The sequence below is a fragment of the Rhodococcus gordoniae genome, assembly GCF_001646655.1.
In the GTDB taxonomy this organism is placed as follows: Bacteria; Actinomycetota; Actinomycetes; order Mycobacteriales; family Mycobacteriaceae; genus Rhodococcus; species Rhodococcus gordoniae.
The window spans coordinates 56,713-102,473 of sequence record NZ_LPZN01000028.1 but is presented as its reverse complement, the minus strand read 5'-3'; the positions used below and the strand labels follow the sequence as shown (position 1 = coordinate 102,473).

Annotated in this window: 43 protein-coding genes and 1 riboswitch (1 of these 44 running past the window's edge); of the genes, 22 read left to right on the top strand and 21 right to left on the bottom strand. The window is 68.7% G+C overall.

The annotated features are described in order from the left end of the window. The coding region (locus A8G18_RS12795; protein ID WP_157100853.1) for a Stk1 family PASTA domain-containing Ser/Thr kinase at positions 1-917 on the top strand (917 nt) is incomplete at its 5' end. Positions 918-936: 19 nt separating this feature from the next. Here the strand turns inward: A8G18_RS12795 and A8G18_RS12790 are convergent. The 12 genes from A8G18_RS12790 to A8G18_RS12735 all read right to left on the bottom strand — a co-directional run bounded on the left by A8G18_RS12790 (position 937) and on the right by A8G18_RS12735 (position 11,976). Continuing rightward, the gene (locus tag A8G18_RS12790; RefSeq protein ID WP_016933765.1) at positions 937-2,322 is read right to left on the bottom strand and encodes a class II 3-deoxy-7-phosphoheptulonate synthase; all 1,386 of its coding nucleotides are present in this window, start codon (positions 2,320-2,322) and stop codon (positions 937-939) included. A 54-nt stretch (positions 2,323-2,376) separates the two neighbouring features. Further along, positions 2,377-2,868: a polyadenylate-specific 3'-exoribonuclease AS gene (locus A8G18_RS12785; RefSeq protein ID WP_064064165.1), complete on the bottom strand. Its 492-nt coding sequence runs from the start codon at positions 2,866-2,868 to the stop codon at positions 2,377-2,379. 4 nt (positions 2,869-2,872) lie between these two features. Further along, entirely contained in the window at positions 2,873-3,661 is a 789-nt protein-coding gene (locus A8G18_RS12780) for a lysophospholipid acyltransferase family protein (RefSeq protein WP_064064164.1), read from the bottom strand. Between the two features lie 159 nt (positions 3,662-3,820). After that, positions 3,821-4,798: an ROK family protein gene (locus tag A8G18_RS12775; RefSeq protein ID WP_242496664.1), complete on the bottom strand. Its 978-nt coding sequence runs from the start codon at positions 4,796-4,798 to the stop codon at positions 3,821-3,823. Then, positions 4,795-5,199 carry a hypothetical protein gene (locus A8G18_RS12770; protein WP_064064163.1) on the bottom strand — a complete coding sequence of 135 codons (405 nt, stop codon included), beginning with the start codon at positions 5,197-5,199 and terminating at the stop codon, positions 4,795-4,797. The genes A8G18_RS12775 and A8G18_RS12770 overlap by 4 nt, the downstream gene beginning before the upstream one ends. Next, complete coding sequence (locus A8G18_RS12765) at positions 5,187-6,395, bottom strand: ArsA family ATPase (RefSeq protein WP_064064162.1); 1,209 nt, start codon at positions 6,393-6,395, stop codon at positions 5,187-5,189. Before A8G18_RS12765 ends, A8G18_RS12770 begins: the two co-directional genes overlap by 13 nt. Before the next feature lie 23 nt (positions 6,396-6,418). After that, a complete protein-coding gene (locus A8G18_RS12760) occupies positions 6,419-6,856 on the bottom strand; it encodes an SRPBCC family protein (RefSeq protein WP_064064161.1) in 438 nt (145 codons plus the stop codon). A 104-nt stretch (positions 6,857-6,960) separates the two neighbouring features. Then, positions 6,961-7,350, bottom strand: a complete 390-nt coding sequence (locus A8G18_RS12755; RefSeq protein WP_064064179.1) for a hypothetical protein — start codon at positions 7,348-7,350, stop codon at positions 6,961-6,963. 39 nt (positions 7,351-7,389) lie between these two features. Beyond that, positions 7,390-8,559 (bottom strand): glycosyltransferase family 4 protein, encoded by a 1,170-nt coding sequence (locus A8G18_RS12750; protein WP_064064160.1) that lies wholly within the window; start codon positions 8,557-8,559, stop codon positions 7,390-7,392. A 63-nt stretch (positions 8,560-8,622) separates the two neighbouring features. Beyond that, a complete protein-coding gene (locus A8G18_RS12745; protein WP_064064159.1) occupies positions 8,623-9,948 on the bottom strand; it encodes a hypothetical protein in 1,326 nt (441 codons plus the stop codon). A gap of 72 nt (positions 9,949-10,020) precedes the next feature. Next, complete coding sequence (locus tag A8G18_RS12740; protein WP_064064178.1) at positions 10,021-11,013, bottom strand: C40 family peptidase; 993 nt, start codon at positions 11,011-11,013, stop codon at positions 10,021-10,023. Between the two features lie 381 nt (positions 11,014-11,394). Next, complete coding sequence (locus A8G18_RS12735) at positions 11,395-11,976, bottom strand: C40 family peptidase (protein ID WP_016935484.1); 582 nt, start codon at positions 11,974-11,976, stop codon at positions 11,395-11,397. A 15-nt stretch (positions 11,977-11,991) separates the two neighbouring features. After that, a riboswitch (cyclic di-AMP (ydaO/yuaA leader) is annotated at positions 11,992-12,155 on the bottom strand. A gap of 435 nt (positions 12,156-12,590) precedes the next feature. On the opposite strand from A8G18_RS12735, the gene A8G18_RS12730 reads away from it, so the two are divergent. Further along, positions 12,591-14,339 carry a DEDD exonuclease domain-containing protein gene (locus tag A8G18_RS12730; RefSeq protein ID WP_084421762.1) on the top strand — a complete coding sequence of 583 codons (1,749 nt, stop codon included), beginning with the start codon at positions 12,591-12,593 and terminating at the stop codon, positions 14,337-14,339. 33 nt (positions 14,340-14,372) lie between these two features. Continuing rightward, positions 14,373-14,648: an Lrp/AsnC family transcriptional regulator gene (locus A8G18_RS12725; protein WP_016693842.1), complete on the top strand. Its 276-nt coding sequence runs from the start codon at positions 14,373-14,375 to the stop codon at positions 14,646-14,648. Positions 14,649-14,731: 83 nt separating this feature from the next. Here the strand turns inward: A8G18_RS12725 and trpD are convergent, their stop codons facing one another. Together trpD and A8G18_RS12715 are read right to left on the bottom strand one after the other, a co-directional pair. Further along, on the bottom strand, positions 14,732-15,805 hold the full coding sequence (trpD, locus tag A8G18_RS12720) for an anthranilate phosphoribosyltransferase (protein WP_064064158.1): 1,074 nt from the start codon (positions 15,803-15,805) through the stop codon (positions 14,732-14,734). A 66-nt stretch (positions 15,806-15,871) separates the two neighbouring features. Then, complete coding sequence (locus tag A8G18_RS12715; protein WP_064064157.1) at positions 15,872-16,327, bottom strand: hypothetical protein; 456 nt, start codon at positions 16,325-16,327, stop codon at positions 15,872-15,874. A 174-nt stretch (positions 16,328-16,501) separates the two neighbouring features. Here A8G18_RS12715 and ctaE point away from each other — a divergent pair, with 174 nt between their 5' ends. From ctaE to A8G18_RS12680, 7 genes are all read left to right on the top strand, one after another. Then, positions 16,502-17,116: an aa3-type cytochrome oxidase subunit III gene (ctaE, locus tag A8G18_RS12710; protein ID WP_026003317.1), complete on the top strand. Its 615-nt coding sequence runs from the start codon at positions 16,502-16,504 to the stop codon at positions 17,114-17,116. A gap of 100 nt (positions 17,117-17,216) precedes the next feature. Continuing rightward, positions 17,217-18,053, top strand: a complete 837-nt coding sequence (gene qcrC, locus A8G18_RS12705) for a cytochrome bc1 complex diheme cytochrome c subunit (RefSeq protein WP_177519037.1) — start codon at positions 17,217-17,219, stop codon at positions 18,051-18,053. Further along, positions 18,050-19,177, top strand: a complete 1,128-nt coding sequence (qcrA, locus tag A8G18_RS12700; protein WP_064064176.1) for a cytochrome bc1 complex Rieske iron-sulfur subunit — start codon at positions 18,050-18,052, stop codon at positions 19,175-19,177. Before qcrC ends, qcrA begins: the two co-directional genes overlap by 4 nt. Further along, the gene (qcrB, locus tag A8G18_RS12695) at positions 19,174-20,832 is read left to right on the top strand and encodes a cytochrome bc1 complex cytochrome b subunit (RefSeq protein ID WP_064064155.1); all 1,659 of its coding nucleotides are present in this window, start codon (positions 19,174-19,176) and stop codon (positions 20,830-20,832) included. The genes qcrA and qcrB overlap by 4 nt, the downstream gene beginning before the upstream one ends. 448 nt (positions 20,833-21,280) lie before the next feature. Then, positions 21,281-22,471, top strand: coding sequence for an IS30 family transposase (locus A8G18_RS12690; protein ID WP_167352093.1), 1,191 nt, complete (start codon positions 21,281-21,283; stop codon positions 22,469-22,471). Between the two features lie 179 nt (positions 22,472-22,650). After that, a complete protein-coding gene (locus A8G18_RS12685) occupies positions 22,651-23,313 on the top strand; it encodes a HEAT repeat domain-containing protein (protein WP_064064153.1) in 663 nt (220 codons plus the stop codon). A 4-nt stretch (positions 23,314-23,317) separates the two neighbouring features. After that, positions 23,318-24,319 (top strand): MerR family transcriptional regulator, encoded by a 1,002-nt coding sequence (locus A8G18_RS12680; RefSeq protein ID WP_064064152.1) that lies wholly within the window; start codon positions 23,318-23,320, stop codon positions 24,317-24,319. 109 nt (positions 24,320-24,428) lie between these two features. Here A8G18_RS12680 and A8G18_RS12675 read toward each other — a convergent pair whose 3' ends face one another. Beyond that, a complete protein-coding gene (locus A8G18_RS12675; RefSeq protein ID WP_064064151.1) occupies positions 24,429-24,845 on the bottom strand; it encodes a cytochrome c oxidase subunit 4 in 417 nt (138 codons plus the stop codon). A 33-nt stretch (positions 24,846-24,878) separates the two neighbouring features. After that, positions 24,879-25,955 (bottom strand): aa3-type cytochrome oxidase subunit II, encoded by a 1,077-nt coding sequence (gene ctaC / locus A8G18_RS12670; RefSeq protein ID WP_084421760.1) that lies wholly within the window; start codon positions 25,953-25,955, stop codon positions 24,879-24,881. 352 nt (positions 25,956-26,307) lie between these two features. Here ctaC and asnB point away from each other — a divergent pair, with 352 nt between their 5' ends. Beyond that, on the top strand, positions 26,308-28,233 hold the full coding sequence (asnB, locus tag A8G18_RS12665) for an asparagine synthase (glutamine-hydrolyzing) (RefSeq protein ID WP_064064149.1): 1,926 nt from the start codon (positions 26,308-26,310) through the stop codon (positions 28,231-28,233). Positions 28,234-28,303: 70 nt separating this feature from the next. On the opposite strand, the gene A8G18_RS12660 is transcribed toward asnB, so the two are convergent. Then, entirely contained in the window at positions 28,304-29,278 is a 975-nt protein-coding gene (locus A8G18_RS12660) for a carbohydrate kinase family protein (RefSeq protein ID WP_064064148.1), read from the bottom strand. Positions 29,279-29,408: 130 nt separating this feature from the next. Beyond that, complete coding sequence (locus A8G18_RS12655; RefSeq protein ID WP_006554400.1) at positions 29,409-29,759, bottom strand: HesB/IscA family protein; 351 nt, start codon at positions 29,757-29,759, stop codon at positions 29,409-29,411. Between the two features lie 140 nt (positions 29,760-29,899). Here A8G18_RS12655 and A8G18_RS12650 point away from each other — a divergent pair, with 140 nt between their 5' ends. The 3 genes from A8G18_RS12650 to A8G18_RS12640 all read left to right on the top strand — a co-directional run bounded on the left by A8G18_RS12650 (position 29,900) and on the right by A8G18_RS12640 (position 32,652). Further along, a complete protein-coding gene (locus A8G18_RS12650; protein ID WP_064064147.1) occupies positions 29,900-30,574 on the top strand; it encodes a DUF3043 domain-containing protein in 675 nt (224 codons plus the stop codon). A gap of 222 nt (positions 30,575-30,796) precedes the next feature. Then, positions 30,797-31,888: a nicotinate-nucleotide--dimethylbenzimidazole phosphoribosyltransferase gene (cobT, locus tag A8G18_RS12645; protein ID WP_064064146.1), complete on the top strand. Its 1,092-nt coding sequence runs from the start codon at positions 30,797-30,799 to the stop codon at positions 31,886-31,888. Next, positions 31,888-32,652: an adenosylcobinamide-GDP ribazoletransferase gene (locus A8G18_RS12640; RefSeq protein ID WP_064064145.1), complete on the top strand. Its 765-nt coding sequence runs from the start codon at positions 31,888-31,890 to the stop codon at positions 32,650-32,652. The genes cobT and A8G18_RS12640 overlap by 1 nt, the downstream gene beginning before the upstream one ends. A gap of 71 nt (positions 32,653-32,723) precedes the next feature. On the opposite strand, the gene A8G18_RS12635 is transcribed toward A8G18_RS12640, so the two are convergent. Beyond that, a complete protein-coding gene (locus tag A8G18_RS12635) occupies positions 32,724-33,830 on the bottom strand; it encodes a branched-chain amino acid aminotransferase (protein WP_016934737.1) in 1,107 nt (368 codons plus the stop codon). A 32-nt stretch (positions 33,831-33,862) separates the two neighbouring features. Further along, positions 33,863-34,963 carry a glycine cleavage system aminomethyltransferase GcvT gene (gene gcvT, locus A8G18_RS12630; RefSeq protein WP_064064144.1) on the bottom strand — a complete coding sequence of 367 codons (1,101 nt, stop codon included), beginning with the start codon at positions 34,961-34,963 and terminating at the stop codon, positions 33,863-33,865. Between the two features lie 153 nt (positions 34,964-35,116). On the opposite strand from gcvT, the gene A8G18_RS12625 reads away from it, so the two are divergent. The 5 genes from A8G18_RS12625 to A8G18_RS12605 all read left to right on the top strand — a co-directional run bounded on the left by A8G18_RS12625 (position 35,117) and on the right by A8G18_RS12605 (position 41,829). Continuing rightward, positions 35,117-36,628 (top strand): leucyl aminopeptidase, encoded by a 1,512-nt coding sequence (locus tag A8G18_RS12625; protein WP_064064143.1) that lies wholly within the window; start codon positions 35,117-35,119, stop codon positions 36,626-36,628. A gap of 297 nt (positions 36,629-36,925) precedes the next feature. Beyond that, positions 36,926-39,052 (top strand): 2-oxoglutarate dehydrogenase, E2 component, dihydrolipoamide succinyltransferase, encoded by a 2,127-nt coding sequence (sucB, locus tag A8G18_RS12620; RefSeq protein ID WP_084421758.1) that lies wholly within the window; start codon positions 36,926-36,928, stop codon positions 39,050-39,052. A 123-nt stretch (positions 39,053-39,175) separates the two neighbouring features. Beyond that, on the top strand, positions 39,176-39,955 hold the full coding sequence (lipB, locus tag A8G18_RS12615) for a lipoyl(octanoyl) transferase LipB (RefSeq protein ID WP_064064142.1): 780 nt from the start codon (positions 39,176-39,178) through the stop codon (positions 39,953-39,955). 53 nt (positions 39,956-40,008) lie between these two features. Continuing rightward, the gene (gene lipA, locus A8G18_RS12610) at positions 40,009-41,019 is read left to right on the top strand and encodes a lipoyl synthase (RefSeq protein WP_026003343.1); all 1,011 of its coding nucleotides are present in this window, start codon (positions 40,009-40,011) and stop codon (positions 41,017-41,019) included. Between the two features lie 69 nt (positions 41,020-41,088). Continuing rightward, positions 41,089-41,829, top strand: coding sequence for a DUF4191 domain-containing protein (locus tag A8G18_RS12605; RefSeq protein ID WP_064064141.1), 741 nt, complete (start codon positions 41,089-41,091; stop codon positions 41,827-41,829). Between the two features lie 108 nt (positions 41,830-41,937). Here A8G18_RS12605 and A8G18_RS12600 read toward each other — a convergent pair whose 3' ends face one another. Then, positions 41,938-42,414, bottom strand: a complete 477-nt coding sequence (locus A8G18_RS12600; protein ID WP_064064140.1) for an RDD family protein — start codon at positions 42,412-42,414, stop codon at positions 41,938-41,940. A gap of 210 nt (positions 42,415-42,624) precedes the next feature. Here A8G18_RS12600 and glnA point away from each other — a divergent pair, with 210 nt between their 5' ends. The 3 genes from glnA to katG form a co-directional block, all read left to right on the top strand. Further along, a complete protein-coding gene (gene glnA, locus A8G18_RS12595; protein WP_064064139.1) occupies positions 42,625-44,061 on the top strand; it encodes a type I glutamate--ammonia ligase in 1,437 nt (478 codons plus the stop codon). Positions 44,062-44,277: 216 nt separating this feature from the next. Then, a complete protein-coding gene (locus A8G18_RS12590; RefSeq protein WP_172506052.1) occupies positions 44,278-44,736 on the top strand; it encodes a Fur family transcriptional regulator in 459 nt (152 codons plus the stop codon). 17 nt (positions 44,737-44,753) lie between these two features. Continuing rightward, positions 44,754-45,761, top strand: partial view of a catalase/peroxidase HPI gene (gene katG, locus A8G18_RS12585; protein ID WP_115311472.1) — the 5' end (the start) only. It continues 1,176 nt past the right edge of the window; the window shows 1,008 of its 2,184 coding nt (coding positions 1-1,008); the start codon lies at positions 44,754-44,756; the stop codon falls past the right edge of the window.

Sequence of the window (45,761 nt, the reverse complement as noted above, 5' to 3'; positions counted from 1 at the left end):
CGGTGGCGCCCCGGCCCGACTACGCCGCCGACCGTCGCCGTCAGCGCCGCTCGGCGGCCGCCTGGATCGCCGCGATCATCGTGCTCGCACTGTTCATGGGAATCGCGGGATGGTGGCTCGGCGCCGGCCGGCTCACCGACGTACCGACCGTGCAGGGGCTCGACCGGGCCGCCGCCGTCTCCGCGATCGAGACAGCCGGACTGGCCGGCGAGATCAGAGGCGAGTACTCCGACGACGTCCCGGTCGACACCGTCCTCGGTACCGATCCCACCGCAGGATCACGTGTGCCCGACGGCGACACGATCGCGCTGCTCGTGTCGCTCGGCAGGCCCACCGTTCCGTCCATCCCCGGCGCCGGGGAGAGATCCGTCGTCGAGGACGAACTGCGGCGTCGCACCTTCGAGCCGGTGGAGGGCGGCACCGCCTTCAGCACCACGGTGCCCGAGGGAGGCGTCGCCGCACTCGATCCCGCGCCGGGAACCGTCCTGCCCGTCGGGTCCGAGGTGAAGCTTGTGATGAGCAAGGGATCACCCCCGGTGACCCTGCCCGATCTCTCCGGACGCACGGTCGACGAGGCGCGGCGCATCCTCGACGATGCGGGACTGACCGTCGGGGAGATCCGGGAGGTCTTCGACGCCGACGTCGACGGGGGCCTCGTCGCCGGCACCGACCCGGCGGAGGGCGACGAGGTCAATGCCGGAGGAACGGTCACCCTCCTCGTATCCGATGCAGTGAAGGTGCCGTCGCTGTTGGGTCGTTCGGTGGGCTCGGCCCGCGAAGAACTCACCCGGCTCGGCTTCGAGGTCGAGGTGCGGCAGCTCGGCGACTCCGACCGGTCGGTCGTGATCGGCCAGAATCCCGGGGCGGGCCGGAGAGCGGAACAGGGCAGCACGATCACGTTGACCGCACTGCCCTGATCCGAGAGATGCTTCCCGCCTACCCGCGGAGCATCTCCGCGACCAGGAACGCGAGTTCGATCGACTGCTGCGTGTTCAGGCGCGGATCGCACGCCGTCTCGTAACGACCGTGCAGGTCGAGATCGGAGATGTCCTGGGCGCCGCCGAGGCATTCGGTGACGTTCTCACCGGTGAGCTCGACGTGGATGCCACCGGGATGCGTGCCGAGCGCGCGGTGTACCTCGAAGAAGCCCTGCACCTCGTCGACGATGCGGTCGAAGTGGCGCGTCTTGTAGCCGGTGGACGCCTCGTGGGTGTTGCCGTGCATCGGATCGCACTGCCAGATCACCTTGTGACCGGTGGACTCGACGCGCTCGATGATGCCGGGCAGCAGGTCGCGGACCTTCGAGTGCCCCATCCGGGAGATCAGGGTGAGCCGTCCCGGCGTGTTGTGCGGGTCGAGCCGCTCGACGTACTCGACGGCCATCTCCGGGGTGGTCGACGGACCGATCTTGAGGCCGATCGGGTTCGACAGCAGCTCCGCGAACGCGATGTGCGCGCCGTCGAGCTGACGGGTGCGATCACCGATCCACAGGAAGTGGGCCGACAGGTCGTACAGGCGCGGTTCGTCGCCCGAGTTGTCGAGGCGCAGCATCGCACGCTCGTAGTCGAGGACGAGGGCCTCGTGGCTGGCGTAGATCGTCGCCGCGCGCAGGTTCGGGTCGACGACGCCGCAGGCGTCCATGAACCGCAAGCCGCGATCGATCTCGGAGGCGAGCGCCTCGTAGCGGGCCCCGGCGGGCGAGGCCGAGACGAAGGCCCGGTTCCAGTCGTGCACGCGGTGCAGGTCGGCCTCGCCGGCCGCGGTGACAGCACGCACGAGGTTCATCGCGGCGCTCGCGTTCGCGTAGGCGCGCACGAGACGGGACGGATCGTGCCTGCGCACCTCGGGATCGGCGACCAGCGAGTTGACCATGTCGCCGCGGTAGGACGGCAGACCGAGCGCATCGGTGTCGGACGAGCGCGGCTTGGCGTACTGGCCGGCGATACGCGCGACCTTCACCACCGGCGTCGAGGCACCGTAGGTCAGCACCACCGCCATCTGCAGCAACGTGCGGATGTTGCCTTTGATGTGCGGCTCGGTGTTGTCCGCGAACGTCTCGGCACAGTCGCCGCCCTGCAGGAGGAAGGCTTCACCGCGGGCGACGGCGGCGAGCTGATTCTGCAGCTCCTCGACCTCGCGGGGCACGGTGATGGGGGGCACGCTCTCCAGCACGGTGCGCATCGCCGCGGCCTGCTCCTCGGGCCAGCCGGGCTGCTGCAGCGCCGGTTTCGCGAGCGCCGCGTCGAGGTTGGCACGCAGCTCCTCGGGCAACGGAGGAAGTTCGGGCAAGCGGTCGATCGGCACGTCGACAGTCCAGTTCACCCGTCCAGGATATGGCGTGACGGCCGGGAGCGGCGCAGCACCCCGTTACCCGCGTCACCGTGAACGACGAGCGGCCTCGATCGCCTCGAACTTCGCGAGGTTGTGGCGGGCGTCGGCGAGGGCGTCGTGATTGTCGTCCGGAACCGGGGGCAGGGGTGGGGAACCCGAGTCCTCCCAGTGCTGCCTGAGTTCGCGGGTGTAGCGGGGCAGGACGTCCGGAAGATCGGGCATCGTGCCCCACAACTGCGCGAGGACGACGTGGTCGTAGGCCCCGATCCATGCCCACAGCTCGGGTCGGATACCCGGCCGGGGCACGAGGAACTTCAGCAGGTCGTCGCGGATCCTCGACCGCGACTTCCACGCGGGGTGCGCCGGCGGCGGCAGCTTCGGCAGCACGTTGCGGCGCACCCAGGCACCGGCCCGGGACGGGTCGAACTCGGTCGACACCGCGTAGAACTCGCGGCCGTCCTCGCAGGCGACACCGATCGAGACGAGTTCGATCGTGCGACCGTCCTCGATGAATTCACAGTCGTAGAAGTAGCGCACCTGCTCACCCGGCGCGGGTGTCGGGAATACGGTCCGCGACGGGACCGCCCGGCGGCGGGGTGACGGCCTCGGACTCCGACGCGCCTGCCTCCCCGGCCGTACCCGGGCCGTCCGCCACGCCCGGCGTGCTCTTCAGGGTCGCGGCGTAGATGTCGACGTACTCCTGGCCCGACAACTGCATGAGCGAGTACATGACCTCGTCGGTGACGGTGCGCTCGACGAACCTGTTGCCGCCCATGCCCTCGAACCGGGAGAAATCGATGGGCTTGCCGATCCGCACGGTGATCTTCGCCGGTCGCCACATCTTCGAGCCGATGGGGTTCATCCGGTCGGTTCCGATCATGGCGACGGGGATCACGGGGACGCCGGTCTCGAGCGCCAGTCGCGCCAGGCCGGTCTTGCCCTTGTAGAGACGTCCGTCGGGTGAGCGGGTGCCCTCGGGGTAGATGCCGAGCAGCTTTCCCTGGCCGAGAACCCGGACGCCGGCATTGAGCGCGTCCTGCGCGGCATCGGCGCCGGTGCGGTCGATGGGGACCTGCCCGACCGAAGAGAAGAACCAGCGCTGGAAGGCGCCCTTGGGACCGGCACCGGTGAAGTACTCGCTCTTGGCCAGGAAGGTGATCCGCCGTCGCACGAGGAGGGGAAGGTAGAACGAGTCGAGGACCGCGCGGTGATTACTGGCCAGGATCGCCGGGCCGTGCGCCGGAATGTTCTCGCCGCCTTCGAAGGTCGGACGACCTATGAGCCACAGCAACGGTCCCAGGAGGACGTATTTGAACAGCCAGTACCACATGGCATCCTTCCCGAATCCGATCTTCCCCCCACGCGGATCGGTGCAGCACCGCCCGCCGGTCGACTCTACGACGATGCGGCCGCCACACGCACATCACCGAGGTGCCCGACCCCACGCTTTCGACCTCGACGTGACGATAATCTCATCCGCTGAACGGGATCACGGGGTTCCGCACACCTCGGCGCGGGCCAGATCCGCGGCACCGATCAGCCCTGCGGCATCACCGAGCTGCGCCACCCGTACCCGCGCGAGGGGACGGTGCCCGGCACCGGTGGTGACGGCCGCATAGTGTTCGCGCGCAGCATCGAGGAACAGCGGCGCGGAGCCGGAGACCCCTCCCCCGATGACGACGAGTTCGGGGTCGTAGACGTCGGCGACGAGCGCCAGTCCGAGCCCGAGCCTGCGGGCGAAGTCGTCGAACGCCGCGAGCGCGACGGGATCGCCGTCGTGGGCGGCCCCGGCGATCCGCCGTCCGGTGAGCGATCCCGGATCCGCGGCGATCTCGCCGGCGAGCACGGAACGTCCGGGATCCGCCGCGAGCATTTCGACGGTCGTGTCCACGAGACCTGTTCCGCTGCAATATCGCTCCCAGCAACCGCGCTTTCCGCACGGGCAGGGACGGCCGTCGGGATCGACCTGCAGGTGCCCGAGTTCGGGGGCCACACCGTACGCACCGCGATAGATCCTGCCGTCGAGCAGCAGGGCAGCACCGATTCCCGTTCCGAGTGCCACCATCACCGCGATCCCGCTGCCTGCGGCGGCACCGAAGCGGTACTCGGCCCAGGCTGCGGCGTTGGCGTCGTGTTCGAGGACGACCGGCAGCCCGAAGCGCGCGGTCAGCGTCTGCGCGAGTGGCGTCTCCCGCCAGGGCAGGTGGGGCGCGAACCGCACCGTGGTGCGGTCTTCGGTCAGGAAGCCCGCGACCCCCAGCCCGACCGCCGCGATGTCGTTGCGACCACGCAGGTGATCGACGAGACGATGCAGAGCGTTCTCGAGGGCGACCGCGGAGGACGGCGTCTGCGTGCGCACACTGTCGGCGACCTCGCCGTTCCGATCGACGGCCGCGGCACGAATACTCGTTCCACCGATATCGATCCCCACCGTGAGCACAGCGCCGTTCCCGTGGCCGATGCTCACGGCCGGACGTTGACGGAGATCGGCACGAAGGCCGCACGCTCACGCGTCGGCGGATCGGGCGTGGGCTCCGGTGGGTTGCCGCCGGTCGCGGACAGGAACTGCGAGAGGAACTCACGGAGCAGCGCGATCAGAGCCGCCAACTTGGTCGCCAGCCTGGTGACGAGCTCATGGTTCTCGCCGCGTACCAGCGCTGCAGCCGCGCAGAGCGGACACCACGCGCACCCACCCGGGGTCGCTGCCGAGTCAGGAGCGCTCGAAGGCGCTGCCGACCCGGAAGCGGAGTCGTCGGCGGGTGGGACGGCGAACTGCTGCACCGCACCCTCGACGCGGTCGAGCACGGCGTCGGCGAGCAGCAACAGCTCGGAGAGCAGAGCTTCGTGATCGTCTCTCACAGCGGCCACACCGCCGGATCCGGTACGAAGCGCACCACCAGATCGGTGCCGTCGAACTCGGCTTCGGAGACCGTGCACCGCCGCAGCCCCGACGCGAGTCGCACCCGGCGGCGCATGCCGTCGGCGCCGACGACCAGGTCGTCGCCGATGCGTCCGAGTGTCAGGGACGCGGGGTCGGCGAGTGGGAGGTACATGCGCATCGCGTACACCGATTCCACCCCCGTTCCCGATTCGTGCTGCACCCGGACCGGATCGCCGGTGTCCGACGAGGGTGCGGGTGGGTCGCGGCGGAGCGCCGCAGCGAGCTCCTCCAGAGCTTCCAACCCTACCGGCTCGGCTGCACGGCGCTCGCACACGATCACGGGGACGTCGGTGACGGTCGTCGTGATCTCCTCCACGACCGCCTCGTGCGCGGCCCGCTGGTCGGCGAGCAGTCGCGCCGCCGCACCCGATCCACCCACCGAGGGAATGACTCCGTTGATCACGACCGCCTCGACCCGGATGCCGGACAGGGCGAGCCACGACCGCACCCTGCGCAGTTCGGCACGACCGGCGCGATCAGGCGTCGCCACGATCACCGCCGTGCTGCGTCGACGATCGTCGAGCAGGTCGCGTACCGCGGCGATGCCCGAGAGCAGCCGGTCGAACAGGGCGACGAAGACGGCCGTCCGGGGGTCGGGGCCGGTGGTGGCCGCGACCCGGCTGTGCTGCGGCCAGACCCGTTCCAGATAGTCGGCCACCGTGCGCGGCGCGGCGAGAGTGCGCAGGGCGTCGGCCGAGGCCGGCGCGTCGACGACGATATGGGACCACTTTCCGGTGTCCGAGAGTCGCGCGACCTCCGAGAGCACCAGGAGCTCCTGGACGCCGGGCAGGCCGGTCAGTTCGTCGGGCTCGGGCAGGTCGAACTGCTCGGCGTGTTCGTGGGTCCCGGCGAGCGCCGCCATCGATGCGAGGACCGCATAGCGCGACCGGAGCAGCTGCAGCGCATCGATCTCCACCATGTCGAGTTTCTCCTCGACGGTCCGGATGCCGGACCCGCCGGCGTCCCGGCTCGTGGCCGGGGGCAGGTCGAGCACGTCGCCGAGCGAGTGCGCCTGGTCGATCGAGACGACGAGCACGGGCTCCCCCGCGCGGGCGGTCGCGAGCGCCTCGGCCGCGGCCACGGTCGTCTTCCCGGTGCCGCCCTTGCCGAGGAACCATCGCACGCGGGCCGGGGCGGGCCGGACGTTCAGCCCTCCACCTGCTTCTTGAGTTCCTTCAGCGCGGTGTCGGTGATGACCTTCTCCGCCTTGCGCTTGAACAGACCGATCATCGGAATCGTGAGGTCCACCGTGAGCTGGTAGTCGACGACGGTGGTGCCGTCGGCGGTCTCGGTCAGCACGTACGAGCCCGACTGCGCCTTCTGGATCTCGCCGCTCTCGAGATCCCAGCTCACGGCGCGGTTGTCGGGCGCCCACTTGTACCGCAGGACGTAGGTGTCCTTGACGATGCCGGCGTCCAGGACGAAGCGCACGCGCTCTGCCCGCCCGTCGGGGCGGTGTTCCACCACCTCCACGGTCTTCGCCGCCGACACCCAGGTGGGATAGGCATCGAAATCTGCGATGACCTTCATGACACGCTCGGCCGGCGCGTCGATGGTGATCGACCTCTTCGTCTTCTCGGCCATGTGGTGACGGCTCCCTTTCTCGGTCCCTCGGGTGTACACCGATCAGTCCCGTTCCGACGGTCTATCACACACTCTGCGGACAACGGTATCGGCACTTCGGTCCGTCAGGAGCGCGGTGGCTCACCCGCCGGACGACCGGCCTCGAGACGCTGCTTGACCTCGAAGGTCATCACCTTTCCCTGGACCCGGCGCGTCCGGTTCATGGCGGCGAGGTCGAGACCCGCCACGCGCTCGGGTGGGACACCAGCCGGTTCGCAGTGCAGGAAGTAGTGGATCACCGCGCCGTCGAGGACCGGTTCGAGCCACACTTCCATCGTCCCGTCGAGCGGGCCCGACACCGTCCACCGGATGCCCTTCTCGGCACGGTCCTCACGCACGGTCAGCGTGAGATCGGGCCACCAGGCACGCCACCGATCGGGCGCCGCGACCTCCTCGGCGATGCGCTCCGGGGGCGCCGCTACGAAGGTCTGATCCGCCACCTGAATGCTGCTCACGCAGGACAGCTTCACACATCGCGCCTCCGGCCCGTCCGGTCACCCCGCCGACGGCGCCACGGTCTCGCTCGGTGGCGTCGCGGCGTCGAGATATCCGCGCAATCTCGCTCCCAGGACGTCCCATCTCCAGTCGGTGGACACCCACTCGCGACCGGCCGCGCCCATCGCGGCGGCACGGTCGGGATCGGCGAGGATGCCGGACACGGCGGTGGCGACCGCCGTCACCGCGGTGCCGTCGACGACGTACCCGGTCCGGCCGTCCCGCACCGTCTCCGGGGCCCCGCCCGATCTGCCGGCCACGACGGGGACACCGGTCGCGGACGCCTCGAGGTAGACGATGCCCAGGCCCTCGACGTCGAGACCGCCGCCGCGGGTGCGACACGGCATCGCGAACACGTCGGCGACGGTGTGGTGCGCGGCGAGTTCGGCTGCCGGCACGGTGCCGGTGAACACGACATGGTCCTCCACGCCGGCGCGGCGGGCGAGCTCGCGCAGTCGCGACTCGTACGGTCCGCCGCCGACGATGACGAGGACGGCACCGTCGATGCGCGTGCGGATCGCGGGCAGCGCACGGATGAGCACGTCCTGCCCCTTGCGCGGTACGAGGCGCGACAGGCACAGCACGGTGGGCCGGTCGCCGAGTCCGTAACGTGCCCGCAGGTCGGCGCGCGCTCCCGGATCGGGCCGGAAGACATCCGTGTCGACTCCGGACGGCAGGTGTTCGAGGCCGGCCTCGGGACCGAACGCGGAGGCGAAACGTCCCCGGGTGTAGCGGCTGACGTAGGTGACGGTGTCGGTATGGTCGCCGATCTGCCGCAGGGCCTGGCGGGCGGCGGGCAGCATCGACCACCCCACCTCGTGGCCGTGTGTGCTGGCGACGATGCGGTGGGCTCCGGCGCGGCGCATCACGGGCGCCAGCAACGCCAACGGCGCGGCGGCTCCGAACCAGACGGTGTCGCAGTCGTGTTCGACGAGCAGGCGGGTGGCGCGGCGGGCGACGTCGGGGGTGGGCAGCATCAGCGTCGTGGAATGACGGACGACCTCGAAGGGAGCCCGCGCGTCGAATTTCACGTGGCTGTCGCCGCGCCAGCGCGGTGCGTAGACGACGAGGTCGTCGGACGGCAGCTGGTTCGCGAAGGCGTGCAGATAGGACTGGATGCCACCGGGGCGGGGCGGGAAATCGTTCGTCACCAGCAGGGTTCGCGACATGGGTCCACCGTAGAAGCAGCGGGACGCGCGCGCGTGGACGGGTCCCGCCCCGGCACGGGCCGATCAGTGGGTGTCGCGGAGTCGGCCTCCGAGCCAGCGTCCCCAGCCCTCCACGAACTCGGTGGTGTCGACGCCGAGCAGTTCGGTGAGCACGTCGTCGAGCTTCTCGTCCGTGGCAGGACCCGCGGCGAGGGCGCGGTACAGGGCGACCAGCCTGTCGTGTCCGAACTCGTCGGCGGTGTACGCGGCGATCGACCAGGCGGTCTCGTAGGCGAGCGCCGAGCGTTCGCCGGTGAAATCGCCGTCGGCCGGCAGCGACACCGGTACACCCGACGACCGAACCTGCCGGGTCAGCGTCGGTGCGATCCGCCGGACGTCGAGCTCCTCCGCTGTCGCGCGGTGGCCGACGTAGTCGGCGAAACCCTCGAGAACCCACATCGGCGAACCGTCCACCGTGCCGGCCCGCGCGGCGACGTGCACCGTCTCGTGGGCGAGCACGGTTCTCCGCGAGGTGTCGTCGAGCCGCTCGCTCGCAGCCGGGTTGAAGACGATGCGCTGACCGGTGGCGATCCCGTGCCCGTGATCCACGTCGTCGGAGACCGCGACGGCAGCGATGTCGTCGCCGTCGTGCCGCGGCCCGACGAGGTGCGAGAACTCCTCGCGCGAGGAGGTCACGACGACCAGCGCGCGCCGCGGCCAGGTGTCGCCCCACAGGTCGTCGACGGCCTCCACCACGGACGGCAGGTCGTCGGCGAGGTCGTCCACGAACGACGCGTTGTCCGGGTGCCCGATCACGAGCGAACGTCCGCCCTCGGTCTGTGCGGTCGCGACGTGGAGCGGACCGTGGTCCCACGGTCCCCGCCAGGTCGCGGTCTCCGCCCCGGCGAGGGCCGGCGCGTCGTCGGCGATCCGCCAGCCGTGCGGCCGGTGGACGAACAGCACGGTCACGGGCCGGCGGGTGGGTACGTCGTCGATGCCGTCCACAGCGAACCGGAGGTGGACGCGGTGGGCCCGGACCTCGTCGGCGCCGAACCGGGCGACGACCTCGGGCGGCAGGGGCAACGCCGAGTCGGGGGCGAGTTCGTACCCGAAGTCGGTGAGAGGAACGGAGGCGATTGCCGCGATCCGCTCCCGCTCGGAGGCGAGGAGCGCCGGGGACGCGGCGTCGATCAACCGGGTGAGGAACGCGTCGTCGCCGGTCCGGACGGCACGGCTCCAGTCGTCCAGCACGACCTGCAGTTCGGCCCGTACCCGGCTGTCGGCGTCGTCGGTGTCCGCCGGGTCGACGGCCAGCAGCAGGCCTGCCGTGACCAGTGCGACGACCAGCCCGGCCAGGCCGAGACGTTCCCACCGGCGGGTACCGGCGGGAGAGGACGATCGCGCGGGCACCGCGTCAGTCTAGGTCGACGTCCGGGCGGCGCCCGGGGCGACCTCGGCAGTCGGCGCCGACGTGGCGGCGAATCAGTACCGGCGGGCGCTGTGGAACGGGAACCGATCGATCGACTGGACCTTCACCGGTACACCGAAGGTCGAGGCATGCACCATGTTGCCGTCGCCGACGTACATGCCCACGTGGGAGGCATCGTCGTAGAAGATGACGAGGTCGCCGGGCTGCAGATTCTCGCGGGAGACGGGGGCGCCGCCCTGCGCCTGGGCCTGACTGGAGCGGGGCAGCGCCTTGCCGACCTGCTTGTACGCCCAGACCATGAGGCCCGAACAGTCGAACTGATCGGGGCCGGTCGCGCCCCAGACGTACGGGGAGCCGATGCGGGACAGGGCCGCCCGGAGGGCGGCGCCGTTGCTGCCGGGGACGAGGTGCTGCAGGATCTTCTCGGCGTCGAGGCCCGGCGGGAAGGGAGTGCCGGCGAGTTCGGCCTTCTCCGCGTCGCTCAGCGCTTCGAAAGCATCGAGAACTCCCTCGATCTGCTGCTCGAGTTCGGCCTGACGCCGCTGGAGTTCGTCGCGGAGTGTCTGGGCCTGCGCGGCGGCGGCATGTGCCTCGTCGGCGGCGTGCTGCGCGGCCACGGCGGCCTCGGCCGCGGCGGCGGTGGCGGTCCGGAACCCTTCGACCTCGCGCGAGGTCTGTTCACCGAGGACGTCGAGCAGCACCATCTGGTCGAGCATCTGCTGAGGCGAGTCGCTCACCATCACGGCGAAGAGCCGGTTGGTGCGCGCGCCGCGGTAGTTGGCCCGCGCGAGCTTGTCGACGGTGGGCTTGAAGCGGGCGATGTCGGCGCGAGCGCCGGCCAGGGCCTCGTCGGCCTGGGCAGCGCGAGTATCGGCCTCCTGCTGCGCCGCGACCTTCGCTTCGAGATCCGCACCCGCGGCGTGCAACGCTTCGGTGGCCTGCTCGCTGCGACGCGACAGATCGGCGAGGTGGTCGAGTCGCGCGGCGGGGGTCTCCCCCGGTGGTTGCGCCGCCGCCGGCGCGAGAGTGAGACCGAGGACCATCATCACGAGGGCCACGACGAGCGCCGGGCGGCGCGCGGCCCGTACTCCCGGCCTGCCCTGCGCTCTCGGCCTGCCCTGCACTCGCATGAGGTGCTTCGTCCTGTCGGAAACCACGAGGGCTCGAATCCTTTCCCGGGCGTCCTTGATCATCCGCAACTGCCGATCGAAGGTCTCGATCAGGTTACGGAATCGCATAGGTTTGTGTCTACCTGCGAGTAGCCATCACGCGCGGCGACTTTGTGTGCAAGCGGACGGACATGGCTACGGGCCGCACACGCAGACATCCGAGAAGGGTGGGTCCGGTTGGTACCGGACCCACCCTTCTCGGAGATGATGCGTCGGAGCGGAGGCGGGAAACGCCGTCCGATCGGAGGCGACGTGCGGTCAGAAGCGACGCGCTCCGTCGACGGGCATCGAGTTCAGCGGCGCGATCTTCACCGGCTGGCTGGAGGTGGAGGCGTGCACGATGTTGCCGCCGCCGATGTAGATGCCGGTGTGGCTGCCTCCGTAGAACGACACGACGTCGCCGGGCTGGAGAGCCGCGACATCGATGGGGGTACCGGCGGAAGCCTGCTCGTAGCTGGTGCGCGGGACGCTGAGGCCGGCCTGCTTGAAGGCCCACTGCACGAGACCCGAGCAGTCGAAGGAGCTCGGTCCGGCAGCGCCGTAGACGTAGGGGGCGCCGATCTTCGACTGCGCAGCGTCGGCAGCACGCTGTCCGACGGAGCCGAGGGGGGCGGTGAAGGCAGCGGCCTGAGGCGCGGGGGCACCCTCGGCGGCCGGCGGAACGAGGTTGGCGATCTCCGGCGGCACGGTCACACCGGCCGGGAGGTCGAACGTTCCGACACCGGGAATGTTGATGGGCTCGGCCATCGCCGGGCCGGCCGAGACGGTGACTGCTCCGAGAGCAATGGCACCGGCGACAAGGGCGCGCCGGACGGTGCGCTTGCTGTTGTTCGAAACCACGAGGGGACGTTCTCCGTTTCTTCCGTTCACCCGCCGACCGAGTTAGCTGACGGGTTCGGGCCGGAAGATCAGCCCTACTCCTCGCCGCGACGGGCGGAGGAGATTCACCCCAAGAACTACGTGGGTCCCCGGCTCGCCACTCCCGAAGCCGGGGAGGGGCGATTAGGCGGTAACCGTGCGGCTCCGACCCGGGGGTGGGGCGGAAAACTCTCCGCTCGGTCTCGAAAAGATTACGAAACGGCATCGGTGAAGTCGACCGCCCCGCCGCGCCACCCGACCGCTTCGACCGATTCCTGGGAGAACACTGCCGTAGGGCGACGGTCCGATAACGGCGCGGTAACGAGCACTGCCCGGCCCTCTTTCATCCCGAGGACGTCACTACCCGATTCGTCCGGGTCCACTCCGGAAGAAGCAGGTCAGGACACCGCTACCCGGAGAGGCCGGCCGGAACGGACCGTCCGATTCGCCGGATTGCTTCTCTCGCAGGCCGATCGGTCTGTTTTCGGGGGCTTCGTCCGATTCTCGCGACGGCAGAAAAAGGGTGTGATCCTCGTCTCGTGAGGGTTCGGGAGCCCGCCCGGTAGGTTGTCGGTGTCGCTTCCTAGGCTCGCCGCATGACCTCGCCGCAACCATCGGCCCTCGGCGTGCAACTGGGTTTCGACGAGCTCGACACACCCCTGCGCGACACCACCTTCGTCGTCGTCGACCTCGAGACGACCGGCGGGAAGGCAGCCGAGGACGCCATCACCGAGATCGGTGCGGTGAAGATCCGTGCCGGCGAGGTGCTCGGCGAGTTCGCGACCCTCGTCGATCCCGGGCGTCCCATTCCTCCGTACATCGTGCAACTCACCGGCATCACCACTGCGATGGTCTACGCGGCCCCCAGGATCGAGGAGGTGCTGCCCGCCTTCCTCGAGTTCGCGTCCGGATCGGTGCTCGTCGCGCACAACGCCGGTTTCGACGTCGGATTTCTCCAGGCGGCTGCCGCCCGGTGCCGGCTGGCATGGCCCCGCTTCCAGGTGCTGTGCACCGTCAAGCTGGCCCGTCGCGTCCTCGGGCGCGACGAGGCGCCGTCGGTGAAGCTCTCCGCGCTGGCCGAGCTGTTCAGGGTCTCCACCGTGCCCACCCACCGCGCGCTCGACGACGCACGGGCCACCGTGGACGTGCTGCACGCCCTCATCGAACGAGTCGGCAACCAGGGGGTCCACAGCCTCACCGAGTTGCGCGACTACATGCCGGTGGTCACCGCCGAGCAACGGGCCAAACGCGCACTCGCCGCACACCTTCCACGCAAGCCCGGTGTCTACATGTTCCGGGGGCCGTCCGACGAGGTGTTGTACGTCGGCACGGCGGTCGACCTGCACCGGCGCGTCCGTACCTATTTCACGGGCTCCGAGACGCGGCCGCGGCTGCGGGAGATGGTCGCGCTCACCACTCGCATCGATCATGTCGAATGCGCCCACGGGCTCGAGGCCGGCGTCCGCGAACTGCGGCTGATCGCCGCACACACCCCTCCGTACAACCGCCGGTCGAAGTATCCGATGCGCGGCTGGTGGATCATCCTCACCGACGAGGCGTTTCCGCGCCTCGCTGTGAGCCGCACTCCCGGACCCGACGCGATCGGCCCGTTCTCGGTACGCGCCGACGCCGCGGACGTCGCGGCGCTGCTCGCGCAGATGTGTGGTCTGCGCACGTGCACACGCAGGATCGGCCGCACGGCCCGTCACGGCGACCGTTGCCCGCCCGTCGCCGTCGGGGGCTGCGCAGCGGCGCGCTTCGGGGTCCAGGACGCCTCCGCCTATGCAACCCAGGTCGAGGGCGTGCGCGCGGTCGTCCGCGGCCTCGCCGACGATGCCGTCGAGGCGGTGCACGAGCACCTCGACACCCTCGTACGCGACCAGCTGTTCGAGAATGCCGCCCGGCTGCGCGACCGGCTCGCCGCCGCCCTCGTCGCGCTGCGGCGCACCCAACGCCTGGCTTCGCTGGCGGCCGTCGACGAACTCGTCGCCGCGCGTCCGCGCGCCGAGGGCGGGTGGGAGTTCGCGGTGATCCGCGCAGGCCGGCTCGCGTCCGCCGGCGTGGCGCCGCGCGGCGTGCGTCCGATGCCCGTCGTGGAGGCGATCGTCGCCGGTGCCGAGACGGTGCGGCCGTCACCGGGACCGCTGCGCGGCGCGTCCCCGGAGGAGATCGGTCTGGTCGCGCGATGGCTCGACGGTGAGGGCACCCGCATCGTCCGTGCGAGCCGGGGCTGGTGCGAGCCGACCCGAGGTGCGGGCCGATGGAGTGCGTGGGCCGAACTCGCGCGTGAGGCCCGCGCGGTCCGCAGGCTCCTCTCCGCGGACTCGTCCCACCGCTTAGGCTGATGCAATCCCCGAGGAAGGTTGAAGGAGACCCCCATGATCAACGCGATCGTCCTGATCGATGCCGAGGCGAACCGTATCCCCGAGACCGCGCAAGCGGTCGCCGACCTCGACGGCGTCGACACGGTGTACTCCTGCGCGGGCGACGTCGACCTCGTGGCGGTGGTCCGCGTCCGCGACCACGAGAAGATCGCGGATGTCGTCACCCGGGGCATCAACAAGATCGACGGCGTGACGAAGACCGTCACCCACATCGCCTTCCAGTCGTATTCGAGCGCCGACGTCGAGGCCGGCTTCTCGATCGGGAACTGACACCCCGCAGCACCACCGACGACCGACGGGCCCGCACCGATGCAGTGCGGGCCCGTCGTTCGTGTGTCCTTACTCTTCTCCGGTCATTTCTGTCCGGCACCCAGCCGCGTGGTGACCTCGGCCCACTGCTCCAGGACGGCCGTGGCCCGGCCGCTGTCGATCGCCTCTGCCGCCGTCTCGAGCCCGGCCGTGAGGGCATCCTCGAGAACGCCGTCGACGCCCCGGAAGGCTGCGATCGCCCCGGCGGCGTTGAGAAGCACGGCCTCACGTACAGGGCCCTTCTCCCCCGCCAGGACGGCCCGCGCGATCGCCGCGTTCTCCGTGGCGTCGCCTCCACGGAGCGCCTCGAGCGGAACCCGGTCGATACCGAGATCGCGCGGATCGAGTGTCACGACCCGGACCTTCCCGCCGTGGACGATGTGCACGCGCGAGGTCGTGGAGGTGGTCAGTTCGTCGAGTCCGTCGTCGCCTCGCACGACGAGCGCCGAGTTGCCGCGCTGCGCGAGCACGCCTGCGACGGTCGGGACGAGCGGTTCGAACGCGCACCCGATCAGACCGGCACCCGGCCGGGCCGGATTGGTGAGTGGACCGAGGACGTTGAAGACCGTCGGGATGCCGATCTGCTTGCGCGGTGCGGCCGCGAACCGCAGTGCCGGGTGGTAGACGGGCGCGAAGCAGAATCCGATTCCGGCCTCGGCGACCGAATGGGCCACCTCGTCGGGCCCCAGGTCGATGTGCACGCCGAGAGCCTCGAGCACGTCGGCGCCTCCGCTCTTGGAGGAGGCGGCACGGTTGCCGTGCTTGACGACCCGGATGCCCGCCGCGGCCACGACGAGCGAGGCCATCGTCGAGATGTTGACGGTGTTCGCGCGGTCGCCACCGGTGCCCACGATGTCGACGACGTCGCTGTCGACCGGAACCAGCCGGGCGTAGTCGAGCATCGTGTCGGCGAGTGCCCGCACCTCGTCGGGGGTCTCGCCCTTCATCTTCAGCGCGACACCGAATGCCGCGATCTGGGCGGGCGTGGCGTTGTCGGAGAAGATCTCGCTCATCGCCCATCGCGCCTCGTCGGCCGACAGGTTCCGTCCGGCGGTGAGCGCTCCCAGCACGGAGGGCCAGTTCCGGGTCACCTCGTCCGCGTCTCGCGTCGCGTTCATCGCACCTGCCCTCGCCGCATCTCGCTCCTCACCGGGCACCGGCGTGCCCTCTTCCGACCGGTCAGCTTAGCCAGCGGAATCCTGCGGTTGCAGGGCGTCCCACCCCAGGGCCGTTCCGCCGAGCCGCTGCGCGAGCGAGGCCATGCGCGACTTCTCCTGCGCACAGTGCAGGGCGTCGAGGATCTGGACGCGCTGCAGAATCACGGAAGCACCGCTCACGGCCGTGGGCGGGACGTCCCCGTCACCGGTCCCGGCCACGATGTAGCCGTCCTGGCCGGCCAGCTCCGCGGCCCGGTCCACCGCGTCCGCGGGCAACGCCAGGTGATGCCGGAGAACAGCCTCGTCCTCGGACCGCCACGACGGGCTCGTCCCGGCCCCGCGATCCAGCGCCGTGGAACAGGCTTCGGCGTCGTCGAAGGACGAGACGACCACGACAAGGTCGGCACGGTTCGCGTCGAGCGGCTCGGCGCTCCGCCCCACCAGGGAGCGCAGCCATCCCCGAAGACCCTTTCCGGTACTCATGCACTCACGATCCCACGTGACCTTCCCGACCCTCGGAATTGCTCCGTGCGGCACCCTCCGGAGTGCCTGTCACCGCGCGCCCACCTGGCGAAATTCAGGTTCGAGACCTGCACTGACGCGCCGATTTCGGCCCCGATTGCCCAAGACGTACTACGACGGGTCATACTAGCCAGCGTGACGAGCGCAGTAGGGACTTCAGGATCTGCAATCACACAGCGCGTGCACTCGTTGAACCGGCCCAACCTGGTCAGCGTCGGCACCATCGTGTGGTTGTCCAGTGAGCTCATGTTTTTCGCAGGGCTCTTCGCCATGTACTTCGTGGCACGGGCACAGGCCCCGGAGGGCATGTGGCCGCCCCCGCCCACCCACTTGAACCTGTGGTTGGCGGTACCGATCACCGCGGTGCTGATCGCTTCCTCCTTCACCTGCCAGCTGGGCGTCTTCGCCGCCGAGCGCGGCGACGTCTTCGGCCTGCGACGGTGGTACATCGTCACCCTCGCCATGGGCACCTTCTTCGTGCTCGGCCAGGGCTACGAGTACATCACCCTGGTGAAGGACGGCACGACCATCCCGGGCAGCGTGTACGGCTCGGTGTTCTACATGACCACCGGCTTCCACGGCCTGCACGTCATCGGCGGCCTGATCGCATTCGTGTTCCTGTTGTTCCGCACGAAGGTCAGCAAGTTCACGCCTGCACAGGCCACTGCAGCCATCGTCGTTTCGTATTACTGGCACTTCGTCGACATCGTTTGGATCGCGCTGTTTGCCACGATTTATTTCATCCGTTAGCCAGCTGAACGCCCAGGCAGCCCCCTGACGTCCAGTCCGTCCCGACATAAAAAAAGGGATACAGATGAGTTCATCCCCACCTCTCGCCTCCGAGGGTGACATGCCCGGTCGATCCTCTGCAGCCGATGCTGCGAAGTCCCGCCGCCAGCGCAAGATGCGCCGGCGCGTCACCGGAGCGTTGGTCCTCGCGCTCGGTCTCCTCAGCGCAGGCTTCATCGCCTCCGCGCTGACGCCTGCCCCGCAGGTGGCCACGGCGCAGGACGACCAGAGCGCTCTGATCCGCGAGGGTCAGCAGCTCTACGAGACCTCCTGCGTGACCTGCCACGGCGTCAACCTCCAGGGTGTCCAGGACCGCGGTCCCACCCTCATCGGTGTCGGCGAGGCCGCCGTCTACTTCCAGGTGTCCTCGGGCCGCATGCCGATGATGCGCAACGAGGCCCAGGCCCTGCGCAAGGACCCGAAGTTCGACGCCGCGCAGACCGACGCGCTCGGCGCGTACATCCAGGCCAACGGTGGAGGCCCGACGGTCATCCGCGACGAGAACGGCGAGATCGCCCAGTCGTCGCTGCGCGGCAACGACATCGGACGCGGTTCGGAGCTCTTCCGCCAGAACTGCGCGTCGTGCCACAACTTCACCGGACGCGGCGGCGCGCTGTCGTCCGGCAAGTTCGCACCGAACCTGGATCCGGCCAGCGAGCAGCAGATCTACACCGCGATGCTCACCGGCCCCCAGAACATGCCGAAGTTCTCCGACCGTCAGCTGACGGTCGAGGAGAAGCAGGACATCATCGCGTACATCAAGTCCGCCAGTGAGACGAGGGACCCGGGTGGCTACGGGCTCGGCGGCTTCGGCCCCGGTGCCGAAGGGCCGACCATGTGGGTCGTCGGCATCGTCGCCGTCGTCGGCGCTGCGCTGTGGATCGGAGCAAGGTCATGAGTGGCGGCGAAACGCCGAACAAGCACACGGTCGACGATCTCGACCGGATGAGCCGGGACGACCTCGTCACGCTCGGCACCAACCTCGACGGCGTCGACGTCGCGTTCCGCAAGGACCGGTGGCCCGTCGAGGGCACCCGCGCCGAGAAGCGGGCCGAGCGCAACGTCGCCTTCTGGTTCGCCCTCGCAGGCATCTCGGGTCTCGCGTTCATCGCGATCTACCTGTTCTGGCCGTGGGAGTACCAGGGCATCGGCGAAAAGAACTACGGCTGGTACAGCCTCTACACCCCGATGCTCGGGCTGACCCTCGGTCTGTCGATCCTCGGTATCGGTGTCGGTGCGGTGCAGTTCACCAAGAAGTTCATCCCCGAAGAGGTGTCGATCCAGGATCGGCACGACGGCGGATCCTCCGAGGTCGATCGCAAGACGATCGTCGCCGAGCTCTCCGATTCGCTCGACACGTCGACCCTGCCGCGTCGCAAGCTGATCAAGCGCACTGCCATCTTCGGTGGCGGCGCGCTCGGCCTGGGCCTGATCATGCCGCTCGGCGGCCTGATCAAGAACCCGTGGGCCGAGGGCGACGAGTCGTCGCTGTGGGTGTCGGGCTGGACCCCGCGCTACCCCGGCGAGACGATCTACCTGCGTCGTGACACCGGCCGTCCCCAGGACATCGTCCTCGTGCGCCCGGAGGACCTCGACGCCGGCGGTATGGAGACGGTCTTCCCGTTCCGCGAGTCCGATCGAGGAGACGATCACGCCCTGCTGCAGAGCCTGCGCGGCATCCGCAACGCCGTCATGCTCATCCGTCTGCGCACCGAGGACACCGAGCGTGTCGTCAAGCGCAAGGGCCAGGAGAGCTTCAACTACGGCGACTACTTCGCGTACTCGAAGATCTGCACGCACCTCGGCTGCCCGACCTCGCTCTACGAGCAGCAGACGCACCGCATCCTGTGCCCGTGCCATCAGTCGCAGTTCGATGCACTGGAGTACGGCAAGCCGATTTTCGGTCCCGCTGCTCGCGCACTGCCGCAGCTTCCGATTACAGTGAACGAAGAGGGCTTCCTGGTCGCCAACGGCGACTTCATCGAGGCACTCGGTCCGGCATTCTGGGAGCGTCGCCCGTGAGTACTGCAACCCCGTCCCGCGCCGCACAGATCGGCGAGAATCTCGATTCTCGCTACCATCTGTCCGCCGGCATCCGCCGCCAGATCAACAAGGTGTTCCCCACCCACTGGTCCTTCCTCCTGGGTGAGATCGCGCTCTACAGCTTCATCATCCTGTTGATCTCCGGTGTCTTCCTGACCCTGTTCTTCGATCCGTCGATGGCGCACGTCGTCTACGACGGTGTCTACACGCCGCTGCGCGGTGTGGGTATGTCCCGTGCCTACGAGACGACCCTGAACCTCTCCTTCGAGGTCCGCGGTGGTCTGTTCGTGCGACAGATCCACCACTGGGCAGCCCTGATGTTCGCCGCGTCGATCGTCGTCCACCTGCTCCGCGTGTTCTTCACCGGTGCATTCCGGCGCCCGCGCGAAGCCAACTGGGTGATCGGCTCCCTGCTGCTCATCCTGGCGATGTTCGAGGGCTTCTTCGGCTACTCGCTTCCCGACGACCTGCTCTCCGGTACCGGCCTCCGCGCCGCGTTCTCCGGCATCACGCTGTCGATCCCGATCATCGGCTCGTGGATGCACTGGGCGATCTTCGGTGGCGACTTCCCGGGTGAGCTGATCATCCCGCGCTTCTACGTGCTGCACGTGCTGCTCGTCCCGGGCATCATCCTGGCCCTGATCGCCGCGCACCTCGCGCTGGTCTGGTACCAGAAGCACACGCAGTTCCCCGGCCCCGGCCGCACGGAGCAGAACGTCGTGGGTGTTCGTATCCTCCCGGTCTTCGCCGTCAAGTCGGGTGCGTTCTTCGCGATGACCTTCGCGGTCCTCGCCCTGATGTCCGGCCTGCTGCAGATCAACCCGGTCTGGAACATCGGCCCGTACAACCCGTCGCAGGTCTCCGCCGGATCCCAGCCCGACATCTACATGATGTGGACGGACGGCATGGCGCGTATCTGGCCGGCCTGGGAGCTGTACCTGTTCAACCGGTACACGATCCCGCAGCCGTTCTGGATCGCGTTGATCATGGGCCTCGTGTTCGTCGTTCTCACGGTCTACCCGTGGATCGAGAAGAAGTTCACGAAGGACGACGCGCACCACAACCTGCTTCAGCGTCCGCGCGACGTGCCGGTCCGTACCGGGCTCGGGTTCATGGCCCTTGCGTTCTACGCCGTCGCCACGATCATGTGCGTCAACGACATCATCGCGTACAAGTTCGACATCTCGATCAACGCGACGACCTGGATGGGCCGTATCGGTCTCGTCCTGCTCCCGCCGCTCGCCTACTACATCGCGTACCGGTTCTGCCTGGGTCTGCAGCGCAGCGACCGCCAGGTGCTCGAGCACGGCATCGAAACGGGCATCGTCCGTCGACTGCCGACCGGCGAGTACATCGAGATCCACCAGCCGCTCGGCCCGGTGGACGAGCACGGCCACCCGGTCCCGCTCGAGTACCAGGGTGCCGCGATCCCGAAGCGTATGAACCGCCTCGGCAGTGCCGGCAAGCCCGGTGCCGGCAGCTGGTGGAGCCCCGACCCGGCCGACGAAGCGGCCGCGCTCGAGGCCGCCCACCACGAGGCAGAGCTCGAGCTCCGGAACACGCTCCGCGAGTACCAGGAGCGCGTGCACGGAAACGGCGACGGCGCAGCCCAGCTGCCCGACAAGTCGCACTGATCCGCACCAGCGGCTCGTAACCCGACGGGGCCCCGGACCTTCAGGCGGGTTCACATGATCGTCGCAACACTCTCAACGAGAGGTTGCGACGATCATGTCGTTTACGGAGGACTGCGACCGGTTCGGTGACCAACTGGCACGACTGATCGATGCCGGGATTCCGGTCAAGGAGGCCGCGGCCGCGTTCGGGCTGCCCCGGCAGCGGTGTTACGCGATCTTGAGGGCCATCGGCCGGCCGATGGGTAAGTCCCGCGGCCCGGCCGGCACCGCTGACCGCCGGGTGATCGTGACCGTCTACGAGGAGACGGGCTCGATCACCCGAGCGGCGAAGGCATCGAAGGTGGCGCACTCGGTAGCCCGCCGGATCCTGGTCGACGAGGGACTGGTCCGCACAGGGAAAATCCCGCCGAAAGGCAAACCCGAAGCCAAGCGTCGTTGCCTGAAGTTGATCGAAGCCGGGTGGTCGGCCAGACGAGCAGCCCGTGAGGTCGGGGTCAACGAACGCACCGCACGGGACTGGCGTCAGGGAATCCGGCGCTCGAACAGCAAGCGGATTCATCCCGATGGGCGGGTCGTGGATTACCACCACGGAACCGTCTACACACAGTCTGTGACCAGTGTGGCCTGTGAGGGCAGCGGACGGCCGGCGATCAGCGACCGGTATCTGTCGACCGAGGACCGGATCGTGATCGCCGACGGCCTGCTCGTCGAGGATTCGTTGCGGACCATCGCCGCTCGGATCGGCAAGAACGTCTCGACCGTCTCGCGGGAGGTTCGTCGGCACAGCATCGAGGGCAGGTACCTGCCGTATCAGGCCGATCGGGCCGCCGCTGCCGCCCGGGCGCGGCCGAAGCAGTCCAAACTGGTGGTGAACACGGTCCTGCGGGCAGCGGTCGAGGAAGGCCTGTCCCGGAAGTTGTCGCCGGAGCAGATCTCGCACCGTCTGCGCCGGGATCATCCCGACGACGAAAGTATGCGGGTGAGCCACGAAACGATCTACCAAGCCCTCTACTTCCAAGCCCGAGGCGGGCTCAGAAAGCAAGTGCAACAGGCACTTCGGACCGGTCGAACGAGACGTAAACCGCACCGCGCGGACGGCGAACGGTATCAGCGATTCACCGATCCGATGGTGATGATCAGTGACCGGCCCGCCGAGGTCGCCGACCGTGCGGTGCCCGGACACTGGGAAGGCGATTTGATCACCGGTGAGCTGAACAAGACCGCGATCGGCACCCTCGTCGAACGCACCACCCGCTACACGATGCTGCTGCACCTGCCGAACGGGCACGACGCCGAATCCGTGCGGGACGCGCTCATCGCCGCGATGAAAGACCTGCCCACGCATCTTCGTGGCTCGCTGACCTGGGATCAAGGCGCCGAGATGGCCCGGCACAAGCAGTTCGGTATCGCTGCCGATATGGCCGTGTACTTCTGTGACCCGGCCAGCCCCTGGCAACGCGGCACCAACGAGAACACCAACGGACTGCTGCGGCAGTATTTCCCCAAGGGCACCGATCTGAGTGTCTACAGCCCGGCGGACCTCGAGCACGTCGCCCAGGAGCTCAACGGCCGGCCACGCAAAACGCTCGGCTGGGATACTCCAGCCGAGCGTCTGCGTGATCTAATCACCACCAACTAACAGCGGTGTTGCGTCGACCCCTTGAAACCGCCTCACGGTCCGGGGCCCCGCTCGTCGTTCCGGAACATTCGGAGGCGGAGGCGGTTCTCCCCTCCCCCGCCGGATATCGTCCGGGACGTACGTCTTGACCTTGACACTGTGACAAGCGCTCGAATGGGTCGGCGAAGGAGGTGCCTTCCATGAGCACACATCACGACCCGTTCGTTCGCGTCCCGGCCGGCGCCCTGGCCGCCGAGGACGCCACCGTACGACTGCGCGCAGCACTCGAGCTGGGCACCGCGGCCGATCCTCGTACCGTGACGGCGCTCGTCGAGCGGTGTGCGGTGGAGCCGGACTTCTTCGTCCGCGACATGCTGACCTGGGCACTGTGCCGCCTGCCCGTCGAGGTGACCGTGCCGCGACTACTCGCCGAACTCCGGTCGGACACCACGCAGGCGCGCAGCCAGGCCCTGCACACCTTGTCGAAGATCGGCGACCCGGTTGCGTGGCCGGCAGTGGCGCGCATGGTCCAGGACGAGCACGACGAGGTGGCTCGCGGCGCATGGCGGGCAGCAGTCGCACTCGTCCCGCCAGGGGCGGAAAGCGGCCTCGCTGCCGCTCTCGGCGCCCAACTGGGCCGAGGCGACCACGACCTGCAGCTCAGCCTCGGCCGCGCTCTCGCGGCGCTCGACGAGGCTGCCGTGCCGGTGCTGGCCACGGCGATGGGCAGTCCCGATCCTCGTGTCCGCGCCCACGCCGAGGCCACCGAGCGGATCCGTGTGGATCCCGACAGCGCGTTCGTCCTCTCGCTGGAGACCGCGAAGCGGGTCGCCGCGCTCGGCGCGGACGGGATCCGGGAATGACACGATGCTGATCGGTGAGGTCTCGCGAAGGTCCGGCGTCAGCAGCCGCATGCTGCGCCACTACGACCGCCTGGGCCTCGTGACTCCGACGGGCCGCACGTCGGGCGGTTACCGCGAGTACACCGAGGACGACCTCCGGACGCTGTTCCACGTGGAGAGTCTCCGAAGCCTCGGTCTGTCGCTGAACGAGGTCGGACGCGCGTTGCGGGAACCGGACTTCGCTCCCGCCGAGTTGATGCAGGAGCTGATCCGGCACACGCGGGAGCGGATTGCCGCCGAGACAGAGTTGCTCGCCCGTCTCGACGATGTCGACTCGGCCTCCCCTACAGGGTGGGACGACGTCCTGCGTCTCGTCGCCTTGCTCCGCGCGTTCGAATCCGACTCCGGATCCCGCCGGCAGCAAGCGATCCTGTCCCAGAGCCAGGACGCGACATTGCCCGTCGCCTCGCTGGTCGAGGCGGCCCTGTCGGAGGAGGACCCGTTCGTCGCGGGGGCGTTGCGCTGGTCGCTCGCCCGAGCCGCAGACGCGGTGGAGACTGCACTTCCCGGATTGGCGACGGGGCTGCGGTCGGACGAGGCAGCGGTGCGGCGCCGGGCGATCGCAGCCCTGGCGGAGCTCCGTGTTCCCGAGTCCACGACGCTGCTCGAGGAGGCTCTCGGCGACGATGATGCGAAGGCCCGCGCCATGGTGGCTCTGACGCTCGGGGCGCGGGGTGTGGACGCGGCCGTCCCCGTCCTCGTGGACATGATCGTGGAGGGCCGGTCGGACGTCGAGGCCGCCGAAGTGCTGGGCCGGCTCGCGGATCGGCCGGCCCTCTCCGCGGAGATCGTGCGTTCCGTGCAGCAGGGGCTCGACGGGGCGGACGACGCTCGGGTACGCCTGCGCCTGACGCAGGCACTCGCGGAGATCCCGGGCTCGGCTGCCCGCGATGCTCTCGTGGTCCTGACCACCGACCCGGATCGGACCGTCGCGGCGACCGCGAGTGCCATCCTCGCCACCCGCTGACCGCCGTCGGGCCCACCGGCCGCCAGGACCCGGAAATGTGACAGCTCCCGGAAACGCCACGGGCGCCGCACCCGAAGGTGCGGCGCCCGTGTGCGTCGAGAGAGTCGGCTCAGTGCTTCTCGGGTCCGAGATGGTACTCGAACACCAGTCCGGCGGCTGCGGCGATGATCAGTGCGACTGCGAGGACGATCATCCACGGCTGGTAGAAGGCCAGCGCGATGGCGGCGAAAGCTGCCGCACCGGCGAGCAGGATCGGCCAGTAGCTACCCGCACTGAAGAAACCGAGGTCGCCCGCACCGTCGCTGATCTCGGCGTCCTCGTAGTCCTCGGGACGGGTGTCGAGACGACGTGCGACGAAACGGAAGTAGGTTCCGACGATCAGGGTCAGTCCGGCGGAGAGGACGATGGCCGTCAGGCCGGCCCATTCGATGCCCTTGTCCGACAGCCCGGTGAACGTGCCGTACACGATGGCGACGAGCACGAAGAACACCGTCACGACCTCGAAGAGCTTGGCTTCGATCTTCATATCAGCACTTGTCCTTGTCGGTGGAGGTGGCCGTCACTCGCCTGCGGCGACGGTCGCCGACCGGTCCGTGCGGTCGGTCTTGAACGGAGTCGTCGAGGTAGCGATCGGGCTCTGGCCGATGGCTTCGAGCGCACGAGCGTTCGACAGGCCTTCGCCGCCGTCCTCGACCGGCTTGCGGAGCTCGATGTACCGGGCGAAGTCCTCCGGGCTGACCGCGCGGACCTCGAAGTTCATCATCGCGTGGTAGGTGCCGCACATCTCGGCGCAGCGGCCGACGAACGAGCCCTCACGATCGATCTCGGAGATCTGGAAGACCGGATCGGAGTTGTTCTCGATCGGGTTCGGGTTCACGTCACGCTTGAACAGGAACTCCGGCACCCAGAAGGAATGGATGACGTCGGAGGACGCCAGCTGGAACTCGATGCGCTTGCCGGTGGGAAGAACGAGCACCGGAATCTCTTCGCTGGTGCCGATCGTCTCGATCTTGTCGTAGTGCAGGTAGGACAGATCCTCCGTGGGCTTGCCGTGGATCGGGCCCGGAGCCTCGTGCTCCCCACCCGATTCACCGTGCGCGGTGGACGGGTCGAACGGCTCCTGTGCGACCGCCTCCTCGGCGACCTCGTCGATGCCGTTGTAGGGGGCCGTGCCGTCCTGCAGATCGATCGTCCGGTAACCGAACTTCCAGTTCCACTGGAACGCCGTCACGTCGACGACGACGTTCGGGTTGTCCTCCTTCTCCAGGACGTAGTTCTGGACCACGACCGTGAAGTAGAAGAGCACACACACGGCGACGAACGGCGCCGCGGTGTAAGCCAGTTCCAGAGGCACGTTGTATGCCGTCTGACGCGGGAACTCCGGGTCGTCCTTCCGACGCCGGTAGGCGATGATCACCCAGAAGGTGAGTGCCCACACGAGAATTCCCATGACGAGGGCGGCGACAACCGACCACGTCCACAGTTCACGCATACGCTCGGCCTGAGGAGTGATGCCCTCCGGCCAGCCGAAACGAAGGATTTCTTCGCTCGAGCACCCGGTCAGCACCAAGGCTGCAATGCCGAGTGATGCTGCGAGCCCGAACCGCCGAAGGATCCGACCTTGCGCCACGTTCACGCCTTCCTGATCGCCGCAATTCCACTAGGGCACACCCGGAGGGCCGGCCCAATTACTACGCAGCGTAGACCAAACCCGGGCGCTATCCATCGCCGGGGCACGAAGAAAGTGTCGGGGTGGGCGTTTCGACCGCAAGACCCGGCTCGTGACGTCGGTTTTCTCTTGTGGGCCGGCCGGTCGTCGGTGGCAACCGGGCGCGGCTGCCCGGCATCGGCCGTCTGCGGCATACTTCGATAGAACCAACGCCGGACCCCGAGTGGTAGTTCCCGGTGTCATGCGCGGTGAGGTGTCTCGCGCTGGGCACTCACCGGGGTTCATCGCGACACCCCGACCGGAATGAGGTAACCCACGCGTGTGCGGATTGCTCGGGTTTCTGACCACTGAGGGCACCAGCGACGAGTCCGTCGCGAAGGTGGACGCCGCGATGCACTGTCTGCGCCATCGCGGCCCGGACGAGCACGGCACCTGGCACGACGCCGACCTCGTCTTCGGATTCAACCGCCTGTCGATCATCGACATCGCGCACTCGCACCAGCCGCTGCGCTGGGGCCCGCCGGAGCAGCCGGACCGCTACGCGCTGACCTTCAACGGTGAGATCTACAACTATCTCGAACTGCGCAAGGAGCTCACCGAGACGTTCGGTACCGCCTTCGCGACCGAAGGCGACAGCGAAACGATCGTCGCGGCCTACCACCACTGGGGTGTTCGCGCGGTCCAGCGCCTGCGGGGCATGTTCGCCTTCGCGATCTGGGACACGCACACCCGCGAGTTGTTCGTCGCCCGCGATCCGTTCGGCATCAAGCCGCTGTTCCTCGCGACCGGCACCGGCGGCACCGCCTTCGGCAGCGAGAAGAAGAGCCTGCTCGAACTCGCCGACGTGATCGGCATCGACACCGAGCTCGATCCCCGGGCGATCGAGCACTACACGGTGCTGCAGTACGTTCCCGAGCCCGAGACGCTGCACCGGCGGATCCGCCGCCTGGAGTCGGGCTGCTACGCGCGCCTCACACCCGGCGCCGAACCGGAGATCACGCGGTACTTCCACCCGACCTTCCCGGTCCGGCCGTTCGCCGCCGGCCGGGAGCAGGATCGCTACCGTGAGATCGCCGAGGCCCTCGAGGACTCGGTCGCCAAGCACATGCGCGCCGACGTCACCGTCGGGTCGTTCCTCTCGGGCGGCATCGACTCCACGGCCATCGCCGCGCTGGCGATGCGCCACAACCCGAAACTCATCACCTTCACCGCGGGTTTCGAGCGGGAGGGCTACTCCGAGGTCGACGTCGCGGCCGAATCGGCCGCCGCGATCGGTGCCCGGCACGTGGTGCGGGTCGTCTCCCCCAGGGAGTTCGCCGCGGCGATCCCGGAGATCATCTGGTATCTCGACGACCCGGTGGCCGACCCCGCGCTCGTCCCGCTGTGGTTCATCGCCCGCGAAGCCCGCAAGCACGTCAAGGTCGTGTTGTCCGGTGAGGGCGCCGACGAGCTGTTCGGCGGCTACACCATCTACCGCGAGCCGCTGTCGCTGCGGCCGTTCGAGTTCCTCCCGCCCGCGCTGCGCCGGGCTGCCGGGCAGCTGTCGGAGCGGATTCCGGAGGGCACCCGCGGCAAGAGCCTGCTGCACCGCGGCTCGATGACGCTCGAGGAGCGCTACTACGGCAACGCCCGCAGCTTCAACGACGCGCAGCTGCGGGCGGTGCTGCGCGAGTTCCGTCCCGAGTGGACCCACCAGGACGTCACGGCGCCGATCTACGCGCAGTCGAGCGGCTGGGATCCGGTGGCCCGGATGCAGCATCTCGATCTGTTCACCTGGCTGCGCGGCGACATCCTCGTCAAGGCCGACAAGATGACGATGGCCAACTCGCTCGAGCTGCGTGTGCCGTTCCTGGACTCCGAGGTGTTCCGGGTGGCCTCGCAGGTGCCGTTGGAACAGAAGATTACGAAACAGACGACGAAGTACGCGTTGAGGCAGGCATTGGAGGGCATCGTCCCGCCGCATGTGCTGCACCGCGCGAAGCTGGGCTTCCCGGTGCCCCTGCGGCACTGGCTCGCCGGCACGGAGCTGTTCGACTGGGCGCACGAGGTGATCGCCGAGTCGCAGACCGACCATCTGCTCGACAAGGCTGCCGTCGCGAAGATGCTCGACGAGCACCGGACCGGCCCGATCGATCACAGTCGACGCCTCTGGACGGTGCTGTGTTTCATGGTCTGGCACGGGATCTTCGTGGAGAAGCGCATCGTGCCGCAGATCCAGGAACCGGCCTACCCGGTCGAGATCTGACGGTCACGACGAGACACGGCCGCGAGCTCCCTCACCGGGGCTCGCGGCCGTTCGTCGTTCCGGTCCGCTGTCAGGCGCCGAGAACCGCACCGATCTCGTCGGCGGCGGCGGTGCCGTAGGCGTCGGTGAGACGCTTGAGAGCGTCGGTGCGGTCGAAGGTCCATTCCTGGGTGCCGGTGGTCTCGAGGACGTGTACCGCGACCAGCGAGCCGAGCTGCGCGGCGCGTTCGATGCTCAGGCCGGAGCGGTGGCCGAGCAGGAAGCCGGCGCGGAAGGCGTCGCCGACACCGGTGGGGTCGACCTTGGCGCGTTCGGGCACCACACCGACCTGCACCGTGTTGCCGTCGCGGTCGACGACCTTCGCACCGTCGCCGCCGAGGGTGGTGATGCGCATCCCCACTTTCGCCTGCACCTCGTCCTCGGTGAGCCCGGTCTTCTGCAGTAGCAGTCCCCACTCGTACTCGTTGGTGAACAGGTACTCGGCGCCGTCGATGAGCTGTTCGGTCTCCTGGCCGTTCAGGCGGGCGAGCTGCTGGGACGGGTCGGCGACGAACGGAATCCCGAGCCGGCGGCACTCCTCGGTGTGCCGGATCATCGCGTCGGGATCGTTGGCACCGACGAGCACCAGGTCGACGCCGTGCTTCTCCACCACGTCCGCGATCGAGATCTCACGGGCCTCGGACATGGCGCCGGGATAGAACGAGGCGATCTGCGCCATATCCAGGTCGGTGGTGCACACGAAGCGCGCGGTGTGAGCGGTGTGCGAGATCCGCACGGACGAGCAGTCGACTCCGTGGTTCTCGAGCCACGTGCGGTACTCGGTGAAGTCGGCACCGACGGCGCCGACGAGCACCGGCGTTCCGCCGAGGACGCCCATCGCGAACGCGATGTTGCCTCCCACTCCGCCGCGCCGGACGACGAGGTCGTCGACGAGGAAGCTCAGGGAGATGTGCGCGAGCTGGTCGGCGAGCAGCTGCTCGGCGAACCGGCCGGGGAAACGCATGAGGTGGTCGGTGGCGATGGAACCGGTCACGGCGATGGTCACGTGGCTGAGCCTTTCCGCGGATGTCGGGTGGTGTGGCTGCTCACACGGAGAGCCGTAGCGGTCCCACGGTACTACCGCGGACACGACGGAACCCCGGCGCCGTGAAGCGCCGGGGTTCCGAAGTGCGTCCTCAGTTGAACGAGTCGCCGCAGGCGCACGACCCCGTGGCGTTCGGGTTGTCGATGGTGAAGCCCTGCTTCTCGATGGTGTCGACGAAGTCGATCGACGCACCCTCGACGTACGGCGCACTCATCCGGTCGACGGCGAGCGTCACACCGGCGAATTCCTTGGTGAGGTCTCCGTCCAGCGTGCGATCGTCGAAGAACAGCTGGTACCGCAGACCGGCACAGCCTCCGGGCTGCACGGCGATACGCAGAGCGAGGTCGTCGCGGCCCTCCTGATCGAGCAGTGCCTTCGCCTTCGCAGCGGCGGCCTCGGTCAGGATGACGCCGTGAGTATCGGTCTCTTGCTGCACAGTCATGGGCGCTCCCTGTCGTTCGTGTCGAAACCCGATGGTTCAACGGTACCGCGCCGGAATCTATTCCTCGTGGACGAGTTGCGCCGAGCGTGGTATGGCACGCGGATTTTCCGCTTCTCTCCACTATCCCATAGCCTGGTGGTGTGAAGTTGCTACGCCGCGGTGGTTCCGACGACTCCGCCGATCACCAGGTTCCTGCGACCGAGGACTCCCCGGCCGCGACTCCCGACGACTCCGCGGCCGCGAAAGCGACCGCCGGCAAAGGGCGCCCGACGCCCAAACGGCGCGACGCCGAGAGCCGCCGTCGCGGTCCCGTCGCTCCCGCTCCCCTGACCGCGAAGGAAGCACGCGAGCGGCGTAAGGCCGCGCGCAAGTCGCAGAGCAAGGACGAGCGCAAGGCTGCCGCAGCGCAGCGCCGCGCCGATGCCTCCGAGCGCCGCAACCGGATGCTTGCGGGCGAGGAGAAGTTCCTGCTCCCCCGCGACCGCGGCCCGGTGCGCGCCTACGTGCGCGATCTCGTCGACAGCCGGCGCAATCTCGTCGGACTGTTCATGCCGCTCGCGCTCGTGCTGATCATGTCGATGTTCCTCGGCCCGGTGGTGCAGCAGTACGTCACCCTCGCGATGTTCGTGATGATGCTGCTGATGGTCATCGAGGGGATCTACCTCGGGCGCATGGTCAACAAGAAGGTGCGCGAGCGCTTCCCGGATTCGACGGACGGCGGCTTCGGGCTCGGCTGGTACGCCTTCGTACGTGCCTCCCAGATCAAGAAACTGCGTGCGCCGCTCCCCCGGGTCGGTCCGGGCGACGCCGTCTGACGCGGTGCACCGTTCGGTTGTGAGGCGCTCCGCACGCGCCCGGCGGTAGCCACCGGATCTCGGCCGCGGCCTGCATGTCCTGCGACATGCGGTGCCGCGGCCGAGTCGTCTCCGCGACGAAGGCCACCCGGAAGTGGCAGCAATGACGCATATCGTCGAATTCCTGCCGGTGAGGGTCGATTGATAGCGTTCTGGCGTGAATATCCGTCCGAGAGGTGACCTGTGACCAGCGGTTCCGATTCCCCCGCCGACGTCGAGTTCCCGCGCGTCGACCTGCCCGATCTCGAAGCACGCGTCGCCGCCGAGGAGCGTCAGCGGGATCTGACGAAACCCGCCGGGTCTCTCGGGCGACTCGAGGATCTCGGGTGCTGGGTCGCGGCCTGTCAGGGCGAGGTCCCGCCTCACCCCTTCCGCCGACCGCGGGTCGTGGTCTTCGCAGGCGACCACGGTGTCGCGCGCCACGGGGTCTCGGCCTATCCACCGGAGGTCACCGCGCAGATGGTCGCGAACCTGTCCGGGGGTGGCGCCGCCGTGAACGTGCTCGCCGCAGCCGCCGGGGCAGGCGTGCGGGTCGTCGACATGGCGGTCGAGAGCGACACCTCCCCCGAGGTGTCCGCGTTCAAGATCCGGCGCTCGAGCGGCAGCATCGACCGCGAGGACGCGCTGACCCACGACGAGACCGTCCGCGCGATCGAAGCCGGCCGCACGCTCGCCGACCGCGAGGTCGACGAGGGCGCCGATCTGCTCGTCGCGGGTGATATGGGGATCGGGAACACCACTCCCGCAACCGTTCTCATCGCCACTCTCACCTCCACCGAACCCGTGGCCGCGGTCGGCCGCGGCACCGGCGTCGACGACGCGGGGTGGATGCGCAAGGTCACCGCGATCCGCGACGCCATGTGGCGCGCCCGGCCGCACGTACGCAATCCCGTCGCGTTGCTCCGCGTCGCCGGGGGCGCGGACTTCGCCGCGATGGCGGGATTCCTCGCGCAGGCCGCGGTCCGCCGGACGCCGGTGATCCTCGACGGCGTCGTCGTCACCGCCGCCGCGATGGTCGCCGAGGAACTCGCACCCGGCGCGGCACGCTGGTGGGTGTCCGGTCACCGGTCGGCCGAGCCCGCGCACGACATCGCGCTGCGACACCTCCGCCTCGAACCGATCGTCGATCTCGGTATGCGTCTCGGTGAAGGGTCGGGTGCCGTGACGGCACTTCCGGTTCTGCAGGGTGCGGTCGCAATTCTCTCGCAGATGGCGACCTTCTCCGAAGCGGGCGTGAGCACCCGTGACGAGATCATCCCGGCGGCCACCGACTGATGGTCCGCGCCTGGCCGGCCGGGGTCGCGCTGGCCCTGTCGTGGTTGACGGTCCTGCCCGCACGGGGTCCCGCCGAGATCGATCGGACGGTCGCCGGACGCGCCATCTCTGCGGCGCCGATCGCCGGTGCCCTTCTCGCTGCCGCGGCCGCGACCGTGTGCGGGCTTGGCTCGGCCGTCGGTGCGCCACCCCTGGTGACGGGCCTGTTGTGCGTCGGTGCGCTCGCGGTCGGTACCCGCGGGATGCACGTCGACGGCCTGAGCGACACCGCCGACGGCCTCGGTTGTTACGGCCCGCCCGAGCGGGCGCGCGAGGTGATGCACAGCGGCGGCGCCGGTCCGTTCGGCGTCGTGGCACTCGTCGTCGTCCTCGGTCTGCAGGCCGCTTCGTTCGGTGCGCTCGCCGACACGCACGCGTGGTGGGCGGTCGCCTTCGCGGTCTTCACCGGACGTGTCGCGGTGGTCGTGGCATGCCGACGCGGGGTGCCCGCCGCGCCCGGCAGCGGCTTCGGCGCGCTCGTGTCGGGCACCCAGGGTGTCGTGCCGGTCGCACTGTGGCCGTTGTCGGCCGTGGTGCTGTCGGTCGTGTGCCTGCCCGGTCCGGTCTGGGCCGGGCCGCTCGTGGTGATGGTGGTGCTGGTCGCGGCGGTGGTCTTCGCCCGGCACTGCGTCGCGCGCTTCGGGGGCATGAACGGGGACGTGCTCGGCGCGGTCTCCGAGGGCACGGTCGCCGCCGTGGCGGTGGCGGCGGCGAGCCTGCTGTAGATCGCATTCCCTCCGGAAACGACGCAAGGGTGCTGCCGGAGTCCGGCAGCACCCTTGCGATGGTGGCTACGTCACTTGCGCAGTGTCGTCATCCATCCGTGAGTGTCGGCGAAGGTGCCGCGCTGGATGCCCGTCAGGGTGTCGCGCAGGGCCATCGTGATCGGGCCGGGCTCGCCGTCGGCGATGGTGAACTCGCCGTCCTTGTCCTTGACGCTGCCGACCGGCGTGATGACCGCCGCGGTACCGCACGCGAACACCTCGGTGATCTCACCGCTCGCGGCCTTCTCGCGCCACTCGTCGGTGCTGATGCGCCGCTCCTCCACCGCGAGACCGGAGTCCTTGGCGAGGGTGAGCAACGAGTCGCGGGTGATGCCCGGGAGCAGCGAGCCGGACAGCTCCGGGGTGACCAGGCGCGCGTCGGCGCCGGACCCGTACACGAAGTACAGGTTCATGCCGCCCATCTCCTCGACGTACTTGCGCTCGATGGCATCGAGCCAGACCACCTGGTCGCAGCCCTGTTCGGCCGCGTGCGCCTGCGCGACGAGCGACGCCGCATAGTTGCCGGCGAACTTCGCGGCGCCGGTGCCGCCCGGTGAGGCACGCACGTACTCACGGGAGAGCCACACGTTGACCGGCTTCACGCCACGCGGAAAATAGGCACCCGCCGGGGACGCGATGACGAGGAACGTGTACTCCTTCGCGGGCCGCACGCCGAGAGCCGGCTCGGTCGCGAAGGCGAAGGGACGCAAGTAGAGGGAATCCTCGCCGCCCGCGGCCGGAACCCACTCGTTGTCGACCTCCACCAGCTCGGTGATCGCCTGCACGAACAGCTCCGGCGGCAGGTACGGCATCGCGAGCCGCTCCGCGGACCGGTTCATGCGCGCGGCATTGGCGGTCACGCGGAACGACGCGATGCTGCCGTCGGCCTGCCGGTAGGCCTTGAGACCCTCGAAGATCGCCTGCCCGTAGTGCAGGACCATCGCGGCCGGGTCCAGGGAGATCGGGGCGTACGGCTCGACTTTCGCGTCGTGCCAACCGATCCCGTCGGTGTAGGTGATCGACACCATGTGATCGGTGAAGTACTGCCCGAAACCGGGATTCGACAGAACCTCCTGGCGCCGCTCCGCAGAGCTCGGTGAAGGATGCTGGACGCGGGCGAATTCGAGGACACCTGTCATGGAGGACAATGGTACAACCGCCTGCAGAAGCCCTATCTGGTGTGGTCCTCGACGAACGGCGGAGCCACCACTTCGGCGCGCAGCGACCGTCCGCGCACGTCCACGCTCACTTCGTCGCCGGGTGCGAGTCCGGCGGCGGTGTCGAGGAGTGCGAGGGCGATGCCGATCTTGAGGGTCGGCGAGAAGGTTCCCGAGGTGGTCCGGCCGACCTCGGCACCGTCGCGCAGCACCGTCAGATCCTGACGCAGGACACCGCGGTCGAGCGCCCGCAGGCCCCACAGTGTCCGTGCCGGGCCTGCCTCCTTCTCGCCGAGCAGGGCGTCGCGGCCCCAGAACTGCGGCTTCTTCCAGCCCACGGCCCAGCCGACCCGCGCCTGGAGCGGGGAGATGTCCACGGACAGTTCGTGTCCGTGCAGCGCATAGCCCATCTCGGTGCGCAGGGTGTCGCGGGCACCGAGACCCGCGGCCTGCCCGCCCTGGGCACGGACGGCCTCGAGCAGGGCACGGAAGACGCGCTCGGCGTCGTCCCAGCGAGGCAGCACCTCGAAACCGCGCTCACCGGTGTATCCGCTGCGGCACACCCGCACCGGAGCACCCTCGTATCCGGCGTCGGCGAACCCCATGTAGGCGATGTCGGTGGGCAGTCCCAGCGCTTCGAGGACGTCGGCGGACCTCGGCCCCTGGACGGCGAACACCGCGTGGTCCCGATGCTGGTTCGTCACAGTGACGCCCGCGGGCACCGCCGCGGACAGCATCTCGACGACCGTGGCCGTATTGGCCGCGTTGGGAACGAGGAAGAGTTCGTCGTCGGAGACGTAGTAGACGATCAGGTCGTCGACCACACCGCCGCTCTCGGTGCAGCACAGCGTGTACTGCGCCTTGCCGGGAGCGATCCTGGAGAGGTCGTTGGTGAGGGTCGTGTTCAGGAACTCCGCGGCGCCCGGCCCGGCGACGAGCGCTTTGCCCAGGTGGCTGACGTCGAACAGGCCCACCGTCTCGCGCACGGCCGTGTGCTCGGCGACCGTCCCCGCGTAGGAGACGGGCATCTCCCAGCCGCCGAACGGAGCGAATGTCGCGCCGAGTTCGACGTGCACGGCGTGGATGGGCCCCTGCTTCAGTTCCTCGTCACTCATGGCGTACGACGCTATCCCACCGCCATCGTGTCCGACAGCGACGTCCGGCGTCGGTGTCATTAGGGTCGATGACATCGAGGCGATCCCCTCGCACCGAACGACGCCACACGCGAACGACTCGCTCGTTCCCGATCAGCTCCAAGGAGATGCCCTGTGAGTGCACCCACTCCCGATCTTCCCGAACTCGTTCTCGCCGGTTCGGTATCCGAGCGAGCCGATGTACTCGTGATCGGACTGACCTCCGCCGACGGCACCCCCGAGATCCTCGCGGGTGACGCACCGGTCGACGAGGCGGTTCTCGGTGAACTGCTCGACAACCTGGTCGCCGTGGGCGCGACGGGCCGCAGCGAAGAACTCACGCGGGTGCCGGCACCCGCGTCGCTGCCCGTGGCGAGCGTCCTCGCCGTCGGTCTCGGGGATGCCGACAAGATCGACGCCGAGCAGGTCCGCCGTTCCGCCGGTACCGCAGCACGCGTACTGACAGGTGTGGAGACGGTCGCGACCACGCTGTCCGCCGTCGACCTCGGTGCCGCGGCGGAAGGGTTCGCGCTCGGCGCCTACACCTACACCGAGTTCCGGTCGGAGAAGTCCGCGCCGAAGGAGGATGCCCGGCCGGTCGCGCGGGTGGAGCTGCTGGTGCCGTCGACCCGCGACCGCGACGCCAAGTCCGCCCTCACCCGCGCCACCGCGATCGCCGAGGCCGTCGCGACGGCCCGGAACTTCGTGAACACCCCGCCCAGCCATCTGTTCCCGGCCGAGTTCGCCGAGCGGGCGAAGGCCCTCGGCGAGGCCGCCGGGCTGAAGGTCGAGGTCCTCGACGAGAAGGCACTCGAGAAGAAGGGCTTCGGCGGCATCGTCGGCGTCGGCAAGGGATCGTCGCGTCCCCCGCGTCTCGTGCGCCTGTCCTACTCGTCGAAGAAGCGCAAGGCTCCGAAGGTCGCCCTCGTGGGCAAGGGCATCACCTTCGACACCGGCGGCATCTCCATCAAGCCCGCCGCCGGTATGGAGGCGATGACCTCCGACATGGCCGGTGCCGCCGCGGTGATCGCAACCGTCGTGCTCGCCGCGAAGCTCGGTGTCGCCGCCGATGTCACCGCCACCGTGCCGATGGCCGAGAACATGCCGTCGTCCACGGCGCAGCGGCCGGGCGACGTGCTGACCCAGTACGGCGGAACCACCGTCGAGGTCATCAATACCGATGCCGAGGGTCGCCTGATCCTCGCCGACGCCATCGTGCGCGCGTGCGAGGACGATCCCGACTACCTCGTCGACACCGCGACCCTCACCGGCGCCCAGATGGTCGCCCTCGGCACCCGGACCCCGGGCGTCATGGGTCACGACGAGTTCCGCGACCGCGTGGCCGCGCTGTCCCAGGAGGTCGGGGAGAACGGCTGGCCGATGCCCTTCCCGAAGGAACTGCGCGGCGATCTCGAGTCCCGTGTGGCCGACCTCGCGAACGTCTCCCCTCACCGGTGGGGAGGCATGCTCACGGCCGGCATCTTCCTGAAGGAGTTCGTCCCCGAGGGTGTGCAGTGGGCCCACATCGACGTCGCGGGCCCGGCGTTCAACACCGGTGGACCGTTCGGTTACGTCGGTAAGGGTGGCACCGGTGTGCCCGTGCGCACGATGCTCGCCGTGATCGAGGACGTCGCCGCCAACGGATGATCGCCCACACCGGTCCTCTTCCGGAGGTCTCACCCGAGGCAAGGGAGAGGACCGGTGTGATCGGCAACAGCCGAACCCCCGGTGTGAAGTGACCCGCCCCTCCCCGAACGTCACCGAAAGATAGGTGCAAGGATGGGTGTGGCCATGCCCCGCCGGTATCGGCCCGACCGAACACGTGAACCAGCAGGCACGGGGTCCCTGCCCCGCGCACAATGGTCAACGACCACACAATGGTCGGCGACCACGAGTCGGTACAACTCAACACACACGAACACAACCGTCGAGGAGTCAACAGACATGGCCTTCTCCGTCCAGATGCCAGCGCTTGGTGAGAGCGTCACCGAGGGAACTGTCACGCGATGGCTCAAGCAGGAAGGAGACACGGTCGAAGTCGACGAGCCCCTGCTCGAAGTCTCCACGGACAAGGTCGACACCGAGATCCCGTCGCCTGCCGCCGGCGTGCTGGTCAAGATCGTCGCCCAGGAGGACGACACGGTCGAGATCGGTGGCGAACTGGCCGTGATCGGTGACGCCGGGGAGGAAGCCGGCGACGGCTCCGCACCCGCCGCCGAAGAGGCACCGGCCGAGCAGGCTCCCTCGGAGGAACCCGGCGCCGAATCCGCTCCCGCGCAGCCCGCTTCCTCGGGTGGCAGCGGCGACGGCACCCCCGTCACCATGCCGGCACTGGGCGAGTCGGTCACCGAAGGCACCGTCACCCGCTGGCTCAAGGCCGTCGGCGACGAGGTCGCCGTCGACGAGCCGCTCCTCGAGGTCTCCACCGACAAGGTCGACACCGAGATCCCCTCTCCCGTCGCCGGCATCCTCACCGAGATCACCGCGCAGGAGGACGACACGGTCGAGGTCGGCGGACAGCTCGCCGTCATCGGTTCCGAAGCTCCCGCTCAGCAGTCCGCTCCGGCCCAGCAGTCCGCTCCCGCCGAGCCGGCACCGGCCGTCGAGCCGACCACCGCGCCGTCGGAGGAGGCCGCTCCGGCTCCGTCCGAGCCTGCGCAGCCCGCTTCCTCGGGTGGCAGCGGCGACGGCACCCCCGTCACCATGCCGGCACTGGGCGAGTCGGTCACCGAAGGCACCGTCACCCGCTGGCTCAAGGCCGTCGGCGACGAGGTCGCCGTCGACGAGCCGCTCCTCGAGGTCTCCACCGACAAGGTCGACACCGAGATCCCCTCTCCCGTCGCCGGCATCCTCACCGAGATCACCGCGCAGGAGGACGACACGGTCGAGGTCGGCGGACAGCTCGCCGTCATCGGTTCCGAAGCTCCCGCTCAGCAGTCCGCTCCGGCCCAGCAATCCGCTCCCGCCGAGGAGAAGCCTGCGCCGAAGCAGGAGGCCCCGAAGCAGGAAGCTCCGAAGCCCGCCGCCCAGCAGCAGGCGCCGAAGGTCGAGCAGGCCACCCCGGCACCCGCGCCGAAGCCCGTCGGTACCGCGGCTTCGACTCCGAAACCCGCGCCGCAGGAGGAGTCCACCCCGAGCGGTGCGACGCCGTACGTCACCCCGCTGGTCCGCAAGCTCGCCTCGCAGCACGGTGTGGACCTGTCCGCGGTGAAGGGCACCGGTGTGGGCGGCCGCATCCGCAAGCAGGACGTCCTCGCCGCCGCCGAGGGTGGCACGGCCGCCGGCGCCGAGCAGAAGACCGCTGCTCCCGCCGGTCCGGCTCCGGGTGTCCGTCCCGAGCTCGCCAAGCTGCGCGGCACGACCCAGAAGGTCAACCGCATCCGCCAGATCACGGCGAAGAAGACCCTCGAGTCGCTGCAGACCTCCGCGCAGCTCACCCAGACCTTCGAGGTCGACGTCACCAAGATCGCTCAGCTGCGCGCACAGGCGAAGAAGACGTTCTCCGAGCGCGAGGGCGTCAACCTCACCTTCCTGCCGTTCTTCGCGAAGGCCGTCGTCGAGGCGCTGCGGGCGCACCCGAACATCAACGCCTCCTTCGACGACAGCAAGAAGGAGATCACCTACCACGCGGCCGAGCACCTCGGCATCGCCGTGGACACCGAGCAGGGTCTGCTCTCCCCGGTGATCCACAACGCCGGCGACCTGTCGCTGGCCGAGCTCGCCCGCGCGATCGCCGACATCGCCGAGCGTGCCCGCAAGGGTGGTCTCAAGCCCGACGAGCTGGCCGGTGGCACCTTCACCATCACCAACATCGGTAGCCAGGGCGCGTTGTTCGACACCCCGATCCTCGTGCCGCCGCAGGCCGCGATGCTCGGTACCGGCGCGATCGTCAAGCGTCCCGTCGTGGTGAACGACGAGACCGGCAACGAGTCGATCGGTGTGCGGTCCATGTGCTACCTGCCGCTCACCTACGATCACCGCCTGATCGACGGTGCCGACGCAGGTCGCTTCCTCAAGACGATCAAGCATCGTCTCGAGGAGGGCGCCTTCGAGTCCGAACTGGGACTGTAGGTCCGGGATCCGGACGACGATCCGGACGACATCCGCGGGGGCATCACCGACCAGGTGGTGCCCCCGCGGCGTCCCCGCACCGCGGGTGCTCACGCCGTACCGCGCGGCGTAGAGTTCAGGAACATGAGCGATCCCTCGTCTTCCGCCCGCTCCGACTCGGCTCCCGTCGCTGTCGCGCGGCTCGGAACCATCGGCTATCTCGAGGCCTGGGAGAAGCAGCGCGAACTCGCGAACGAGCGCGCCGACGGCATCGGCGCCGACACCCTGCTGCTGCTCGAACACCCACCCGTCTACACCGCCGGGCGCCGGACCGAGGACGGCGACCGGCCCACCGACGGCACCCCCGTCATCGACGTCGACCGCGGCGGCAAGATCACCTGGCACGGTCCGGGCCAGCTCGTCGGCTATCCCATCGTCAAGCTCGCCGAACCCGTCGACGTGGTCGGTTACGTGCGCCGCATCGAGCAGGGCCTGATCCGTGTGTGCACCGACATGGGCCTGACGTGCGGCCGTGTGGACGGACGGTCCGGCGTGTGGCTTCCCGCCGAACTGCGCGACGGGCACTGGCTCCCCGAACGCAAGATCGCCGCGATCGGCATCCGGGTGCAACGCGGGGTCGCGATGCACGGGTTCTCACTCAACTGCAACTCGACTCTCGACGCGTTCGACTCGATCGTCCCGTGCGGTATCCGCGACGCCGGGGTCGCGTCGCTCACCGGCGAACTCGGCCGGGAGGTCACCGTCGACGAGGTGATCCCCGCCGTCACCGAAGCCGTCATCGCAGCGCTCGACGGCCGAATCCCCGTGACCGACTGCGACATCGACCGGGTCACCTTCGAGCAGGCCGTCGGTGCGTCCGGAATTCCCACCACCACCCCGGAATTCACGACGCGCCGGTTCTGAGGGCGGTCGCACCCGCCGGATCCGGGCAGGACCGGCGGCGTACGATCGAGGACGTGACTGTGGCCCCAGAAGGACGCAAGCTGCTGCGGATCGAGACCCGAAACGCACAGACGCCGATCGAACGCAAACCCAACTGGATCAAGACCCGGGCGAAGATGGGCCCGGAGTACACCGACCTCAAAGGCCTGGTGCGCCGCGAAGGTCTGCACACCGTGTGCGAGGAAGCCGGTTGCCCTAACATCTACGAGTGCTGGGAAGACCGCGAGGCGACCTTCCTCATCGGTGGCGAGCAGTGCACCCGGCGCTGCGACTTCTGCCAGATCGACACCGGCAAGCCGGCCGCGCTCGACCGCGACGAGCCGCGCCGTGTCGCCGAGTCGGTCCGGTCCATGGGTCTGCGTTACTCCACGATCACCGGCGTCGCCCGCGACGATCTGCCCGACGGCGGTGCGTGGCTCTACGCCGAGACGGTGAAGCAGATCCACGCGCTCAATCCGGGCACCGGCGTCGAGAACCTGATCCCCGACTTCAACGGCAAGCCCGACCTGCTGCGAGAGGTCTTCGAGTCGCGTCCCGAGGTGCTCGCGCACAACGTCGAGACCGTGCCGCGGATCTTCAAGCGCATCCGTCCGGCCTTCCGCTACGAGCGGTCGCTCGACGTGATCCGGCAGGCCCGCGACTTCGGTCTGGTCACCAAGTCCAACCTCATCCTCGGCATGGGCGAGACCCCCGAGGAGGTCACCGAAGCGCTGCACGACCTGCACGACGCCGGCTGCGACATCATCACGATCACCCAGTACCTGCGGCCCTCCCCGCTGCACCATCCGGTCGAGCGCTGGGTCAAGCCGCAGGAGTTCGTCGACCACTCCGAGACCGCCCGCGAGATCGGGTTCGCCGGTGTGATGGCCGGACCGCTGGTGCGTTCGTCGTACCGCGCAGGTCGCCTGTACGCGCAGGCGATGGCTCATCACGGACGCGAACTCCCCGCCGACCAGGCGCATCTCGCCGAAGAGGGCACAGCGTCCCAGGAAGCCGGCGCGGTTCTCGCGCGCTTCGGCAACTGACGTCGCGCAGGTTCGTAACGGCCCCGGTGGTGGTAAAGGTGCCACCACCGGGGCCGTATCCTTGAATACATGGCGAAGGGCAGCAAGACCGACAAGGAAGCGAAGGCCGCGGCGAAGGCCGCACGCAAGCAGGCGTCGAAGGAGCGTCGAACCCAGCTGTGGCAGGCGTTCCAGATCCAGCGCAAAGAGGACAAGGCACTCCTGCCGTGGATGATCGGCGCCCTCGTCGGTTCGATCGTGGTGTTCTTCGTCGTCGGTCTGCTCTTCGGCATCCAGTGGTTCCTGCTGCCGGTCGGCATCCTCGTCGGCGTCCTGTCGGCCTTCATCATCTTCGGGCGCCGCGTGCAGAAGAGCGTGTACTCGAAAGCCGACGGTCAGGCCGGTGCGGCCGCGTGGGCGCTCGACAACCTGCAGGGCGCGTGGCGCGTGACCCAGGCGGTCGCGGGCACCACCCAGCTCGACGCCGTGCACCGCGTGATCGGACGCCCGGGAGTGATCCTCGTCGGTGAGGGCAACCCCGGTCGCGTGAAGGGTCTGCTGGCCCAGGAGAAGAAGCGGGTCGCCCGACTGGTGGGCGACACCCCGATCTACGAGTTCGTCGTCGGCAACGACGAGGGCCAGGTCCCGCTCTCCCAGTTGCAGAAGCGTCTGAACAAGCTGCCCCGCAACATCGACACCAAGCGGATGGACACCATCGAAGGTCGTCTGTCGGCGCTGAGCTCGAAGAAGTCCGGTCCGGCCATGCCCAAGGGCCCGCTTCCCGCCGGCGCGAAGATGCGCAGCGTGCAGCGCACCATGCGTCGCCGCTGACCTTCCGTATACACCGAAGGCCGCTCGCCTCTCGTCCCGGGACGAGAGGCGGCCTTCGGTGTATACGGAGAAGGGGCGGCGGGCCAGCGCGAACGAACGACCGCGCGGTCAGCGCGAACGAACGACCGCGGTGCCGGTGGCGCGGTCCTGGAGGCCGCGACCGTCGACGTCCGTGACGAGCGCCGGAGCGATGAACACCAGCAGGACCTGGCGTGCGAGCGCTCGCACGATGCCCACTCGCACGGGAGCGTCCACCCGCGCCACCTGGAGGCCGGCGACGAACTGCCCCGGCGTGAACGAGAACAGGCTCACGCACCCCACGCCCACCACGAACCAGATGATCAGGGTGTACGACGACAGCAGCGGACTCTCGAGGGGGTTGCCCCCGACCAGACCGGCGGCGATCGCCATGGCCATGAACCAGTCGATCACGAGGGCAAGCACCCTGCGGCTCGTGGGCACCATGGAACCGGGGCCGTGCTCGGGGAGGCCGAGCAGCTGCCCGGGATAGTCCTGCTCCTGCCGGAGACCTTGGGGAAGCGCCGCAGCAGGCCCGGAAAGCCAACTGCCCGTCATGCGTGCCATGACACCAGGATAAGCTCTCCTGGGCGGACCAGCGTCGACCCGTGTTGGCAGTGGTGACTTATACCACCTTTTCGACCTCACTGCAGGACGAAGACATGTGTAACACCCACGAAACATAGGCTTGATGGACGGGCAACACCAGATCCATAACGTCTGATCCGACGCAGGCGCCCAGCACCCATGGCGCGCACCGACTGAAGGAGCACAAGCGTGGCGTTCACCACGGCCGAAGAGGTATTCAAGTTCATCGCGGAAGAGAACGTCGAATACGTCGACGTCCGCTTCACCGACCTGCCCGGCATCGAGCAGCACTTCTCCATCCCGGCCAAGGCCTTCAACGAGGACGTGCTCGAGGACGGTCTGGCATTCGACGGTTCCTCGGTCCGTGGGTTCCAGTCGATCCATGAGTCCGACATGCTGCTGCTCCCCGATGTGACGACCGCGCGTCTGGATCCCTTCCGCGCAGCCAAGACGCTCAACATCAGCTTCTTCGTCCACGACCCCTTCACCCGCGAGTCCTACAGCCGCGACCCCCGCAACGTCGCGCGCAAGGCCGAGGAATACCTGATCAGCACCGGCATCGCCGATACTGCCTTCTTCGGCGCCGAGGCCGAGTTCTACATCTTCGACTCGATCGCCTACGACTCGAAGATCAACGGCGCCTTCTACGAGATCGACGCGGTCTCCGGTTCCTGGAACACCGGCGTCGAGTACAACGCCGACGGCACCCCCAACCGCGGCTACAAGGTCCGGGCGAAGGGCGGCTACTTCCCCGTCGCACCGTACGACCACTACGTCGACCTGCGCGATCAGATCGCCACCAACCTCGCCGATGCCGGCTTCGAACTCGAGCGCGGCCATCACGAGGTGGGCACCGGCGGCCAGGCCGAGATCAACTACAAGTTCAACACCCTGCTCGCCGCGGCCGACGACCTGCAGCTGTTCAAGTACATCGTCAAGAACACCGCGTGGCAGGCCGGCAAGACCGTCACCTTCATGCCGAAGCCGCTGTTCGGCGACAACGGTTCGGGCATGCACGTGCACCAGTCGCTGTGGAAGGACGGCAAGCCGCTGTTCCACGACGAGGCCGGCTACGCAGGCCTGTCCGATGTGGCCCGCTGGTACATCGGTGGCATCCTGCACCACGCGCCGTCGCTGCTCGCCTTCACGAACCCGACGATCAACTCGTACCACCGTCTGGTGCCGGGCTACGAGGCTCCGATCAACCTCGTGTACAGCCAGCGCAACCGTTCGGCTGCCGTGCGTATCCCGATCACGGGCAACAACCCGAAGGCCAAGCGCCTCGAGTTCCGCGCTCCCGACTCCTCGGGTAACCCCTACCTGAACTTCGCGGCGCAGATGATGGCCGGCCTCGACGGCATCAAGAACAAGATCGAGCCGCTCGCCCCGGTCGACAAGGACCTCTACGAGCTCCCGCCGGAGGAGGCCAAGAACATCCCGCAGGCTCCGACGAGCCTGTCGGCCGTCATCGACAATCTCGAGCGCGACCACGAGTACCTCACCGAGGGCGGCGTCTTCACCACCGACCTCATCGAGACCTGGATCTCGCTCAAGCGCGAGCAGGAGATCGCTCCGGTCAACCTGCGTCCGCACCCCTACGAGTTCCAGCTGTACTTCGACTGCTGAGTCGGATCCGGTAGGCACTCTTCGAGAGGCCGCTCGTCCCCTGTTCGGGACGGGCGGCCTCTCGTCTTTTCCGCACCGGCATCCTCGCGCGCCGAACCGGGGCTCGCCCCGGCTGCAGCGGTAGCGAACCCCGGTTCGGCACGCGAGATGCGTTCGTTCCTCATCGGATCCGACCGAATCGCGACCGATTCCAGAAAAGTGGTCCATAGTGGGCACGTGCCCTCGACGCAGGATTTCTCCGAGCGGTTACGTGCAGCGGGTCTTCGCGTGACCCGGCAGCGTCTGGCGGTGCTCGATGCGGCGCACGAGCACCCGCACGCCGATGCCGATCGCATCTTCGATGCGGTCGGCGCCGTCGTTCCCGGCATCGGCCGGCACACCGTGTACGACATCCTCCACGCGCTCTCGGCACGTGGACTGCTCCGGCGAATCCGGCCCGCAGGCTTTCACGCGCGGTACGAAGTGCGTGTCGGCGACCGCCATCACCACCTCGTCTGCCGGTCCTGCGCCGCGATCTCGGATGTCGGCCACACCCTCGGCGACTCGCGTTGCCTGACGCCGGTGGACGACGCAGGTTTCGACGTCGACGAGGCGGACGTCGTCTTCTGGGGCCTGTGCCGCGACTGTTCGACAGACGACCTACGACCACAGCCCGAAATCGGTCCGATCCACTGATCCGGAAGGAAACCGCAGTGTCCGAAAGCGAAAACCCGGCAGTCCCCGCCCCCGAGCCGTCACCGCACCGGCCGAGGACCAACCAGGACTGGTGGCCGGAACAACTGGATCTGACGGTGCTGCACCAGCATTCACCGTTGTCCAATCCGATGGAACCCGACTTCGACTATTCGAAGGAGGTCGAGACACTCGACGTCGAAGCGCTCCGTCAGGATCTCTTCGACCTCATGACGAACTCGCAGGACTGGTGGCCGGCCGACTTCGGTCACTACGGCGGTCTGCTCATCCGGACGGGCTGGCATTCGGCCGGCACCTACCGCATCGCCGACGGCCGGGGCGGCGGCGGCAAGGGTGCGCAGCGGTTCGCCCCGCTCAACAGCTGGCCCGACAACGTCAGCACCGACAAGGCGCGTCGTCTGCTGTGGCCGATCAAGCAGAAGTACGGCCGCAAACTCTCGTGGGCCGACCTCATCATCTTCGCCGGCAACTGTGCCTACGAGTCGATGGGTTTCACGACCATGGGCTTCGCGTTCGGCCGCGAGGACATCTGGGAGCCCGACGAGGTCTTCTGGGGCCCCGAGGACACCTGGCTCGGCGACGAGCGATATGCGGGCGAGCGCGAGCTCCAGGGTCCGCTCGGCGCGGTGCAGATGGGTCTGATCTACGTCAACCCCGAAGGACCCAACGGTAATCCGGAGATCCTCGCATCCGGACGCGACATCCGCGAGACGTTCGCCCGGATGGCGATGAACGACGTCGAGACGGCGGCGCTGATCGTCGGCGGCCACACCGTCGGTAAGACCCACGGTGCGGCACCGGCCGACAATCTCGGTCCCGAACCCGAAGCCGCGCCGCTCGAACAGCAGGGACTCGGCTGGAAGAACTCGTTCGGCACCGGCGTAGGCGGCGACACGATCACCAGTGGCCTCGAGGTCACGTGGACGCCGACTCCGACGAAGTGGGACAACACCTTCCTCGAGACCCTCTACGCCTTCGAGTGGGAGAAGACCAAGAGCCCCGCCGGG

Excerpts from the sequence above, each read along its gene's own strand:
- A8G18_RS12780 (WP_064064164.1), bottom strand. The coding sequence starts at position 3,661 with ATGTGGTACTGGCTGTTCAAATACGTCCTCCTGGGACCGTTGCTGTGG.
- A8G18_RS12760 (WP_064064161.1), bottom strand. The coding sequence starts at position 6,856 with ATGGCCGAGAAGACGAAGAGGTCGATCACCATCGACGCGCCGGCCGAG.
- A8G18_RS12750 (WP_064064160.1), bottom strand. The coding sequence starts at position 8,559 with ATGTCGCGAACCCTGCTGGTGACGAACGATTTCCCGCCCCGCCCCGGT.
- A8G18_RS12740 (WP_064064178.1), bottom strand. The coding sequence starts at position 11,013 with ATGATGGTCCTCGGTCTCACTCTCGCGCCGGCGGCGGCGCAACCACCG.
- A8G18_RS12730 (WP_084421762.1), top strand. The coding sequence starts at position 12,591 with ATGACCTCGCCGCAACCATCGGCCCTCGGCGTGCAACTGGGTTTCGAC.
- A8G18_RS12725 (WP_016693842.1), top strand. The coding sequence starts at position 14,373 with ATGATCAACGCGATCGTCCTGATCGATGCCGAGGCGAACCGTATCCCC.
- trpD (WP_064064158.1), bottom strand. The coding sequence starts at position 15,805 with ATGAACGCGACGCGAGACGCGGACGAGGTGACCCGGAACTGGCCCTCC.
- A8G18_RS12715 (WP_064064157.1), bottom strand. The coding sequence starts at position 16,327 with ATGAGTACCGGAAAGGGTCTTCGGGGATGGCTGCGCTCCCTGGTGGGG.
- qcrC (WP_177519037.1), top strand. The coding sequence starts at position 17,217 with ATGCCCGGTCGATCCTCTGCAGCCGATGCTGCGAAGTCCCGCCGCCAG.
- qcrA (WP_064064176.1), top strand. The coding sequence starts at position 18,050 with ATGAGTGGCGGCGAAACGCCGAACAAGCACACGGTCGACGATCTCGAC.
- A8G18_RS12685 (WP_064064153.1), top strand. The coding sequence starts at position 22,651 with ATGAGCACACATCACGACCCGTTCGTTCGCGTCCCGGCCGGCGCCCTG.
- A8G18_RS12680 (WP_064064152.1), top strand. The coding sequence starts at position 23,318 with ATGCTGATCGGTGAGGTCTCGCGAAGGTCCGGCGTCAGCAGCCGCATG.
- A8G18_RS12675 (WP_064064151.1), bottom strand. The coding sequence starts at position 24,845 with ATGAAGATCGAAGCCAAGCTCTTCGAGGTCGTGACGGTGTTCTTCGTG.
- A8G18_RS12655 (WP_006554400.1), bottom strand. The coding sequence starts at position 29,759 with ATGACTGTGCAGCAAGAGACCGATACTCACGGCGTCATCCTGACCGAG.
- A8G18_RS12640 (WP_064064145.1), top strand. The coding sequence starts at position 31,888 with ATGGTCCGCGCCTGGCCGGCCGGGGTCGCGCTGGCCCTGTCGTGGTTG.
- A8G18_RS12635 (WP_016934737.1), bottom strand. The coding sequence starts at position 33,830 with ATGACAGGTGTCCTCGAATTCGCCCGCGTCCAGCATCCTTCACCGAGC.
- gcvT (WP_064064144.1), bottom strand. The coding sequence starts at position 34,963 with ATGAGTGACGAGGAACTGAAGCAGGGGCCCATCCACGCCGTGCACGTC.
- sucB (WP_084421758.1), top strand. The coding sequence starts at position 36,926 with ATGGCCTTCTCCGTCCAGATGCCAGCGCTTGGTGAGAGCGTCACCGAG.
- lipB (WP_064064142.1), top strand. The coding sequence starts at position 39,176 with ATGAGCGATCCCTCGTCTTCCGCCCGCTCCGACTCGGCTCCCGTCGCT.
- A8G18_RS12605 (WP_064064141.1), top strand. The coding sequence starts at position 41,089 with ATGGCGAAGGGCAGCAAGACCGACAAGGAAGCGAAGGCCGCGGCGAAG.
- A8G18_RS12600 (WP_064064140.1), bottom strand. The coding sequence starts at position 42,414 with ATGGCACGCATGACGGGCAGTTGGCTTTCCGGGCCTGCTGCGGCGCTT.